Genomic DNA, 41,956 nt, shown 5'->3' with positions numbered 1-41,956 from the left:
ACCCGGAAGCTAAGCCTCTCAGCGCCGATGGTACTGCAGGGGGGACCCTGTGGGAGAGTAGGACACCGCCGGACTTCCTTTACCGAAATGGCCACCCAACGCTGGGTGGCCATTTCGCATTTATACCCACACCCCGCATCCTGTGGGGGTGATCAGCGCCGGCACGCCCCCATCCGTTCGATGGGGGCGCGTGCCGGCGCTTCGTCGTACCCCGACCGCTACTGTCGAGAGAGTGAGTGAATTCGCGGGGCACCTTCCGGGCAGCCGCGAGTACCGCCGCCTCCTGGTCGGCCTGTTCTTCGGCGGCGTTGCGACGTTCGCTCAGTTGTACTCGACCCAGGCGTTGCTGCCGTCTCTCGCGGTCGACGTCGGCACGGGGCCGGCGGGCGCAGCGTTGACCGTGTCCGCCTCGACACTGGGCCTCGCCGTAGCGGTGATCCCGTGGTCGATCGTCGCGGACCGGGTCGGCCGGGTCCCGGCGATGGCGATCGGACTCATCGCCGCGACGGTGCTCGGCGCGCTGACGCCCCTGGCGCATGACATCACGGTGCTGCTCGCGCTGCGCCTGTTCGAGGGCGCGGCCCTGGGCGCGGTGCCGGCAGTGGCCCTCGCGTACCTGAGTGAAGAGGTCGATGCCCGGCACGTCGCGGCCGCGGCCGGGTCGTACATTGCGGGGACCACCGTCGGCGGTCTCAGCGGACGAGTCGTTTCGGGATGGGTGGGGGAGGCGGCCGGCTGGCGGTGGGGGGTGGCATCCGTCGTCCTTCTCTGCGTCGTGGCGGCCGTGCTGTTCCTGACCCTCGTGCCCGCGGCGCGCGGGTTCGTCCCGGGTCGTCGCCGTACCGATCGCGGTCCGTCGATCCTCCGCCGGCTCGCGGTGAACCTGCGCTCTCCGGTGCAGCTCGCCCTGTACGCGCAGGGCTTCCTGCTCATGGGCGCGTTCGTCGCGGTGTACAACTACCTGGGTTTCCATCTGAGTGCGCCGCCTTTCTCGCTGGCCCCCGCCCTGATCACCCTGCTGTTCCTGGCGTATCTCGCCGGAACGGCGTCGTCGCCGCAGGCCGGGGCTCTGGCAGTGTGGTACGGGCGCCTTCCGGTGCTGGCGGTCGGGATCACGGTCATGGTGGTCGGGGTCGCCCTGATGCTCGTCCCCGCTGTCGTCGCCGTGCTCGTGGGCCTGGTCGCGTTCACGGCGGGGTTCTTCGCCGCGCACGCGGTGGCATCCGGGTGGACGCCGGTCGCCGCGGCGCCGGAGGCGCGGGCGCAGGCGTCGTCGCTTTACTACCTCGGGTACTACGCCGGGTCGAGCGTGTTCGGATGGGCGCTCGGCATCGTGTTCGGGGCGGCGGGGTGGGGGTGGTTCCTCGGTGTCGTGGCGCTCCAGTGCGCGGTCGCGCTCGTTCTCGCGGTGATCGCGCTCCCTCGGGGCCGGGCGACGGGCGCTCGCTCCTGAGTCCGGATCCGTCGACACGCGGCATCCTGAGGTCAATGCCCACGTCTCTCGGAGACGCGACCGACTAGCGTCGTTCATGACGTGAGGAGGTCGGGAGTGGACGACGCCGATGAGCGCACCATGACGGACGAACAGATGAGCGACGCCGACGAGTCGATCGAGACCGTCGCCGAGATCAGCTACGACGAACAGCGCTATCCGGCGCGACCGCGTCGACTGCGGCCGCGGGATCAGTTCCGCGGCGGGACGCTGCGGCGGTTCCTGACCGACCCGCGCAACGCGAACGGCGGGAACCCCTCGTACGTCGAGTGGCTCGTGCGCCAGTCGATGCTCAAGGACGCCGACGTGCTGAGCCGGCAGCTGTCGGGCCAGCCGTCGATGTGGCGCAACCCCTACGCGCGTCCCGACGCGCGGCGGGCGATCGAATCGACCGACGTCTGGTTCACCGCTTACCCGATCTCGCTGATCACGCGCCCGGGGGAGTCGTTCCTGGACGCCCTCGGCGACGAGGCGCTGTGGGAGGCCTTCGAGTGGGTCGGGATCAACGGCATCCACACCGGTCCGGTCAAGCGAGCGGGCGGGATCACGGGCTGGCAGGAGACGCCCAGTGTCGACGGGCACTTCGACCGCATCAGCACGCAGATCGATCCCGAGTTCGGTGACGAGAACGCCTTCCGTCGGGTCGCGGACGTGGCCGAGTCGCACGGCGGCAGCGTCATCGACGACATCGTGCCCGGCCACACCGGGAAGGGCGCCGACTTCCGCCTCGCGGAGATGGCCTACAAGGACTACCCGGGGATCTACCACATGGTCGAGATCCCGCGGGAGGACTGGGCTCTGCTCCCCGAGGTGCCGGCGGGGCGCGACTCCGTCAACCTCGACGCGGAGACCGAGCGCGAACTCAGCGCGCGCGGCTACATCATCGGCGAGCTGCAGCGCGTCATCTTCTACACGCCCGGGGTGAAGGAGACGAACTGGAGCGCGACGGCTCCCGTGGTGGGCACCGACGGCCTCGAGCGCCGCTGGGTCTACCTGCACTACTTCAAGGAGGGGCAGCCCTCGATCAACTGGCTCGACCCGACCTTTGCGGGGATGCGCCTCGTGATCGGCGACGCGCTGCACTCCCTCGGCGACCTGGGCACGAGCGCCCTGCGCCTGGACGCCAACGGCTTCCTCGGCGTCGAGAAGAGCGCGGAAGGCCTGCCGGCGTGGTCGGAGGGGCACCCGCTGTCGCACGCGGCGAACCACATCATCGCGGGCATGGTGCGCAAGGTCGGCGGATTCACCTTCCAGGAGCTCAACCTCACGATGGAGGACATCCGCGACACCGGCGCGGTCGGAGCCGACCTGTCGTACGACTTCGTCACGCGTCCCGGCTACCACCACGCGCTCGCGACGGCGAACACGGAGTTCCTCCGTCTCGCCCTGAACACGGCGCTCGAGACGGGCGTGGAGCCCGTGCAGCTCGTGCACGGGATGCAGAACCACGACGAGCTCACGTACGAGCTCGTGCACTGGGCCACGACCCACCGCGACACCGTGTACCCGTTCCGCCACGACGAGCACACCGGCGGCGAGATCGCCGAGATGGTGCGCGCCGACCTGACCGAGAAGCTCACGGTCGACGCCGACTACAACCTGGTGTTCACGCAGAACGGGATCGCCTGCACCACGGCGTCCCTCATCGCGGCCACGCAGGGCAAGGCGACGCTCGACGAGATCACCGAGGCGGACATCCCCGCGATCCGCGACGCCCACCTGCTGCTGGCCAAGTACAACTCCTGGCAGCCGGGCGTCTTCGCCCTCTCGGGCTGGGATCTCACGGGATCGCTCACGCTGCCCGCCGACGAGGTGCGCCACCTCATCTCGTCGGGCGACACGCGCTGGATCGAGCGCGGCGGTCACGATCTCCTCGACGTCGCCCCCGAGGCGGTGTCGTCGGTGTCGGGGATGCCGCGCGCGCGCTCCCTGTACGGATCGCTGGGCGCCCAGCAGGCGAACCCGGAGTCGTTCCTGTCGGGGCTGCGCGACGTGCTCCGCATCCGCGGAGACCACGGCATCGCCGTCGCGACGCAGGTCGACATCCCGCAGGTGGGACACCCCAGCATGCTGGTGATGGTGCACCGGCTGGACGGCGGGGACCGCCGCGCGGAAGACGTTCCCCTGCAGATCACCGTGCTCAACTTCTCGAGCGAGACCATCGAGGGGACCGTGCGCTCGGAGTTCCTGGTGCCTCAGAGCACCGCCGTCGACGCCTCCACGGGCGACGTCGTCGGTCGCGTCGACGAGCTGCAGAGCTTCTCACTCGAGCTCGGCCCCTACGCGGGACTCTTCCTCGTGCTGCAGGCCCCCGAGCTCGACGACTGAGGTCGGGACGGGGCGGGGTGTTCGCGTCGCGCCCCGTCCCGCCCCATCGTCCCGGCTCCGGCTCCGGCTCCGGCTCTGGCCGCGGCGTCCCGGCCCGGCGTCTCATCGGTCGTGAGGGCCGACGGAGAGGATGTCGGAGCCCCGGCGTAGCGTGCGGTGCGTGACCGATCCCCACAATTCCGTCGTCGAGTGCCTCGTCGAGGACTGCCGGCGCGCCGCCGACCCGGATGCGCCCCTTTGCCTGTGCGCCTTGCATCTCGCGGCGGCGGCGGAGTGGGCGGGCGCGACGGATGGGGTGACCGACGTGCTCCCCACGCCCTGCCGGGTGTGCGGCTCGCGGTTGGGCGTGCGGTGGCCGAGCGGGTGGCTGTGCGCCGTGTGCGAGTGGCGGCACGGCGACACCGTCGACGACGAGTTGCCGCCGCCCCGCGTCGACGTCGTGTACTACCTGCGGTTCGAGGACCGCATCAAAATCGGCACGAGCGCGCAGCCACGTCGTCGGCTCGCTGCGCTGTGGCACGACGAACTCCTGGCCTTCGAACCGGGGGACCGGCTCGTCGAGGGGCGACGACACGCCCAGTTCGCCGCGGAGAGGTTCGCCCGCACGGAGTGGTTTCGCCGCAGCGATGCCCTCGATGCGCACGTGGCGGCGTTGTCGGCCGGTGTCGACGACCCCTGGGCCCGCTACGCGCGATGGGTGAGCGAGGCGATCGCCCGACGCGGATGAGACGGGGGGAGGCGCGGAACGAAAGGGAGACCGGGCGAATGTGCGACACGGTTGGATGTGGGGAAGACCGCGGGAGATGCGGGACGGGAGTGAGACCGGGCGGACGTGCGACACGGTGAGGTCCGGGAGGACCGGGGGAGGTGTGGGACGGGACGTCGACCGGGCGGACGAGCGACACGGTCGCATCCGGGGACCGCGCGAGCGGCGAGGACCCGGCGACGCGAGTGGGGGTGCGCAACGCGGAGCGCGGGCCTCCGCCCGGGGCAAGCCCTCCCGTGCGGGACCCCCGCCCCGTAACGTGATCGCTCACGACGAGGAAGGCCATGACATGGGACTTTTCGACAGACTCTTCGGGTCCGCGGGCGACACCCCCGACCGCGCGGCGGCGCCGACGCCGACGCCGACGCCGCGCGGGAAGGTCGGCGGACAGCGTGGCGAGGACGGGCGGTACGCTCCGCCTCCGCCGGCGGGTGGGCCGGGGCGGGCGGCATCCGGATCCGCCGACGTCGACGACCGCCAGGCGATCGAGCGCTACCGCTATCTGCTGCGCACGGCTCCGCCCGAGACGGTGGAGCAGGTGCACGCGGAGGCGTTCGGCCGCCTCACCCCGTCTCAGCGTCGGCAGGTGCTCGAGGAGATGTCGGCGGGGCTGTCGCCGGCGGAGCGGCCGGCGGGCGACGACCCCGGAACGCTCGCGCGCGCCGCCACCCGGGCGGAGTACCGGCAGCCCGGGTTCATGGAGCGCACCTTCGGCGGTCGGTCGTTCGGCGCGGGAGGCGGCCCCGGATTCGGGTCGATGCTGGGGGCGTCGATGCTCGGGACCATCGGCGGGTACGTCGTGGGGTCGGCCCTCGTCGGGGCGATGTTCGACCCGGGATACGGCGCCGGGTACGCGGACGGGGTGGCCGCGGACGCGGCCGGCGACGGCACCGACGTCGGCGGGGGAGACGCCGCGGGAGCAGACGTCGGGGGTTTCGGCGGAGACGTCGGCGGAGACCTCGGGGGCGGCGATTTCGGCGGCGGCGACTTCGGAGGGGACTTCGGGTTCTGAAACCGCTCCGCGGCCGCCGCGCGGGGGCGTCGGCGTGCCGCCGCGGAACGACGCGGCCGTCGCCTGAGTAAACGCTATGGTCGAGGCCATGGCGTCCCCGACCCCGAGCGTGCGCGTCGGACTCCGGCGCAGCATCCTCGCGAACCAGATGCTGCTCGCCGTGGCCGCGTTCATCGGAGTCGTCGTCTCGATCCTCGTCGACCAGGTCACCGATGCGACGCCGTTCTTCGTGGGCGCCGCGCTCCTGTTCGCGGGAGCGGTCGCCGCCGTCCTGCTCCCGTGGGATCTCCTTCCCCGGTGGTGCGCGGCCCTGCTGCCGATCGTCGACGTCGTGGCGATCGCCCTGATGCGGGAGAGCGCGCCGCTCGCGGGCCTCGGTCTGCTCTGGACGTTCCCCGCGCTGTGGATCGGGACGGTCTTCGGCGTCCGGGGCATCGTCGCCGTCTCGGTGTCGGTGACGGTCGTGATGATCCACCAGTCGATCGCCGTCGAGCTGCAACGCTTCACCGCGTCGACGCTGCTCCTGCCGGTCGTCGTCGCAGCGTTGTCGACCATGGCCCACTTCACCGCGCGCCGCGCGCAGGCGCAGCGGGAGCTGCTCGAGAAGCAGTCGGCGGAACTTCGTCGGGCCGTCGATCGCGCGCGCCGTCAGGAGGATCTGGTCACCGAGGTGCTGGATGCCGTGGACTTCGGCGTCACCCGCGTGACGGCATCCGGGGAGTTCGCCGTCACCAACGCCGCGCACGCCCGACTGCTGAGCACGACCGACGTCTTCGGCCGGGAGATCGAGGTCTTCGCGGCCGACGGATCGACGGCGATCGCGGCGGATGCCACACCCCTGGCCCGCGCACGGGCGGGCGAGGTGTTCGAGGGCGAGATGGTCTGGTACGGGGGCCCCGGCGAAGACCGCCGCGCGCTCAGCGTCACGGCGCGCCGCCTTCCCGCGGCCGAGGGCGGAGAGATCGACGGCGTGCTCGTGAGCCGCGACGTCACCGTCGAGGAGCAGGCGCGACGCGCCCGCGAAGACCTCGTCGCGAGCGTCTCGCACGAGCTGCGCACCCCGCTGACCTCGATCATCGGCTACCTCGAACTCGCTCTCGACGACCCCTCGATCGCGCCGGCCACGCGGGACCGCCTGGCCGTGGCCGAGCGCAACGCGTCTCGTCTGCTCGAGTTGGTCGCCGACATCCTCGCCCTGTCCGCGACCTCGCACGAGGGGGTGGGAGTGGACCTCGAACTGCGTTCGGCCGACGTGGCGGCTGTCGTGCGCGCGGCCATCGAGTCGATCGCTCCTCGCGCTCTGGACCACGGCGTGCTCATCGACGCCTCGGGAGTCGAGGAGGCTCGCGCGGTCATCGACGCCCGCCGCATCCGGCAGATCGTCGACAACCTGTTGTCGAACGCCATCAAGTACGTCCCGCGCGGGGCGGCGGTGAGCGTCGCGGTGCAGCAGGACGTGCACTCGGTCTCGATCATCGTCGCCGACGACGGGCCGGGGATCTCCGCCTCCGAGCAGGCGCGACTGTTCGAGCGCTTCTTCCGCGGTGACGCCGTGCGCAACTCCTCCGCGCACGGGAGCGGATTGGGCCTCGCCATCAGCCGCGACCTCGCCCGCGCGCACGGCGGCGAGATCACCGTGCGCACGGCCCCCGGCGAGGGCGCCGCTTTCACGGTGCGCCTGCCCCGAAACCCCCGGGAGGGTGAGTGATCCTCGACGCTCTGACGCTGCAGACCGCGGCCACGCTGGTGATCGTCGTCTCCGCGATCATGTACCTGCTCGACACCCTCATGCTGAGGGACGGCCTGCCCGGGCGTCTCTGGGCGAGCGCCTACCTCTCGGGCACGTTTTCCGCCGTGTGCTACATCGCGTGGCTCCTGCTGCCCGACGTGTTCGTCGCGGTGGCGGTGGGCAACGCCGCCTTCGTTGCGGCGACGGGTTTCATCTGGCTGGGCTGCGTGGCCTTCAACGGGCGCGCGATGCGCGCGCCGGCGATCGTCACGGGGGCGGTGGTCCTCGTGGTGGCGGTTTCCGCCCTGGCCGCCGGACCCGGGGGAGGGGACTGGGCGGGGGCCATCCCGTTCTTCCTCGGCAATGCGCTGTTCGCCGTGGCGGGCGCGATCGAGACGCGCCGCGGCGCCATCGGCCGACGGTGGAGCGCCGCCGGCCTGACCGTCATCATGGCGGTCGAAGCCCTGTGGTTCGTCAGTCGGACGCTGGTGTTCGTGACGAGCGGCCCCGACAGCGAGCTCTTCCGGTCGGTCTTCGACACGCGCGTCTCGGCGCTGCTGACCATCACGCTCGTGATCGCGGCGGTCACGGTCACCTCCGTGCTCCGGGCGAACGAATCGACGCTGCGGGGCACCCCCGACATCCGTCGCCTGTCGGTGGATGCCAACGGGGTCCTGCTGCGGGAATCGTTCGAGGCCACGCTCGCCATCGTCTGCGCGCGGGCGCGGACGGCGGGGGAGGGCGTGTGCGTCATCGGCATCCGGGTGGACGACCTCAGGCGCGTCGCCGTCGCCTTCGGCCCGGAGGACGCCGAGGAGATCGCGCGGGAACTGCGGGGGGCCGTGCGGCAGCACGCCCCGACGATGGCGCTCGTGGGCGAGGCCGACACGACCGGTCTCGCGGTCGCTTTCACCACCGAGCCGACCACCGACATCGGCCGTGTCGCACGCGTGCTGCACGGAAGCCTGGTGAAGGACCTCGCGCGACTGGGGACGTCGGTGGTGCCCGTCGTCGGGATCGGCGTCGCCGTCAGCGCCGATCACGGCTGGGATTCGCGATCGCTCGCGACGCGTGCCGACGAAGCGGCGGCGCACGCCGCGGCGACGGGGGAGCAGGCGTTCCGGATCGCGTGAGGCGCGTCGCCGTCAGGACGCGTGCGCGGCGAGTTCTTCGACGCGCTGGCGGAGTTCGCGGGGGCGGAACGGCTTGGTCAGGTAGTCGTCGGCTCCGGCCTCGCGGCCCATGCGCTGCTCCGCCTCGTCGGCCCGTGCGCTCACCATCAGGATGCGCGTGTCGCTGAAGGCCTTGATGCGTCTCGCGGTCTCGAAACCGTCGATGCCCGGCATGCTGACGTCGAGCGTCGTGACGACGGGTTCGTGCCGACGGACGAGTTCGATGCCGTCGAGCCCGGTGCTCGCGGTGTGCACGGTGAAGCCCGCGCCCTCGAGCACCGCGGACACGAGCGTCCGGATGTCGAGGTCGTCCTCGATCACCACCGTGGTGCGGGCATCGGGCATGTCGCAGCTTTCGTCGGGCGGGCAGGGAGCGTTCCCACCTGCGGAAAATCGTAGACGAGTCGAGGCCGCGGCGCTCGGGGGGTGCCGCCGTCGCCGCGATATGGCATCCTCGTCGGGTGCCTCTTCTCGCGCTGACGGGTGGGATCGCCTCCGGGAAGTCCACCATCGCCGCCCTTCTCGCCCAGCGCGGCGCCGTGATCGTGGACGCGGATGCCATCGTGCGCGAGGTTCAGGCACCCGGCTCGCCCGTGCTCGCCGAGATCGTACGGGAGTTCGGACCCGACGTGCTCACCGACGAGGGGGCCTTGGATCGCCCCGGCCTCGGCGCCCGCGTGTTCGGCCACCCGGACCGGCTGGCGGCGCTCAACGCGATCGTGCATCCCGCCGTGCGGGCGGAGTCGCAGCGCCGTTTCGACGAGGCGTTCGCAGCGGATCCGCGGGGCGTCGTGGTCTACGACGTGCCGCTGCTCGCGGAGGCGCGCGCCGGTGAGGCGTGGGACCTCGTCGTCGTGGCGCACGCCCCCGTCGAGATCCGCGTGCGCCGCCTCGTGGAGGGGCGCGGGCTGAGCGAGTCCGACGCGCGCGCGCGGATCGGCTCGCAGGCGTCCGACGAGGACAGGCTCGCCCTGGCGGACGTGGTCATCGACACGGGGACCACGATGGATGCCACCCGGGCTCAGATCGACGAGCTGTGGACGCGGGTGGTGCTGGCGGCCTGAGGCCGTGGGCACCGAACTCGAGCGGACCTCGCGCTCGCGCTCGCCGACGGCGAACGCAACCCGACCCCGATGTCGGAGGCCCCGCCTACGCTGGAATCATGCAGCCGACTCGCTCCGTCCGTCCTTTCGAGGTCATCAGCGAATACTCCCCGTCCGGCGATCAGCCGCAGGCCATCGCGGAGCTCGCGGGGCGCATCAACGCGGGAGAGACCGACGTGGTGCTGCTCGGCGCCACCGGAACCGGTAAGTCGGCGACGACGGCCTGGCTCGTCGAGCAGGTGCAGCGGCCGACGCTGGTGCTCGCCCACAACAAGACGCTGGCGGCCCAGCTCGCGAACGAATTCCGCGAGCTCATGCCGAACAACGCGGTCGAGTACTTCGTGTCGTACTACGACTACTACCAGCCCGAAGCGTATGTCCCGCAGACCGACACCTTCATCGAGAAGGACAGCTCGATCAACGCCGAGGTCGAGCGGCTGCGCCACTCCACGACCAACTCGCTGCTGTCGCGCAGAGACGTCGTCGTGGTCTCGACGGTGTCGTGCATCTACGGCCTGGGAGCGCCCGAGGAGTACCTGCGCGCCATGGTGGCCCTACAGGTGGGGGAGCGCTACGACCGCGACGCGCTCATCCGCAAGTTCATCTCGATGCAGTACAACCGCAACGACGTCGACTTCTCCCGCGGCAACTTCCGGGTGCGCGGCGACACGATCGAGATCATCCCGGTCTACGAGGAGTACGCGATCCGCATCGAGATGTTCGGTGACGAGATCGAGGCGCTGTACACGCTGCACCCGCTCACGGGCGACGTCATCGAGAAGATGGAGTCGGTCCCGATCTTCCCTGCTTCGCATTACGTCGCGGGGACCGAGACGGTGCAGCGCGCGATCGGCACGATCGAGCACGAGCTCGCCGAGCGCCTGAAGGAGCTCGAGTCGCAGAACAAGCTGCTCGAGGCGCAGCGCCTGCGCATGCGGACGACCTTCGACCTCGAGATGCTGCAGCAGCTCGGTTTCTGCTCGGGGATCGAGAACTACTCGCGTCACATGGACGGCCGGATGGCGGGCGACCCCCCGCACACGCTGCTCGACTTCTTCCCCGACGACTTCCTGCTCGTGATCGACGAGTCGCACGTGACCGTGCCGCAGATCGGCGCGATGTACGAGGGCGACGCCTCGCGTAAGCGCACCCTCGTGGAGCACGGCTTCCGTCTGCCCAGCGCCATGGACAACCGGCCGCTGCGATGGGACGAGTTCAAGGAGCGGGTCGGGCAGACGGTGTACCTGTCGGCGACCCCCGGTCGTTACGAGATGGGGATCGCCGACGGCGTGGTGGAGCAGATCATCCGCCCGACCGGTCTGGTCGACCCCGAGATCATCGTGAAGCCCTCGAAGGGGCAAATCGACGACCTGCTCGAAGAGATCCGCGTGCGCGTGGAGCGCGACGAGCGCGTGCTCGTCACCACCCTCACCAAAAAGATGGCAGAGGAGCTCACCGACTTCCTGGGTGAGCACGGGGTGCGCGTGCGGTACCTGCACTCCGACGTCGACACGCTCCGTCGCGTCGAACTCCTCACGGAGTTGCGCGCCGGCGTCTACGACGTTCTCGTCGGCATCAACCTGCTGCGCGAGGGTCTCGACCTTCCGGAGGTCTCCCTCGTCGCGATCCTCGACGCCGACAAGGAGGGCTTCCTGCGCAGCGGGACCTCGCTCATCCAGACCATCGGACGCGCCGCGCGCAACGTCTCGGGCGAGGTGCACATGTACGCCGACAAAATCACCGACTCGATGCGCAACGCGATCGACGAGACGGAGCGGCGTCGCGAGAAGCAGATCGCCTACAACACGGAGCACGGGATCGACCCGCAGCCGCTGCGCAAGAAGATCGCCGACATCACCGAGGTGCTCAATCGCGAGGCGACCGACACGAAGAACCTGCTGTCGCGCAACGACAAGGCGAGCAAGGGCAAGTCTCCGACGCCGTCGCTGCGTCGCACCGGCATCGCGGCGGAGGGAGCCGATCAGCTCGAGTCGACGATCGCCGATCTGACTCAGCAGATGCTGGCGGCTGCCGCCGAGCTCAAGTTCGAGCTCGCCGGCCGGCTGCGCGACGAGGTGCAGGACATGAAGAAGGAACTGCGCGCGATGGAGCGGGCCGGGCACGCCTGAGTCGGGAAAGCCGGGGCACGACTCCCGGGTTCGGCGCGAGGTGGGGAGGGCGACGGCGCGTCGCTCCCTGCGCGTCGGTCCTGCCTCGCGTCGACGCCCCGGGTGTCGTGCACGGGCCGCGCTTGCCGGTTCTCCGCCCTGACGACGTCCCGTCTCCGCCCGTTAGGGGAGTGCAGAAGCGGTTTCGGACCTGTCCGGTCCACCGTGTGCTCGGCCATCGCGTGTCCGCACAGCGGGCACGCCCCGTCCTCGCCCCGTCAGGGGCAGTGCAGGAGCGGCTTCGGACCCGTCCGGTCCACCGAGTGCTCGACCATCGCGTGGCCGCACAGCGGGCACGGGCGCCCCGTCCGCACGGGCTCGGGCGTCGTCTCGTAGGGGCCGACGGACGCGGGGCCGGCGACGCGGATGAGCCGGGTGTTGAGGTATTGGTACCAGCCGCCGGCCTCGCGAACGCGTTCGCGCAACGGGGGGCGATCGGCATCCTTTCGTGTCATGATCATTAGTGTACTAACGAATCGAGGAGAGCGGCGTGGACGATCCGTTGAAGCTGGAGAACCAGGTGTGCTTCGCGCTCGTGACCGCGGCGCGGAACGTGGTGTCGCTCTACCGCCCCGTGCTCGAGCCGCTCGGTCTGACCCATCCCCAGTACCTGGTCATGCTCGCCCTCTGGGAGAGCGCCCCGCGCTCGCTCAGCGGTCTCGCCGCCGAGCTCGCGATGGAGCCGGCGACGCTCTCGCCGCTGGTGAAGCGCCTCGAGGCGCAGGGGCGCGTCGTCCGTGCACGCCGTGCCGACGACGAGCGGGTCCTCGACATCGACCTCACGGACGAGGGGCGCGCGCTGCGCGAGGCCGCCCTCGAGGTGCCGGGCGCGATCATGCGCCGGGTCGGCATCGACGAGCAGGCCCTCGTCGCCCTCCGCGACGGTCTGGCCCCCTTCGCGAGGTCGATCGGGGACTGAGGCGCGGGCGGTGCGCCCGGGGCTCGCGCGAGACACCGCCCCGACCCGCCCGCGCGCGGAAGCCTCGCACATCCGTGCGCTCGGGGCGAACCCGGGGCCGATGTCGGAGGGTCGACCTAGACTTAACAGGTGCCGATCGTTCCTGTCTCTTCGCCCTCGTCGTCCGCGAATTCCGCCACCAGCGGCAAGCTCAGCGTTCGGGGTGCGCGCGTCCACAACCTCAAGGACGTCGACCTCGACATCCCGCGCGATTCGCTCGTCGTGTTCACGGGGCTGTCGGGTTCCGGCAAGTCGAGCCTCGCGTTCGACACCATCTTCGCCGAGGGGCAGCGCCGCTACGTCGAATCGCTGAGCGCCTACGCGCGCCAGTTCCTCGGGCAGGTCGATCGGCCCGACGTCGACTTCATCGAGGGGCTCAGCCCCGCGGTATCGATCGACCAGAAGTCGACCAACCGCAACCCGCGCTCGACGGTCGGCACGATCACCGAGATCCACGACTACATGCGTCTGCTGTGGGCGCGCATCGGTGTGCCGCACTGCCCCGACTGCGGAGCGCGGATCCAGCGCCAGACGGTGCAGCAGATCGCCGATCAGCTGATGGAGCTGCCCGAGCGCACCCGGTACCAGATCGTCGCGCCGGTGGTCTCGCAGAAGAAGGGCGAGTTCGTCGACCTCTTCAAAGAACTGAGCGCCAAGGGGTACGCGCGTGCCGTCGTCGACGGCGAGCTCGTGCAGCTGTCCGAGCCGCCGACGCTGAAGAAGAGCTACAAGCACGACATCGCGGTCGTGGTCGACCGTCTCGTGGCATCCGGAGACATCCTGAGCCGGGTCACCGACTCGGTGGAGACCGCCATGGGTCTGGCCGGCGGCATCATGCAGGTCAACTACGTCGACGAAGAGGGCGACGACGCCTGGCAGTCGTTCTCCGAGAAGCTCGCGTGCCCCAACGGGCACCCCCTGCAGCTCACCGAGATCGAGCCGCGCACCTTCTCCTTCAACGCGCCGTTCGGGGCGTGCCCGGTCTGCTCGGGTCTCGGCACCCGCATGTCCGTCGACGTCGACCTCATGCTCGGCGACGAGGAGCTGTCGATCCGCGACGGGGCGATCCTCCCGTGGACGACCCAGGGCAAGGGCCTGTTCCAGTACTACGAGCGCCTGCTCGAAGGTCTCGCGCGCGACCTGAAGTTCTCGCTCGACACGCCCTGGAAAGACCTGTCGAAAGACGTGCAGCAGGCCGTTCTGCGCGGAGAGAACTACAAGGTCACGGTCAAGTGGAAGAACCGCTACGGCCGTGAGATGCGCTACTCCTCGGGCTTCGAGGGAGTAGTGCCCTACATCGAGCGCCAGTACCTGCAGGCCGAGTCCGACACCCAGCGTCAGCGCTGGGCGGAGTACCTGCGCGAGGTCCCGTGCGCGGTCTGCGACGGCGACCGTCTGAAGCCCGAGGTTCTCGCGGTGCTGGTCGACGACACCTCGATCGCGGCCGCGTCGCGCATGAGCCTCGCCGACGCGCGGGAGTTCTTCTCGAAGCTCACGCTCACCGACCGCGAGGCGACGATCGCCGCCGCCGTGCTGCGCGAGATCCGGGCGCGCCTCGACTTCCTCCTGCAGGTGGGGCTGAACTACCTGAGCCTCGGTCGCGCGGCCGGCACCCTCTCCGGCGGCGAAGCGCAGCGCATTCGCCTGGCCACCCAGATCGGCTCGGGCCTGACGGGGGTGCTCTACGTGCTCGACGAGCCGTCGATCGGCCTGCACCAGCGCGACAACCGCCGCCTCATCCAGACGCTCGAGACCCTGCGCGACCTCGGCAACACCCTCATCGTCGTCGAGCACGACGAAGAGACGATCCACGCGGCCGACTGGGTCGTCGACATCGGACCGCGCGCCGGCGTCGACGGCGGCAACGTCGTGCACTCCGGACCGCTCGCCCAGCTGCTCGACGACGAGACCTCCCTCACCGGCGCCTACCTCTCGGGCCGTCGCGCGATCGAGGCGCCGAAGAAGCGCCGCAAGATCGACAAGAAGCGTCAGGTGACGGTCGTCGGCGCGCGCGAGAACAACCTCAAGAACGTGTCGGTCGACTTCCCCCTGGGCGTACTCACCTCGGTGACGGGCGTGAGCGGTTCGGGCAAGTCCACGCTGGTCAATGGCATCCTGTACGAAGTCCTCGCGTCCAAGCTCAACGGCGCGCGCCGCGTTCCGGGCAAGCACACGCGCGTCACGGGCCTCGACAACCTCGACAAGGTCGTGCACGTCGATCAGGCGCCCATCGGCCGCACCCCGCGCTCCAACCCCGCGACCTACACCGGGGTGTTCGACCGTATCCGCACGCTCTTCAGCGAGACGCCCGAGGCGAAGGTGCGCGGCTACCAGGCCGGACGCTTCAGCTTCAACGTCAAGGGCGGGCGCTGCGAGGCGTGCTCGGGCGACGGCACGCTGAAGATCGAGATGAACTTCCTCCCCGACGTGTACGTCGACTGCGAGGTGTGCCACGGCAAGCGCTACAACCGCGACACCCTCTCGGTGCACTACAAGGGCAAGAACATCGCCGAGGTGCTCGAGATGCCGATCTCGGAGGCCGCGGAGTTCTTCGAGCCCATCCAGGCGATCCACCGCTACCTCAAGACGCTGGTCGACGTGGGCCTCGGATACGTGCGGCTCGGGCAGTCGGCGACGACGCTCTCGGGCGGCGAGGCGCAGCGCGTCAAGCTCGCCACCGAGCTCCAGCGCCGCAGCAACGGCCGGTCGATCTACGTCCTCGACGAGCCCACGACGGGACTTCATTTCGAGGACGTCTCGCTCCTGCTCAAGGTGCTGAACGGTCTCGTCGACAAGGGCAACACCGTCATCGTCATCGAGCACAACCTCGACGTCATCAAGAGCAGCGACTGGGTCATCGACCTGGGCCCCGAGGGCGGGGCGGGCGGCGGCACCATCGTCGCCACCGGCACGCCGGAGCAGGTCGCCAAGGTGGCCGAGAGCCACACCGGCGCCTTCCTGGCCGAACTGCTCGAGACCGGACGCACGGGCACGCAGCGCAACACCGCGTCGGACGCGGACAGCGCCGAGCGGGAGCTCGTGAGCGCGGCGGGCTGAGCCATGCCCTCTGCCGCTGGCTCTGCCTCTGCCCCCGCATCGGCCTCCCGCGGGCGGATGTCGCAGCTGCCCTATCGTCCGAAGGCGGGGGAGATCCCCACCAACCCGGGGGTCTATCGGTTCCGGGATGCCGACGGGCGGGTGCTCTACGTCGGCAAGGCGAAGAACCTGCGCGCGCGACTGTCGAACTACTTCGCTCCGCTGCATTCGCTCCACGAACGCACCCGCCGCATGGTCACGACGGCCGCCAGCGTCGAATGGACCGTGGTGCCCAGCGACGTGGACTCGCTGCAGCTGGAGTACATGTGGATCAAGGAGTTCGATCCGCCCTTCAACGTCCGCTACCGCGACGACAAGTCCTACCCCTTCATGGCGATCACCCTCGCCGACGAGGCCCCGCGCGTCATCGTGACCCGCAACCCGAAGATCCGCGGCGCCAAGTACTTCGGCCCGTACCCGAAGGTGTGGGCGGTGCACGACACCATCGACCTGATGATCAAGGTCTTCCCGATCCGCACCTGCAGCGACTCGTCGTACAAGAAGGCCATGGCATCCGGTCGTCCGTGCTTCCCCGGTCAGATCGGGCGCTGCGGGGGCCCGTGCTCGATGAAGGTGACCGTCGAGGAGCACCGCGCGGTCGTCAACGACTTCATCGCCTTCATGTCGGGCGGCGACCAGCGCTTCACGCGCGAGCTGACAGCGCGCATGAAGGAGGCCTCCGCGGCGATGGACTACGAGTCGGCCGCGCACTACCGCGACCGTCTGCAGGCGATCGACGCCGTCCTCGGCAAGAGTGCCCTGGTGCTGGCCTCCGACACGGACGCCGATCTGTTCGGCATCGCGGAGGACGAGCTCGCCGCGACCGTCCAGCACTTCGTCGTCCGCGGCGGTCGCGTACGCGGTGTGCGCGCGACGACCATCGAGAAGGAGATCGACATCTCCGGCGCCGACCTCGTCGACCAGGTGCTCCAGCGCACCTACGGCGACGCCGACGCCTCGGACATCCCCCGCCAGGTGCTCGTTCCCGAGCTCCCCGACGACGCCGAGCAGCTCGAGGACTGGCTGCGCGAACGCCGCGGACGGCCCGTGACCCTGCAGATCGCCCAGCGCGGCCGCAAGGCCGACCTGCTGAAGACGGCGACCCTGAACGCGCAGCAGGCGCTCATGCTGCATAAGACCCGGCGCACGAGCGACTACGTCGCGCGCTCCCAGGCCCTCACCGACCTGCAGGAGGCGCTCGGGATGACCGAAGCGCCGCTGCGCATCGAGTGCTTCGACATCTCGCACCTCGCGGGCACCAACGTCGTGGCATCCATGGTCGTGTTCGAGGACGGGCTGCCGCGCAAAGACCAGTACCGCTCGTTCGGCGTCGCGGAGACCACCGACGACACCGACTCGATGTACCAGGTGCTCACGCGCCGCTTGGCGTACCTCGACCGGCCCGACGAGATCGAGCCCGAGACCGTGAACGGCGCGATCGTCGCCGACCCCGAGTCGGAGGAGGCCACGAGTGACGGCGACGTCGTCACGGCGCGGAAGCGTCCGCGTTTCGCCTACCGTCCGCAGCTGCTCGTGGTCGACGGCGGCCAGCCGCAGGTCGCGGCCGCCGCCCGGGCGCTCGCCGACGCGGGTCACGAGGAGATCGCGCTGTGCGGCATCGCCAAGCGGCTCGAAGAGGTGTGGCTGCCGGGCGAGGAGTACCCCGTCATCCTCCCGCGCACGTCGGAGGCGCTCTACCTGCTGCAGCGCCTGCGCGACGAGGCCCACCGGTTCGCGATCGTGCACCAGCGCAAGCGCCGCAAGCGCGACATCACCAGCGTCCTGTCCGAGGTGCCTGGTCTCGGCGATGCCCGCATCAAGGCCCTGCTGCGTCACTTCGGCTCGGTGTCGGCGCTGAAGAACGCCACGCCCGACGAGATGACGGTGCTGCCGGGCATCGGACCGACGCTGGCCGAGGCCATTCACACGCACCTGTCTCGATAGGCTGAGAAGGACGACGGGAGACGATCACCATGGAACCGGCACGCGACGAGCCAGGTGAGGTGCTGATCGTCACGGGAATGTCGGGCGCGGGACGCTCGACGGTGGCCAACGCCCTCGAAGACCTCGACTGGTACGTCGTCGACAACCTCCCGCCGCGCATGCTCCGGCCCCTCCTCGAGCTCACCGAGCTCGCCGGCGGCGCCGTTCCGAGGGTCGCCGTCGTCGTCGACGTGCGCGGACGATCGCTGTTCGGCGACCTGCCCGAGGCGATGCGCACCCTCCAGGCCGGGCGACAGGTGCGCGTGGTGTTCCTCGACGCCTCCGACGCGGTGCTCGTGCGGCGGTTCGAGGCGGTGCGACGTCCCCACCCCCTGCAGGGCGACGGCACGATCCTCGACGGCATCCGTCGCGAGCGCGAACGGCTCGCGCCCGTGCGCGAGGCCGCCGACGTCGTGATCGACACCTCGAGCCTCAACGTGCACCAGCTGTCGCTGCGCACCGTCGCGCTGTTCGGCGAAGAGGGGGCCGCACGGCACACAATCACCCTCATGAGCTTCGGGTTCAAGTACGGGCTGCCCCCCGACGTCGACCTCGTGGCCGACATGCGCTTCCTGCCCAACCCGTTCTGGAACGACGAGTTGCGCCCGCTGACCGGCGAGGATCCCCGAGTTCGGGAATACGTGCTGGGCCAAGAGGGGGCCTCGGCGTTCCTGGACGCCTATTCGGCCGCGTTGCGGCCCGTCCTGGAGGGGTATCAGCGCGAGAACAAGCGGCATTCCGTGGTCGCCGTGGGGTGCACGGGGGGTAAGCACAGATCGGTGGTGATGGCGCGCGAGCTCGCTGCACGTCTGGCCGATGTTCCGGGGGTGGCCGTCCGCGTGGCTCACCGCGACCTCGGTCGCGAGTAGGCTGTAACGTCGTCCCCGCCGCCCCCACCCGAGGAGAATCGTGCCCCTGACCGCCGACGTGAAGGCCGAGCTCATCACCGTCCGCGACCCGCGCCCGACCGCGCGCGTCGCCGAGCTCACGGCCCTCCTGCGCTTCTCCGGTGGTCTGCACTCCATCGCCAATCGCGTCGCCGTCGAGGCCGAGCTGGACTCCGACATCCTCGCGCGCCGCGTGGCCCGCGACCTCATGGAGCTGTACGGCGTGCGCCCCGAGCTGCACCACGTGCAGGGGTCCGGAGGTCGCACCGGCGGCCACTTCGCGGTGCGCGTGATCGAGGCGGGCGAGACGCTCGCGCGTCAGACCGGACTGCTCGACCAGCGTCGTCGTCCCGTGCGCGGACTCCCCAACAAGCTCACCACCGGCTCGCGTCCCGACCTCAGCGCCATCTGGCGCGGGGCCTTCCTCGCCAGCGGCACCCTGAGCGACCCGGGTCGCTCCGCGGCGCTCGAGATCTCGTGCCCGTCGTCCGAGGCCGCGATGGCGCTCGTCGGCGCGGGCCACCGCATCGGCATCCCCGCGAAGGCCCGCGAGGTGCGCGGCGTTCCGCGCGTCGTCGTGCGCGACGGCGAGGCGATCCGCGGGGCCCTGTACGAGATGGGCGCCCGCCGCACCGCGGGGGAGTGGGACCAGATGCGCCAGCGCCGCGAGGTGCGCGCGGGAGTGAACCGTCTCGTCAACTTCGACGACGCCAACCTCCGCCGCTCGGCCCAGGCCGCGGTGGCCGCGTGCGCCCGCGTCGAGCGCGCGCTCGAGATCCTCGGCGACGAGGTGCCCGAGCACCTTCAGCAGGCCGGCGAACTGCGCCTGGCCCACCGCGACGCGAGCCTCGACGAGCTCGGCCACCACGCCGACCCGCCGCTGACGAAGGACGCCGTCGCCGGTCGCATCCGGCGCCTGCTCGCCATGGCCGACAAGAAGGCCGAGGCCGAGGGCATCCCGGGTACCGAAGCCGCGGTCCCGGTGGGCGCCGACGACTGACGCGGTGATCTCCGGATGCCGCGACTCCCGGCATCCTGAATCGGCCCGCGAGAGCGGGGCCCGGCTGACGTGCGCGCAGTGAGCCGCGCCGTCCCGCGCCCGCGACGAGCCCGCCCGGCGTGCGTGCGTCACGCTACGACGTCGCGACCCGTCGCGCTCCCGCGACGCGCCCGCCCGGCGTGCGCGCATCCCGCCGCGCCGTCGCGACCCGTCGCGCGTTCGCGACGCGCCCGCCCGGCGTGCGCGCATCCCGCCGCGTCATAGCGACCCGTCGAGCATCTGCGACGCGCCCGGGCCGCTACCGTCCGTCATCCGGGGAAGCAACCCTGGGGCGGTGACGTTACCCCTCAATAGGATGAAGACGTCACCCTCGCTGCACGATCCCTCAGCTCGTCGTCCTGGCGGAGAGGTTTCGGCGGCGCCCGATTCGGAAGTAGAGAACATGGCGAAGTACACGCTGCCCGAACTGCCCTACGACTACTCGGCGCTGGAGCCGCACATCAGTGCGACGATCATGGAGCTGCACCACAGCAAGCACCACCAGACCTACGTCAATGGCGCCAACACCACCCTCGACCTCCTCGCCGAGGCGCGCGAGAAGGGCGATTTCGCCAACATCAACCGCCTGCAGAAGGACCTCGCGTTCAACCTCGGCGGCCACACCAACCACTCCATCTTCTGGACGAACCTCTCGCCCAACGGCGGTGACAAGCCCACCGGCGACCTCGAGTCGGCCATCGACGACCAGTTCGGGTCGTTCGACGCCTTCCGCGCGCAGTTCACCGCGGCCGCCCTCGGCGTGCAGGGCTCGGGCTGGGCCGGCCTCTTCTGGGACTCGATCGGCGAGAACCTCGTCATCCAGCAGTTCTTCGACCAGCAGGGCCAGATCGTCGCGGGCACCGTTCCGCTGCTGCTCCTCGACGTCTGGGAGCACGCCTACTACCTCGACTACAAGAACGTGCGCGCCGACTACGTGAAGGCCTTCTGGAACATCGCCAACTGGGCCGACGCCCAGGAGCGCTTCGCCGCCGCCCGTGAGAAGACCGCGGGTCTGCTGGTACTGTCGTAAACGGTGCGGCGTCCCGGTGGGACACCCCACCGGGACGCCGTTGTCCGCCAGCGAATACCGCAATCACGCGCTTCTCGCGCACAACTGATTCAGGAGATATTCCGTGACCGTCAAGATCGGAATCAACGGCTTCGGCCGTATCGGACGCAACTACCTCCGCGCGGCTCTCGCGCAGGGTGCCGACCTCGAAATCGTGGCGGTGAACGACCTCACCGACAACAAGACCCTCGCGCACCTGCTGAAGTACGACTCCGTGGGCGGCGTGCTGTCCGAGGACGTCTCGTACACCGAAGACTCCATCACCGTCGGCGACAAGACCATCAAGGTCTTCGAAGAGCGCGACCCGGCCAACCTCCCCTGGGGCGAGCTCGGCGTCGACATCGTCATCGAGTCGACCGGCCGCTTCACCAAGGCCGAGGACGCCAAGAAGCACGTCGCCGGCGGCGCCAAGAAGGTGCTCATCTCCGCTCCCGCGACCGGTGACGACGCCACCATCGTCATGGGCGTGAACGAAGAGACGTACAACCCCGAGACCGATGTCATCATCTCGAACGCCTCGTGCACCACGAACTGCCTCGCCCCGCTGGCGAAGGTCTTCGAAGACGCCTTCGGCATCGAGCGCGGCTTCATGATGACGGCGCACGCCTACACCGCCGACCAGAACCTGCAGGACGGCCCGCACAGCGACCTCCGTCGTGCGCGCGGCGCGGCGATCAACATCGTCCCCGCCTCGACCGGTGCCGCCAAGGCCATCGGCCTGGTGCTGCCCGAGCTCAACGGCAAGCTCAGCGGCTCGTCGTACCGCGTTCCGGTCCCCACCGGCTCGATCGTCGACCTCACGATCGTCACGCCCACCGAGGGCCTGACCGTCGACCAGGTCAACGAGGTCTACAAGAAGGCCGCCGCCGAGGGTCGCCTCAACGGCATCCTGCAGTACACCGAGGACCCGATCGTCTCGAGCGACATCCAGGGCAACCCGCACTCCTCGATCTTCGACGCGGAGCTGACCAACGTCAGCGGCAACCTCGTCAAGGTCTCGTCGTGGTACGACAACGAGTGGGGCTACTCCAACCGTCTCGTCGACCTGACCGAGTACGTCGCCGAGCGTCTCTGACACTCCATGGCTCTGCGCACCCTCGATTCGCTGGGGTCGCTCGCCGGCACGCGCGTCATCGTCCGTTGTGATCTGAACGTCCCCCTCAAGGACGGCGTCATCACGGACGATGGCCGCGTGCGCGCGTCGTTGCCGACCCTCAACGCACTGATCAACGCCGGCGCGCGTGTGGTCGTGTGCTCGCACCTGGGCCGCCCCGACGGGGCGCCCGACCCGAAGTACTCGCTCGAGCCGGTCGCGCAGCGCCTGTCCGAGCTGCTCGGCCAGCCGGTCGCGTTCGCGCGCGACACGGTCGGCGAGTCGGCTCAGGATGCCGTGGCGTCGCTGGAGGACGGCGAGGTCGCGGTCATCGAGAACCTCCGCTTCAACGCGGGGGAGACCTCGAAGGACGAGGCCGAGCGCCAGGCCTTCGCGCGCGAGCTCGCCGGCCTCGGCGACGCGCTCGTGTCCGACGGCTTCGGCGTCGTGCACCGCAAGCAGGCGAGCGTCTACGACCTCGCCCAGCTCGTGCCCTCGGCTGCGGGCCTGCTCATCCAGAAGGAGCTCGAGGTCCTCGATCGCCTCACCGAGAATCCCGAGCGTCCGTACACGGTCGTCCTCGGCGGCTCGAAGGTCAGCGACAAGCTGGGCGTCATCGAGCACCTTCTCCCGCGCGTGGACAAGCTCCTCGTCGGCGGCGGCATGATGTTCACCTTCCTCGTGGCCGAGGGTCACAAGGTCGGCTCGAGCCTGCTCGAGCAGGATCAGATCGACACCGTGAAGGGCTACCTCGCCACGGCGAAGGAGCGCGGCGTCGAGATCGTCCTCCCGGTCGACGCGGTCGTCGCGGCCTCGTTCTCGGCGGATGCCGAGCACGTGGTGGCGGATGCCGACGCCCTCGAGGACACCGCCTTCGGTGCCTCGGGCCTCGGTCTCGACATCGGACCGCGCACGGCGGAGCTGTTCGCCGACGCGATCCGCGGCTCGCGCACCGTGTTCTGGAACGGCCCGATGGGCGTGTTCGAGATGAAGGCGTTCGAAGCCGGCACGAAGACCGTCGCCCAGGCGCTCACCGAGGTCGACGGCCTCAGCGTCGTCGGCGGCGGCGACTCCGCGGCCGCCGTGCGTCAGCTCGGTTTCGCCGACGACCAGTTCGGTCACATCTCCACCGGCGGTGGCGCCAGCCTGGAGTTCCTCGAAGGCAAGAAGCTCCCCGGACTGGAGGTCCTCGGATGGCAACAGTGAACAGAACCCCCCTCATCGCGGGCAACTGGAAGATGAACCTCGACCACCTTCAGGCGGTCGCTTTCGTCCAGAAGCTGCACTGGACGCTGAAGGAGGCCAAGCACGAGAACGGCAGTGTCGAGGTCGCGGTCTTCCCCCCGTACACCGACCTGCGTACCGTGCAGACGCTCCTCGACGCCGACAAGATCGAGTTCGCGCTCGGTGGTCAGGACCTCTCGGCCCACGACTCCGGCGCGTACACCGGCGAGATCTCGGGTCAGTTCCTGGCGAAGCTCGACGCGACCTACGTGATCATCGGTCACTCCGAGCGTCGTCAGTTCCACCACGAGACCGACGAGGTCGTCGCGGCGAAGACCCAGGCCGCCCTGCGCCACGGTCTCGTCCCGGTGATCTGCGTCGGCGAGACCTCGGAGGACCTCGAGAAGTTCGGCGCGAGCGCCGTTCCGGTCGGGCAGCTCGAGGTGGCGCTCGACGGCGTGTCGGCGGACGCCGACATCGTCGTGGCGTACGAGCCGGTCTGGGCCATCGGCTCGGGTCAGGCGGCGACGCCCGATCAGGCCCAGGAGGTCTGCGCCAAGCTGCGCGCGGTCGTCGCCGACAAGCTCGGTGCCGACGCGGCGGCGCGCACGCGCGTGCTGTACGGCGGTTCGGTGAAGTCGGGCAACATCGCCGGCTTCATGCGCGAGCCCGACGTCGACGGTGCGCTGGTGGGCGGGGCGAGCCTCGTGGTCGACGAGTTCGCGGCGATCATCCGCTTCCAGAAGCACGTCGGCGTCTGACGCCCTTCCGGATGCCCGCGGCCGCGCGCCGCGGGCATCCGTGCGTCGGAGACGCGTCCCCGTATACTTGACGCTTGTGCGGTCGTCCCGTCCGCGCGCGAAAGGCTTTCGACAGTGCAGATTCTCGAGTTCGTCCTGCAGGTTCTCCTGGGCGTCACCAGCCTCCTGCTGACCCTGCTCATCCTGCTCCACAAGGGTCGCGGCGGCGGTCTGTCCGACATGTTCGGCGGCGGCATGAGTTCCGCCCTCGGATCGTCGGGACTGGCCGAACGCAACCTCAACCGTTTCACGATCGTGCTCGCGCTGGTGTGGTTCGTCACCATCGTCGGCCTCGGTCTTCTGACCAAATTCGCGGAGATCTGACATGGCCACTGGCGGCAATGCCATCCGTGGCTCGCGCGTCGGCGCGGGCCCCATGGGCGAACAGGACCACGGCTTCCACGCGGACCGCGTTGCGGTGTCGTACTGGGACGCCCTGGGCAACGAGACCGTGCGGTACTTCGCGGCGGGGATCCCCGACGACGAGATCCCCGAGACGATCGACTCGCCCCACTCGGGCCTTCCCGCGGGCCGCGACAAGGCGAACCCCCCGGCGCTGGCCAAGGCCGAGCCCTACAAGACCCACCTCGCGTACGTGAAGGAACGCCGCAGCGACGAAGAGGCCGCATCGCTCCTCGACGACGCGCTGCAGCAGCTCCGCGAGCGTCGGGGACAGTAACGTCCTCGATCGCCGACGTCAGAAGGGCCGGATGCCGTGGCATCCGGCCCTTCCGTCTTTCGCGGCGTCCGGCGACGGACGCCTTCCGGCACGGCGTCCGCGTCAGCGGACGGGGGAATCCGTGACGATCGTGGTCCACGGACCGGGTGGGACGTCGACGTCGTCGACGAAGGCCCAGTCGACGTGGTCGCCGTCTCCGTCGAGCTCGGCGAAGCCGAGGCATCCGTTCAGCGCGGGGGAGACGTCGAGGCCGGCGCCGTTGAAGCGCTCGTTCGCGGGACGGCGGTCGTCGGAGCCGAACACGTACGCGCTGTCGCGGTACTCACCGGGGCCGGCGTCCTCGATCTGGCCGTAGCAGACGCGGTCGCCCTTGCGCAGAACCACCCAGCGGTTCTTCATGAGGCTCGCGTCGGGATCGTCGACCGTCGCGGCGTACTGCGGCTGTCCGGCCCACGGCACGACCTCTCCCCTCGTGGCGAAGCCCTCCTCGTCGTTGACGTCGTCGAAGGGCAGGTCGAGGTAGAACGGATTCTCGAGCGGGGTCATGCGCGTGGGGAAGTACCCGTTGTCGGCGGTGCGCTTCTCGGTGCGGCATTCGTCGCCCTCGACGACGCCGTCGCATCCGCCGTACGAGCCCAGCCAGTCGGAGTCGTAGGTCGAGATCCGCTGGCTGCCGTCCGCCGCCTGCGGGTCGAACACCTCGCCGACCCAGAACGTCGTCGAGACGATCCCGGTGTGCCAGGGGTAACCGGTGTCGGGCAGGGGCGCGGGCGTGGGGGCGCACCCCGCCGCACCGACGGCGACAGCCACCGCGAGGGCGGTCGTCGCCGTGCGGCGCGAGCGGGGTGTCATCCGGTGACGTCGCTCTCGGTCGGCCGGAAGACCTCGAGCGGACCGGGCGGTGTCGCCGGCGCGGAGGTGTCGACGGGCGCGGTGGCGCTCATCACGGTGAGCGGGGGAGCGCTCGCGCTGTCGTACAGGCCGAGGTCGTCGGTGCGCAGGGTGCCGTTGCCGAAGATGTTCAGCGCGAAGCTGATGCCGTTGTATCCGGTGGGGATGGGCGCGGTCGTCCAATCGGCCTCCGTCCAGTCACCGGCCGCGGCGAACCACGGGCTCGAGGTCCAGTACGACCAGCTTCCGCTCGTCGAGCGCAGATAGACGGCGAACTGCGTGGGCCCGCTCGCCTGATACCACTCGCGCAGCGTGTACGACCGGCCGGGCGTCACCGTCGGTGAGCACTGGCCGAGGTCGAACTGGGGGAGGAGCTTGGCATCCCCGTCGACGTAGCCGGTCATGCTGATGCCGCTGGCGATGTTGCCGGTGTGCGCCGGGGAGCCGGTGCTGAACTCCGGCGTGTTGGTACCGTACCCCCCTCGCATCCAGCAGTCGGGTGCGCCCGTCTCCAAGCTGGGGTTGAGGATGCCGTTCGTCGAGCCGGTCGGGGCGGGCACGGCGGGTCCGTCCACGACGGGTTTGGCCGTGCCGCCGATCACACTGCCGATGGTCTTGACGACCGTCCCCGCCGACTGGCGGGTCTTCAGCCACGACACGAACTGGCTGAACGTCGAGGTGGTGACGGCCAGATCGCTGCACGCGTCGTCGCAGACGTCGTGGAAGGTGTACTGCACCCATCCGCCGCCGTTCTTCTCGGCGTTGGTCACGCCCTGCTTGAGATCGGCGAGCGTCCAGGTGGCATCCACCTGATCGAGGGCGGCGAGCGCGAACGGATCCGCGGGCGGTGTCTTCTCGGCGTACGCGCAGTCGGGGCAGCCGAAGCGGCTCTTGATGTCGCCGAGAAGCCGGCCGCTGTTGTAGCCGCACGCGGCCACGGCCTTCTCGACGTCGGGGGTGGACGAGGCGAACGGATACGCGAAGCTCTTGACCGTGAAACCCCACGAGGTGAGGTTCTTGCGGTCCTGGCAGATCTGTCGGGTGGCCTCGTCGACGCTCACCTGCGCGAGGTCGGGGTGGTTGACCGTGTGGCCGCCGATCTCGTGGCCGGCGTTCTTCAGGTTCGTCAGATCGGCGCGGGTCATGTGCCCGGTCGCCCCGATGTACCCGGAGGGGACGTAGAAGGTGGCCTTCATCCCGTTCGCCTTCAGTGCCGGGAGAGCGTTGAGCTGGTCGGCGTTGGCGTCGTCGAAGGTGAGGCTGACCACCGTGCGGGTCGCGGCCTCGGCGGGCGAGGGGGTCAGCGCGAGGCCCCCCGCGAGCACCACGGCCAGGGCGGAGAGCACGGCCAGCACACCGAGGCCCACGCGACGGCCCAGCCGACGGCGCGGGTGACGGCGACGTTCACGGCGCCGGTCGGAGAGCGAGAGGAGGCGCCGTTCGCGGCGCAGCCGGGGTGGGTTCATGGGATCGGTGTCCGTCTCTGTCGTCCGTTCGGGCCGGCGGGCGTCGATCGCGCTCATGACACCGTCACCGACTTCGCGAGGTTGCGCGGCTTGTCGACGTCGCGGTGCAGTCGCAGGGCGAGCTCGCGCGCGAACATCTGCAGGGGGATGACGCTCTCGAGCGGGCCCCACGAGGGTCCGGTGCGCGGCAGGTGGAGCGCCACCCCGCCGACGTTCAGCACGCGTTCGCCGATCCGGATGACACGTCCTCCGCGCGCGGTCACCTCGGCGATGTCGACATCGAGACGCGGATCGCCGTTGTCGACGACGAACACGGGGGTCCCCGTGGTCACCAGGGCCAGCGGACCGTGCTTCAACTCGCCCGCGGGCTGGGCTTCCGCCCAGCGGTACGACAGCTCCTTCAGCTTGAGAGCGCCCTCGGCGGCGTACACGAGACCGGCCCCCCGGCCGAGGAAGAGGAAGCCCGATGCCCGCGCGTGGTCGGCGGCGAGCTGCGCGCACGGACCCCGCCACGTGTCGAGGGCGGCGGCGAGGGCGTCGGGCGTCGCCGCGAGGGCGCGCAGATCCGCGTCCACGCACGCGGAGTCGCCGCGGTCGGCGGCCGCGAGACCCGACAGGGCCACGCACACCCCGGTGAGGACCTGTGCGACGAAGGTCTTGGTCGCCGCGACCCCCACCTCGGGACCGGCCAGGCAGTCGATGACCGCGTCGGAACGGCGAGCGAGCGTCGAGGAGGTGTTGTTGGTCAGGGCGAGCACGGTGCCGTGGCGCGGGGGCAGGGCATCGAGGGCGCGGAGCACGTCGGCGGTCTCGCCGGACTGGCTGATCGCGATCACGAGCGTCCGCGGCTCCCACACCTCGTGCGCGATCTCGCTCGCGACGAGGGTGCGCGTCGGCATCCCCCCGAGGCGGCTGAAAACCCCGGCGACGGCGCGACCCGCGTGCAGCGACGTTCCGCAGCCGAGCACGGCGACGCGATCGATGCCGTCGACAGAGGGGAGCCCGAGCCCCCTCCACAGTCGACCGTCGGCGATGCCCGGGGAGAGGGCCTCGAGCACGCGACGAGCGATGAGGGGCTGCTCGTCGATCTCGTTGCCCATGTGGTCGCGGTGGCGGCCGGTGCTGGCCAGCAATGCCGTCCGCGGCACCGGCCACAGGCCCCGGGGCCGGCAGCTGCCACCGGAGCGGTGCCAGCGCGGGCCGGCGGCGTCGACCTCGACCACGTCGTCGTCTTCGAGCACGCGGAATTCGTCGACCTCGGGGGCGATCGCGCCCACGTCGCTCGCGAAGTACGTGCCGCCACCCGCCTCGGCGCAGATCAGCGGGGAGCCGTGCGCGGTCGCCGCGAGCGCGCCGCTGCGTGCGTCGAGAACGACCACCGCCCACGAGCCCGAGAGGTGGGTCACCGCGTCGGCGAGGGCGTCGCCGAGGCCGACGCCGGGGCGCTGCGCCTGCTCGACGAGGTGGACGATGACCTCGCTGTCCACGCCGGTGGCGAAGCGGTGTCCGGCTCCGACGAGCCGCGCCCGCAGCGCGTCGGCGTTGTCGATGATCCCGTTGTGCACCACGTAGAGGCGGCCTCCGCAGTCCTCCAGCGGGTGCGCGTTCGCCTCGCTCACCTCGCCGTGCGTCGCCCACCGGGTGTGCCCGATCGCCGCGGTCGTGGCATCCGCCGACTCTTCTCCGACGACGACGGCGAGGGCGGCGACTCCGCTGAGCGTGCGCGCGTGCATCGTCGAGCCATCCGGACGCCGGGCGGCGATCCCCGCGGAGTCGTAGCCGCGGTACTCGAGGCGCTCGAGGGCGTCGCGCGCACGGGATGCCGCCGCGGTGGGGCCGCGGTAAGCGGTGATCCCGCACATCAGAGCACGCCCCGGAACGATCCTGCCGCGGCCAGGGGCATGGCATCCGAACCGAGCCGCTCGCGGGAGAGCAGATCGGCGGCCACGCGCATGATCGTCGTCGTGAGCGGGGTCGTGGGCTCGTAGCCGACGAGGTCGTGCGCCTTGGTGTTGTCGGGGACGCGCCGCCGCATGTCCTCGAAACCGGGGGCGTACGCCCGCTCGTACGGGACCAGCTCCACCTCGCTGCGACTGTCGAGCGTCGCGATGATCTCCCGGGCCAGGTCGAGGATGGAGATCTCGCGCGATCCGCCGAGGTTGTAGGCCTGGCCGCGGGCGCGGGGGTCGCGCTCGATGCGGACCATCGCGGGCACGACGTCTTCGACGGCCGAGAAGCAGCGGGTCTGCAGACCGTCGCCGAACACGGTGAGGGGGTGCCCGCGCAGGGCCTGACCGACGAGGTTGGGCAGCACCATCCCGTACCTGCCCGTCTGGCGGGGGCCCACCGTGTTGAACAGGCGGACGATCGCCACGTCGAGGCCCTCCTGGTCGCAGTACGCCTTCGCGAACGCCTCGTCGATGCCCTTCGCCCCCGCGTACGTCCAGCGCGACAGCAGCGGATCGCCGAGCACGCGGTCGGAGTCCTCGCGCAGACGGTCGGCCGTGTTCTTGCCGTAGACCTCGCTCGTGGACACGAGCAGGACGGACGCCTTGTGCTCGATGGCCGCGGTGAGCACGTTCTCGGTGCCGTGGATGTTGATACGCAGACCCCGCAGGGGCTGCTCGACGATGAGCTTCACCCCGACGGCCGCGGCGAGGTGGAACACGCGGTCGCACGTGCGCATCGCCTGGTCGACGGTCCGGCTGTTCAGGATCGAGCCGTGGATCATCTCCAGGCGCGGGTTGTCGGCGACGCCGGCGAGGTTGCGCGCCGATCCGGTCGACAGGTCGTCGAGCACGACGACCTCGTCGCCTGCGGCGAGCAGGTGCTCGACGAGGTGGCTGCCGACGAAGCCCGCCCCGCCCGTGACGAGGGTGCGCATCCCTCCGGCCGCGGAGCCGAAGACCGGGACGACGCTCACAGGAGCACCCGCCCCGCGATGTCGGTGCTGCGGTAGGTGCCGTCGACCACGAGGGCCTCGCCGTCGAGCCAGCCGAGGTCGCAGTCGTGGTGGCGCGTGTGCACGAGGACCACGTCGGGGTGGAACGCCCCCGGATCGTCGAGCGAGTCGCGCTCGCGGCCGGAGTCGAGATGGATGTGCGGGGCGTGGGTGTCGACGTACTGCACCTCGGCGCCGACGTCGATCAGGTGATCGATGATCTCGAGGGCGGGCGACTCGCGCAGGTCGGCGACGTCGGGCTTGTAGGTCACCCCGACCACGAGCACGCGGGCGCCGAGCGTGCCCTTGCCGGCGCGGCCGAGCACGTCGCGGATGCGTTCGACCACGCGACGCGGCCGGGCGGCGATGCGCGTCATGGCCTCGGTGATCACCCCCGCGTCGACGTGCAGCGCCTTCAGCTGCCACAGCAGGTAGTGCGGATCGCACGGGATGCAGTGACCGCCCACCCCCGGACCCGGGTAGAACGCCATGAATCCGTAGGGCTTCGTGCTGGCCGCCTCGATCACCTCGGTGACGGGGACGTCGAGAGCTCCGCAGATGTCGGCGAACTCGTTCGCGAGGGCGATGTTGACCGCGCGGAACGTGTTCTCGAGCAGCTTCGTCATCTCGGCGGTGGCGAGGCTCGAGACGCGGTGCACGCGGGCGGCGTAGCGCGAGAGCAGCTGAGCGCCCTGCTCCTCGCAGCGGGGGGTCGCGCCGCCGACCACGCGGGGGACGACCTCCTGGGCGAAGCCGATGTTGCCGGGGTCGATGCGCTCCGCGCTGAAGGTGACGAAGACGTCGCGTCCGATCTCGAATCCGCGCTCGCGCAGCGGCTGCTCGACGAGGTCGTGCGTGCAGCCGACGTAGGTCGTGGAGGTCAGCATGACGAGCTGCCCCGGGCGGGCCGCGGCGACGACGGTGGCGCACGCGGCCCGCAGGGGAGCGAGGTCGGGGACCTGCTGGTGGTCGACCGGGGTGGGCACGCACACGACGATCGCGCTCGCCCGGGAGAGCTCGCTCACGTCGCCGGTGAGGCGGAACTCGCTCGGGCGCCGGAGTGCGGCATCCAGTCGTTCCCGGTCGGAGTCGATCAGGTCGGCGCCGCGGGCAGCGATCGTGCGCAGGCGCCGCGACGACACGTCGAGGGCCAGCACGCGCGAACCGCTCGCGTGATACGCCAGGGCGGTCGGCAGCCCGACGTAGCCCAGACCGACGATCGCGACGTCGAAGTCGAACGCGGGCGTCGGCGCGGCGACGGCGATCGGCGTGTCCGGGGCAGGGGAGGCGCCGTCGCGGGGGAGCGGCGTCGTCGGAGCGATCACGTCAGGGCGGACATCGAGCGTGGACATCTTCATCCTCCAACAGCGGGTCCGAGGGGGCGGTGGGGGGCCACGCCCCCTCGGACGATTCGGGTGGGCGGTCAGGCGTCGGGTGAGGATCGGCGCTGATCCGCGGCCCACGTTCCTGCGTCCCCGACACGGTGGTCAAGCGACCCCGGTCGATCGTGCGGACTCCCGCCGCCCGCACGGCGATATGCGGGGAACCGCAACCGCGAGTGCGGTCCGCACCGGGTGCGCGGGGCCGGCTCCGGCGTACCGTCGGGACCGATCCGCGACCCGGAAGCGGACCGGCCGCCGTCCGGGCTGTCGCCTCGGAGAGGGGATGCCATGACCGTGGCGCTCGTCGTCTTCATCGCCGTCTGCACGGTCGGCGTCTCGACCCTGGTCTGGGGCACCGTCGCCGTGGTCCGTCTCGTGGCCGAGCGCCACCGTCGGCCGGGCCTCCTCATCCCTTCGATGTACTACCGGGGCGACGAGGTCGCCGTGCTCATCGCCGCGCACGACGAGGAGCTCGTGATCGCGGATGCCGTGCGGGCAGCGCGCAGGCTCGTCCCCGCGGGCAACGTCTTCGTCGTCTCCGACGGGTCGCGAGACGACACCGTCGCGCGCGCGCGGACCGCGGGGGCGACCGCGTGGGACCTCTCGCCCAACCGCGGCAAGGCGGGGGCGATCCGCGCGGGGCTGGAACGCTTCCGCATCGCGGAGCGCTTCCCCCTGCTGCTCCTCCTCGACGCCGACTCGCGGCCGCGGCCGGACTACCTGCGCACGGCGCTGCCGCTGTTCACCGACGACGGGGTGGTCGCCGTGGCCGGCCGGGCGACCACCTCGACCGAGACGCCCGCGACGCGCATGGGACGCTTCCTCACCGCCTATCGCGAGCGCACGTACGTCTGCACGCAGTACCTGCACAAGTTCGGGCAGGCGGCGGCCGGAGCGGATGCCGTGGCGATCGTGCCCGGGTTCGCGAGCCTGTACCGCACCGACGTCCTCGATCGCATCGACATCGACGCCCCGGGACTGTCGATCGAGGACTTCAACATGACCTTCGAGGTGCACGCGAAGAGGCTCGGGCGCATCGCCTTCCACCCCGCGTGCGCGATCGCCGAGACGCAGGATCCCGCGGTGCTGCGGGACTACTCCGCCCAGGTGCGACGGTGGAGCCTCGGCTTCTGGCAGACGCTGCGCCGCCACGGCCCGCACCGCGGGCTCTTCTGGCTGTCGGTGGGCGTGTTCGCGCTCGAGACCGTCGTGTCGAGCCTGGTGCTCGCCGCGATCCTGCCCCTGCTGCTGCTCGCGGCCGCCGCGGCCGCCGTGAGCGCGCTCGCCACCGGCGAGGAGGCGGCGGTCGCCGGGCAGGTGGCGGCGCAGCTGCCCCTGGTGCCGCTGCTGGTCGGCTTCGTCGTCGTCGACCTGGCGATGAGCGTCTTCACCTGCCTGGTGTCGCGCACGCGGCCGCGGCCGGCGATGCTGCTGTACCCGCTCATGCGCGTGTGGGACGCGCTGCTCTGCCTGCGCGCGTTGGGCGCCGCGTGGGGTCGGCCCTCCGACGGCCGCTGGCGCAGCCCCGACCGGCGCGCGGTGCAGCGCCCGGGGGCGGCGCACACGCGTCGCGATCGACGGGCGGCGGGTCTGACGGCGTAGGGGGGATGCCGCGGGCTCGAGGCCTGGCGGGACCTCGCGCCGGCAGCGGGGCTCGCGGCGTGCCGGAACCCCGATGCCGCGGGCTCGAGGCGCGGCTCCACGTCGCGCGCGTCGACGCGGCTCAGCCGACCGCGCCGCGCAGCCGGCTGACGAGCTGCACGCGCGAGGTCACGCCGAGCTTGCGGTAGATGCCGGTCAGTCGCAGCTCCACGGTGCGCAGGGAGACGAACAGCGCCGAGGCGATCTCGCGGTTGCGCAGCCCTCGTTCCACCAGTTCGACGATCTCCCTCTCGTGCGCGGTGAGCGCGCGCATTCCCTCTCCCGCGCCCGCCGTCGGCACGAGGGGGCGCAGGGGGGACGCGGCCTCGCCGGGGAGGCAGCGCTCGCGCGCGCGACGCAGGCGGGACTGCTCGAGAGGGGCGTCGTCGCTGCGGAAGACCGCCTCCGCGACGCGGAACGCCTCGAGGCCATCGCGGTCGGAGTCGCACACGGCCCGTGAGCGCGCGAGCGCGAGGGTCGTCCACCGACGGGGCGGGGCTCCCGCCGCATCGCGTTCGAAGCGCTCGAGTTCGCGGCGGGCCTCGGCGTGACGCCCGGCGAGCCACAGCGCCTCGATGAGATCGGCCAGGGTGCGCGTCACGGCGGGGTCGGTGTCGGAGGTCGCCGTCCGCGCCGCGCGAAGGAGGTCGACGGCCTCGGCGAAGCGGCCCTCGTCGAGGGCGATGGTCCCCTCGACGCCGTCGAACCACGGCAGCAGGGCGGTCGCCCCCTCGCGCCGCGCACGGTCCCGACCCTGCCGGACGAGATCTTCCGCGCCCACCGGGGGCGACTGCAGGGCGGCCGCGGCGGCGAGCACGAGGGTGCTGGAGGCGTCGGTGCTGCGCCCGGGGATCCATTCGCGTCGCCAGGCCGTCACCGTCTCCTCGGCGGACGCCGGGTCGCCGGCCCGCACGTCGATCGTGACCAGCTGCCGCAGCAGGTGCTCCCGCCACATCGGCGCGATCCGCGGTGAGCGGTCGAGCTGCGCCCGCGCGACGCGACGGGCGGCGGGGTAGTCCTCGCGCAGCAGGAGGAGTCCCGCCTGCAGCAGCGCCTGCTCGGCGGGCATCTGCTCGAGGGCCGTCTGCGGGACGGGGAGATCGATCGCCCCCGTCTCGATCGCATCGAGGGGGTGGGCCAGGGCGCCGGTCGAGCGGCATCCTCCCATCTCGTCCGCGATGCGCGCCAACAGGGCCGTCTGCGTCGACGCGACCCCCCGTTCGGCGGCCATCGCGATGCACGCCACGGCCGCGTCGACCTCCCCGCGGTGCAGGTGCAGCGCCGCGGACTCGCACAGGAGCATCTCGGATGCCGCGGGGTCGGCCCCGATCCGCGGATCGGCGTGCGTCAGCACGCTGTCGTCCACGACGTGATCGGCGACCGCACCGGCGCGCAGCCGGGCGATGGCCGCGCGCAGCCGGGTGTCGGGGTCGGCGCTCACCCCCGCCCTGCGGAGGTAGTGCTGCGCGAGGAGGTCGTGACCGTCGAGGACCAGGGCGTCGCCGAGCTCGACGAGGAGGTCGCAGCGCCGCGCTTCGTCGATCTCGCCGGCCAGCGCGCGTTCGGCGAACTCCACCGCGGCGATCACCTCGTCCTCGCGCGTGAGCAGCACGGCCCCCTGCAGGAGGCGCGCGCGGTCGGCGGCGGGGTCGAGGAAGCTCTCGTGCCACCGCCGTGTCGCGGGGTAGTCGACGGCGTGATCCTCTGCGGCCTGGGCGTGCAGGGTGCGACGCTGCTCCGGACGCAGCCCGGCGTGCCGACGCAGCCGATGGGCCGGGTCGGCGATGCGCGCGAGCTCCCCGCGCACGACCACGCTGCCGTCCTCCAGCAGATCGTCGATGTCGACGCCGTCGGCGCGGGCCCTCTCGCGCAGCCTGTCGACACCGTAGACGGGTCCGACCGCGAGCAGATCGAGAAGCGCCGACAGGCGCGGGTCGCGGGGACGGTCGTCCGACGGACGTCGGTGCGAGCTCGACCCGACGACGCGCAGCGGCAGGGACAGCGGCTCTTCGCCGGCGACCTCGGGGGGCGTCAGGCGCAGGGCCGTCAGGATGCCGGGGTCGCCCGCCGTCAGCTCGGCGACGACGTGCAGCACGGCGCGCGACGCGCCGGGTCCGAGCACGTGACCGGCCAGTTCGACGGACTCCGCGAACGACAGACGGTGGATGCGGGTCTGCAGCAGTCCGGCGAAGTCGTGTCGCCCCTCGAACGTGCCGCTGGTCGCGATGACGCTCACCCCGGTGCCGCGCAGTCGCGCGAACACGTACGACAGGACGGTGATGCTCGCGCTGTCCATCTCGTCGAGGTCGTCGATCACGACGACGTGCGGGTCGGCGCGCAGCAGGTGCAGGGTGCGGCTCACCTCCTCGGCGATGAGGTGCTCCGGCCAGTCCCGCCCGCGCGCGAGCACCGTGTCGACGGCGGCCCTGCGCTCATCGTCGAGCGCGGCGATGATCGCGGTGAGACCGGAGAGCGGCCACATCCGCTCGCTCGGACTCGCCGTGACCAGGACGGCGTCGTGTCGCGCGGCGATCTCGCGCGCGAGCGTCGTCTTCCCCGACGCGCCCTCTCCGACGAACAGGCCCGCCGCACCGCTCCCGGAACCGATCAGGTTCGCAGCGACATGCAGCTCTCGTTGACGACCGACAAATGGCATCCGGACGCTCCCTCGCGCGTCTGCCGACCGACGACCGTGACCGTCGCGTCGAACCGGGATGCCCCCCACCCGAAGGGTAGGTCGGGTTTCACGTTCTGACAAGCCCCCGCCGCCCCGGAGGACGCCGAGAGACCGGATCGGGTCCGGTCTCTCGAGGTTCTCCGGGCGCTCAGTACTCGCGGTCGATGAGCTGCGGGGGAACCTGGTCCGCGGCCACCTCGTCGACGAAGAACGCGGTGCGGCGGCGGCCCTTGGCCCCGGCCGCGGGGACGCTCTGATAGCTCGCTCCGGCGAGGGCCAGCCCGAGGGCGGCAGCCTTGTCGGCTCCCGCGATGACCATCCAGACCCGCTTCGAGGAGTTGATGACGGGACGGGTGAGCGACACGCGCTCGGCGGGAGGCTTGGGGGAGTCGCGCACCGGCACGGTGGCGCGATCGGTCACCGAGATCTCCGGCCGGTCCGGGAAGAGCGACGCGATGTGCGCGTCGGGCCCGACACCCAGGAAGCAGATGTCGAACGACGGCCAGGGGCCGGTCTCGCTGCGGTCCGAGGGGGCGAACTGCGCCAGTTCGTCGGCGTAGGCGATCGCCGCGGCATCCAGGTCGAGACCGTCGTCGGTGGAGGCCACGACGTGGATGTTCTCGGCGGGGATGTCGAGGTGATCGAGGAAGGCCTCGCGCGCCTGCTTCTCGTTGCGGTCGTCGCTGTCGCGCGGCACGAACCGCTCGTCGCCGAACCAGAAGTGCACCAGCGACCAGTCGACGTCGGAGACACGCTCATCGCGCGCCGCCGTCCGCAGCACCGCTCCGCCCATCGTGCCGCCGGTGAGGCAGATGTGCATGCGCTTGCCCTCGGCGACGCGCTTGACGATGCGGTTCATGAACCGGGTCGCGACGTACTCGGCGAGGGTGTCGGCGTCGCGCTTGATGATGACGCGCTTGGCCGCGCCGTTGTCGGTCACGAGGCGTCCTCGGAGCTTGCGGCGAGGAGCAGGCTGTGGCCCTCGGTGATCACGCGCCCGTAGAGCAGGTCGGGGTCGAGGCGGCGCAGCTCCTCGGCGAGGCACTCGCGCAGGGTTCGTCGCGGGAAGGCGAGGTCGTGGGTGGGCTGACCGGGCTGCGTCAGCACGGCGATACCGGCCTCGGGGCGCTCGAGCAGCGTGTCACCGCTCGGCCGTGTGAGGCGCACGGACTTGATGCCGCTCGCCCATTCGTCGGCCGGGAGGTAGGCGTAGTCGACGGGGGCGTCGAGCTTCATGCCGAGCCATGCCGCCAGCAAGGCGGTCGAGGGGGAGTCGGCGGCGCCGCGCACCTCGATCGCCGTCACCGGCTCGAACGGCGGCTGGTCGAGCACCGCGGCGAGCTGCTCGCGCCAGCGGGTGACGCGCGTCCACGCGAAGTCGGTGTCTCCGGGCGCGTAGTGCTCGCCGAGTCGCGCGACCCAGGCCGCGGGATCGGCCTGCGACGAGGCGTCGGTGATGCGGCGCTGGGCGATGCGGCCGATCGCGGAATGCGAGGGATCCTCGGGGGCCTCGGCGGGCCACCACGCGACCACCGGAGCGTCGGGCAGCAGCAGGCCGGTGACGAGGCTCTCGGCGTTCGAGCCCGCGGCGCCGTGGGCGCGCAGGACGACGACCTCGCTCGCTCCGGCATCGCCGCCGACGCGGATCTGCGCGTCGAGCCGCGGCTCTTCGCCCTCGTCGCCGAAGAGCACGGCGATGACGCGCATCGGGTGCTCGCGAGAGGCGTCGTTCGCGGCCTCGATGACTTCTTCTTCGGCACCGTGATGCGTGACGATGATGAGCGTGAGCACGCGGCCGAGGGCGACGGCGCCGCCCTCTTCGCGCACGCTCACGAGGCTCTTCGAGATCGCGCTGACGGTCGTGTCGGGCAGATCGATGATCACGGGCGCCTCCAGGTGCGGCCGTCGCGGGCGAGGAGTTCGTCGGCGGATGCCGGCCCCCACGACCCGGGCGAATACTGTTCGAGAGGACCGCCCTCGGCGGCCCAGTACTCCTCGATCGGGTCGAGGATCTTCCAGCTGAGCTCGACCTCCTCGTGGCGCGGGAACAACGGCGGGTCGCCCAGCAGCACGTCGAGGATGAGGCGCTCATAGGCCTCGGGGCTGGCCTCGGTGAAGGCGTGGCCGTAGCCGAAGTCCATGGTGACGTCGCGCACCTGCGTGCCGTCACCGGGGACCTTCGACCCGAAGCGGATCGTGACGCCCTCGTCGGGCTGCACGCGGATGACGAGCGCGTTCTGGCCGAGCTCCTGGGTCTGGCTGCGCGAGAAGAGCTGCTGCGGGGCGCGCTTGAACACCACCGCGACCTCGGTCACGCGACGGCCGAGACGCTTGCCGCTGCGGACGTAGAACGGCACCCCCGACCAGCGGCGCGTGTTGATCTCGAGCTTGATCGCCGCGTAGGTCTCGGTGACCGACTCGGGGTTCATCCCGTCTTCCTCGAGGAAGCCGAGGACCTTCTCGCCGCCCTGCCAGCCGCCGGCGTACTGACCGCGCGCGGTCGCCTCGGCGAGGTTCTCCGGGAGGCGGACGGCGGCGAGCACCTTCTCCTTCTCGGCGCGCAGGTCCGCGGCGTTGAAGCTGATGGGCTCCTCCATCGCCGTGAGGGCGAGCAGCTGCAGGAGGTGGTTCTGGATGACGTCGCGCGCCGCGCCGATGCCGTCGTAGTAGCCGGCCCGGCCGCCCACCCCGATGTCCTCGGCCATCGTGATCTGCACGTGGTCGACGTAGTTGCGGTTCCAGATCGGCTCGTACAGCTCGTTCGCGAAGCGCAGCGCGAGGATGTTCTGCACGGTCTCTTTGCCGAGGTAGTGGTCGATGCGGAAGATCGCGTCGGCCGGGAAGGCGCTCTCGACGACCTCGTTGAGCTCGCGGGCGGATGCCAGGTCGTGACCGAACGGCTTCTCGATGACGACGCGGCGCCAGCCCTTCGTGTCCTCGGCGCTGTCGCCCACGAGGCCGGAGGCCTTCAGCTGGGTCGTGACGAGGGGGAACGCCTTCGGCGGGATGGACAGGTAGTAGGCGTGGTTGCCCATCGTGCCGCGCTCGGTGTCGAGCTTGTCGACGGTGTCGCGCAGTCGTGCGAAGGCGTCGGGGTCGTCGAACTCGCCCTGCACGAAGCGGATGCCCTCGAGCAGCTCCTTCCACGTCTCCTCGCGGAACTCCGTGCGGGCGTACTTCTTGACCGACTCGTAGACGACCTTCGCGAAGTCCTGGTCCTCCCAGTCGCGGCGGGCGAAGCCCACCAGCGCGAACCCGGGGGGCAGGAGCCCGCGGTTGGCGAGGTCGTAGACCGCCGGCATGAGCTTCTTGCGCGAGAGGTCTCCCGTCACGCCGAAGATCACCAGGGCGCTGGGCCCGGCGATGCGATTGAGTCGGCGATCCTCGGGATCGCGGAGGGGATTGTGACCCGGTGTGATCTCTACGACCATGTCTTACTGTGCCGCCTCGAAGAGTGAGAGCACCTCGACCTGCGGGTCGGTCAGCGTCAGCGTGACGACGGGACGGCCGTGGGCCGCTCCCGCCAGCACGCTCGCGTCTCCCGCGGCCTGTGCCTGGATGAGTTGTCCGAACGTGAACGGTCGCCCCGGGATCTCGAGGTCGACGTCGGTGCGTTCGATGATCTGGAGGAACACGCCGGTGGCGGGTCCGCCCTTGTGGTACTGCCCGGTGGAGTGGAGGAACCGCGGTCCCCACCCGAACGTGGTCGGTCGACCGGTGTCGGCCGCGACGAGTTCGCGGAGCCCGGAGAGCTGGGCGAGCTCGAGGCGGTTGACGTACGCCTGCAGGCTCACGTAGCCGTCCGCGGGCACGCGGCTCCACAGCGCGGCGAGCACGCCCGCGACCGTGCCGCTCTCGGCGAGGGCCGGGTCGGACACGCGCACCTCGACGCCGTCGGCGACGAAGGCCGGCGCGGTGGGCTCGGGCTGCGCCTCGAGCAGGCCGCGCGTCGCCTCTTTCGCCGACTCGACGTCGGGCTGATCGAACGGGTCGATGCCGAGCATGCGCCCGGCGATCGCGGTCGCGTGCTCCCAGACGACGAACTGCGCGCCGAGGGAGCCGCTGACCAGCACCTCATCGGTGTGGCGCTCGAAGAGGTGGAACGCGTCGGCGTCGTCGACGAACCGCACGATCTGCAGGTCGTCGGGCTTCGCCTCGAGCTCGGGCGAGACGGGCAGCAGGACGACCGGCAGGATGCCGGTGCCGTCTTTGCCCGTGGACTCGGCGACGAGCTGCTCGATCCAGTCGGGCAGACCGATGAGGTGGCTCCCGTCGGTGACGAGCCCGAGCTTGTCGCGGCGACCGGCGCCGCCGCCCGCGATCGCCGCGGCGAGCACGAGGGCCGGGTTCTCGGGAGCGTCGATGGCGACCTCGAGCAGGGTCGCATCGGCCTCGTCGAGGAGGTCGTCGATGTCGACGCCGGCCAGTCCCGCGGGCACGAGGCCGAACGCGGTGAGGGCGGAGTAGCGCCCGCCCACGGTCGGGTCGGCGGTGAAGACGCGGTATCCGTCCGCGCGAGCGGACTGCTCGAGAGGGGAGCCGGGGTCGGTGACCACGACGATGCGCTGCGCGGGGTCGATGCCCACGTCGCGGAAGGCGGCCTCGAAGGCGCGCTTGGCGGAGTCGGTCTCGATGGTCGATCCCGACTTGCTCGACACCACCAGGACGGTCTGCTCGAGGCCGCCCGATTCGGAATCGCCGTCGATCGCGGCCAGGACCTGGCCGGGCGAGGTGGAGTCGAGGACGACCAGCGGCACACCGGCGGACTGCGCGATGACCTCGGGGGCGAGGGAGGAGCCGCCCATTCCGGCCAGCACCACCCGGGTCACGCCCTGCGCGGCGAGCTCGTCGCGCAGGGCGGTGATCTCGGGTACGAGCGGGCGGGAGACCGAAACGGCTCCCACCCACCCGAGCCGACGAGAGGCCTCGTCCTCGGCTGCCGCGCCCCACAGGCTCGCATCCCCCGCGGTGATGCCCGACGCGATGAGCGACCCGGTCAGTGCCGGGAGCTCCGCGTGGACGACCGCGGCGACGTGGCCGGTGACCTTGACGGCGAAGCTCACTGGGCTGCCTGGGCGCTTCCGGCGTCGAGAGCGGTCTTCACGGTGTCTTGCAGCTCGTGCCACGAGGCGATGAACTTCTCCACGCCCTCGTCCTCGAGCGTCTGCGTGGCGTCGGCCACGTCGACGCCCGCCGCGGCGAGCCGGTCGAACACGTCGTGCGCCTCGGCGTACGCGCCGGTCACGGTGTCGCCGGTGATGACACCGTGGTCGAAGGTGGCCTCGAGGGTCTTCTCGGGCATCGTGTTGACGGTGCCCGGGGCGACGAGCTCGGTCACGTAGAGCGTGTCAGGCAGCGCGGGGTCCTTGACGCCCGTCGAGGCCCACAGGGGACGCTGCACCGTGGCACCGGCATCCAGGAGCTTCTTCGCGCGGTCCTCGGAGAACTTCTTCTCGTACAGCTCGTAGGCCAGACGGGCGTTGGCGATGCCCGCCTTGCCCTTCAGCCCCGCCGCCTCGTCGGTGCCGATCGCGGCGAGACGCTTGTCGATCTCGGTGTCGACGCGGGAGACGAAGAACGAGGCGACCGACTGCAGGGTCGAGATGTCGTGGCCGGCGGCGTGCGCCTTCTCGACACCCGCGAGGTACGCGTCGATGACCTCTTCGTAGCGCTCGAGGCTGAAGATCAGCGTGACGTTCACCGAGATGCCCGCGCCGATGACCTCGGTGATGGCGGGCAGGCCCGCCTTGGTCGCGGGGATCTTGATGAGGACGTTCTTGCGGTCAACGCGGGCCGACAGGTCTTTCGCCTGCGCGACGGTGCCCTCGGTGTCGTGCGCGAGGTCGGGCGAGACCTCGATCGACACGCGGCCGTCGACGCCGTTCGTGGCCTCGAACACCGGCAGGAAGATGTCGCACGCGTCGCGCACGTCGTCGGTGGTGATGGAGAAGATCGCCTCGTCGACGTCGGCGCCCGCCGCGGCGAGCTCCTTCACCTGGCCCTCGTACGCCTCGCCCTTCGACAGGGCCCCGGCGAAGATGGTCGGGTTGGTCGTGACGCCCGAGACGTTGCGCGAGTCGATGAGCTCGGCGAGGTTGCCGGACTGGATGCGCTGACGCGACAGGTCGTCGAGCCAGATGCTGACGCCCTGAGCGGCGAGGTCTGCGGTGGGAGTGCTCATGTCGTTGTTCTCCTCGGATTACTTCTTCGCCGCGGCGAGCGAGTCGCGGGCGGCTTCGACGACGGCCTCGGCCGTGATGCCGAACTTCTGGAACAGGGTCTTGTAGTCGGCCGACGCACCGAAGTGCTCGATCGCGACCGAGCGACCGGCGTCGCCGACGATGCCGTGCCAGCTGAGCG

The 41,956-nt window shown here is 70.9% G+C and carries 34 protein-coding genes (1 of these 34 cut by a window edge); 20 read left to right on the top strand and 14 right to left on the bottom strand.

What is annotated here, in order from left to right; genetic code table 11:
* Positions 1–232: 232 nt before the first annotated feature.
* From AB1K56_RS09450 to AB1K56_RS09425, 6 genes are all read left to right on the top strand, one after another.
* Complete coding sequence (locus tag AB1K56_RS09450; protein WP_371205431.1) at positions 233–1,453, top strand: MFS transporter; 1,221 nt, start codon at positions 233–235, stop codon at positions 1,451–1,453.
* Positions 1,454–1,573: 120 nt separating this feature from the next.
* Positions 1,574–3,820, top strand: a complete 2,247-nt coding sequence (gene treS, locus AB1K56_RS09445) for a maltose alpha-D-glucosyltransferase (RefSeq protein ID WP_371205442.1) — start codon at positions 1,574–1,576, stop codon at positions 3,818–3,820.
* 160 nt (positions 3,821–3,980) lie between these two features.
* Positions 3,981–4,547 carry a GIY-YIG nuclease family protein gene (locus tag AB1K56_RS09440; RefSeq protein WP_371205430.1) on the top strand — a complete coding sequence of 189 codons (567 nt, stop codon included), beginning with the start codon at positions 3,981–3,983 and terminating at the stop codon, positions 4,545–4,547.
* A 328-nt stretch (positions 4,548–4,875) separates the two neighbouring features.
* Complete coding sequence (locus AB1K56_RS09435) at positions 4,876–5,598, top strand: hypothetical protein (RefSeq protein ID WP_371205429.1); 723 nt, start codon at positions 4,876–4,878, stop codon at positions 5,596–5,598.
* Between the two features lie 88 nt (positions 5,599–5,686).
* Positions 5,687–7,306, top strand: a complete 1,620-nt coding sequence (locus tag AB1K56_RS09430; RefSeq protein ID WP_371205428.1) for a sensor histidine kinase — start codon at positions 5,687–5,689, stop codon at positions 7,304–7,306.
* Positions 7,303–8,460 carry a hypothetical protein gene (locus AB1K56_RS09425; protein ID WP_371205427.1) on the top strand — a complete coding sequence of 386 codons (1,158 nt, stop codon included), beginning with the start codon at positions 7,303–7,305 and terminating at the stop codon, positions 8,458–8,460. Before AB1K56_RS09430 ends, AB1K56_RS09425 begins: the two co-directional genes overlap by 4 nt.
* Before the next feature lie 12 nt (positions 8,461–8,472).
* Here the strand turns inward: AB1K56_RS09425 and AB1K56_RS09420 are convergent, their stop codons facing one another.
* Entirely contained in the window at positions 8,473–8,844 is a 372-nt protein-coding gene (locus tag AB1K56_RS09420; protein ID WP_136585815.1) for a response regulator transcription factor, read from the bottom strand.
* Between the two features lie 116 nt (positions 8,845–8,960).
* On the opposite strand from AB1K56_RS09420, the gene coaE reads away from it, so the two are divergent.
* Together coaE and uvrB are read left to right on the top strand one after the other, a co-directional pair.
* On the top strand, positions 8,961–9,563 hold the full coding sequence (coaE, locus tag AB1K56_RS09415; RefSeq protein WP_371205426.1) for a dephospho-CoA kinase: 603 nt from the start codon (positions 8,961–8,963) through the stop codon (positions 9,561–9,563).
* 98 nt (positions 9,564–9,661) lie between these two features.
* The gene (gene uvrB / locus AB1K56_RS09410) at positions 9,662–11,731 is read left to right on the top strand and encodes an excinuclease ABC subunit UvrB (protein WP_371205425.1); all 2,070 of its coding nucleotides are present in this window, start codon (positions 9,662–9,664) and stop codon (positions 11,729–11,731) included.
* 257 nt (positions 11,732–11,988) lie between these two features.
* On the opposite strand, the gene AB1K56_RS09405 is transcribed toward uvrB, so the two are convergent.
* A complete protein-coding gene (locus AB1K56_RS09405; protein WP_371205424.1) occupies positions 11,989–12,231 on the bottom strand; it encodes a hypothetical protein in 243 nt (80 codons plus the stop codon).
* Between the two features lie 29 nt (positions 12,232–12,260).
* Between AB1K56_RS09405 and AB1K56_RS09400 the strand changes: the two genes are divergently transcribed.
* From AB1K56_RS09400 to AB1K56_RS09350, 11 genes are all read left to right on the top strand, one after another.
* Positions 12,261–12,689, top strand: a complete 429-nt coding sequence (locus AB1K56_RS09400) for a MarR family winged helix-turn-helix transcriptional regulator (protein ID WP_371205423.1) — start codon at positions 12,261–12,263, stop codon at positions 12,687–12,689.
* A gap of 129 nt (positions 12,690–12,818) precedes the next feature.
* Positions 12,819–15,785, top strand: coding sequence for an excinuclease ABC subunit UvrA (uvrA, locus tag AB1K56_RS09395; RefSeq protein WP_205822632.1), 2,967 nt, complete (start codon positions 12,819–12,821; stop codon positions 15,783–15,785).
* A 57-nt stretch (positions 15,786–15,842) separates the two neighbouring features.
* Complete coding sequence (uvrC, locus tag AB1K56_RS09390; RefSeq protein WP_371205422.1) at positions 15,843–17,768, top strand: excinuclease ABC subunit UvrC; 1,926 nt, start codon at positions 15,843–15,845, stop codon at positions 17,766–17,768.
* A 29-nt stretch (positions 17,769–17,797) separates the two neighbouring features.
* Positions 17,798–18,676 carry an RNase adapter RapZ gene (rapZ, locus tag AB1K56_RS09385; RefSeq protein ID WP_136585809.1) on the top strand — a complete coding sequence of 293 codons (879 nt, stop codon included), beginning with the start codon at positions 17,798–17,800 and terminating at the stop codon, positions 18,674–18,676.
* Between the two features lie 40 nt (positions 18,677–18,716).
* Complete coding sequence (gene whiA, locus AB1K56_RS09380; RefSeq protein WP_371205421.1) at positions 18,717–19,694, top strand: DNA-binding protein WhiA; 978 nt, start codon at positions 18,717–18,719, stop codon at positions 19,692–19,694.
* A gap of 442 nt (positions 19,695–20,136) precedes the next feature.
* Positions 20,137–20,763 carry a superoxide dismutase gene (locus AB1K56_RS09375; protein ID WP_076675340.1) on the top strand — a complete coding sequence of 209 codons (627 nt, stop codon included), beginning with the start codon at positions 20,137–20,139 and terminating at the stop codon, positions 20,761–20,763.
* Positions 20,764–20,866: 103 nt separating this feature from the next.
* Complete coding sequence (gene gap, locus AB1K56_RS09370) at positions 20,867–21,877, top strand: type I glyceraldehyde-3-phosphate dehydrogenase (protein ID WP_136585807.1); 1,011 nt, start codon at positions 20,867–20,869, stop codon at positions 21,875–21,877.
* 6 nt (positions 21,878–21,883) lie between these two features.
* A complete protein-coding gene (pgk, locus tag AB1K56_RS09365) occupies positions 21,884–23,101 on the top strand; it encodes a phosphoglycerate kinase (RefSeq protein WP_136585806.1) in 1,218 nt (405 codons plus the stop codon).
* Positions 23,089–23,880, top strand: coding sequence for a triose-phosphate isomerase (tpiA, locus tag AB1K56_RS09360; protein WP_136585805.1), 792 nt, complete (start codon positions 23,089–23,091; stop codon positions 23,878–23,880). Before pgk ends, tpiA begins: the two co-directional genes overlap by 13 nt.
* Positions 23,881–23,994: 114 nt before the next feature.
* The gene (gene secG / locus AB1K56_RS09355; RefSeq protein ID WP_013586744.1) at positions 23,995–24,243 is read left to right on the top strand and encodes a preprotein translocase subunit SecG; all 249 of its coding nucleotides are present in this window, start codon (positions 23,995–23,997) and stop codon (positions 24,241–24,243) included.
* A gap of 1 nt (position 24,244) precedes the next feature.
* On the top strand, positions 24,245–24,598 hold the full coding sequence (locus AB1K56_RS09350; protein WP_055955187.1) for an RNA polymerase-binding protein RbpA: 354 nt from the start codon (positions 24,245–24,247) through the stop codon (positions 24,596–24,598).
* 102 nt (positions 24,599–24,700) lie between these two features.
* Here the strand turns inward: AB1K56_RS09350 and AB1K56_RS09345 are convergent, their stop codons facing one another.
* From AB1K56_RS09345 to AB1K56_RS09325, 5 genes are read right to left on the bottom strand one after another with little or no spacing between them, the layout of a single operon-like run.
* Entirely contained in the window at positions 24,701–25,450 is a 750-nt protein-coding gene (locus tag AB1K56_RS09345; protein WP_371205420.1) for a hypothetical protein, read from the bottom strand.
* Positions 25,447–26,955, bottom strand: a complete 1,509-nt coding sequence (locus AB1K56_RS09340; protein ID WP_371205419.1) for a polysaccharide deacetylase family protein — start codon at positions 26,953–26,955, stop codon at positions 25,447–25,449. Before AB1K56_RS09340 ends, AB1K56_RS09345 begins: the two co-directional genes overlap by 4 nt.
* 53 nt (positions 26,956–27,008) lie before the next feature.
* Positions 27,009–28,817: a glutamine--fructose-6-phosphate transaminase (isomerizing) gene (gene glmS, locus AB1K56_RS09335; RefSeq protein ID WP_371205418.1), complete on the bottom strand. Its 1,809-nt coding sequence runs from the start codon at positions 28,815–28,817 to the stop codon at positions 27,009–27,011.
* The gene (locus tag AB1K56_RS09330) at positions 28,817–29,878 is read right to left on the bottom strand and encodes an NAD-dependent epimerase/dehydratase family protein (protein WP_371205417.1); all 1,062 of its coding nucleotides are present in this window, start codon (positions 29,876–29,878) and stop codon (positions 28,817–28,819) included. Before AB1K56_RS09330 ends, glmS begins: the two co-directional genes overlap by 1 nt.
* Entirely contained in the window at positions 29,875–31,248 is a 1,374-nt protein-coding gene (locus AB1K56_RS09325) for a nucleotide sugar dehydrogenase (RefSeq protein ID WP_371205416.1), read from the bottom strand. Before AB1K56_RS09325 ends, AB1K56_RS09330 begins: the two co-directional genes overlap by 4 nt.
* A 318-nt stretch (positions 31,249–31,566) precedes the next feature.
* Between AB1K56_RS09325 and AB1K56_RS09320 the strand changes: the two genes are divergently transcribed.
* The gene (locus tag AB1K56_RS09320) at positions 31,567–32,880 is read left to right on the top strand and encodes a glycosyltransferase family 2 protein (protein ID WP_371205415.1); all 1,314 of its coding nucleotides are present in this window, start codon (positions 31,567–31,569) and stop codon (positions 32,878–32,880) included.
* Between the two features lie 121 nt (positions 32,881–33,001).
* Here AB1K56_RS09320 and AB1K56_RS09315 read toward each other — a convergent pair whose 3' ends face one another.
* From AB1K56_RS09315 to tkt, 7 genes are all read right to left on the bottom strand, one after another.
* Positions 33,002–35,575: a LuxR C-terminal-related transcriptional regulator gene (locus AB1K56_RS09315; RefSeq protein ID WP_371205414.1), complete on the bottom strand. Its 2,574-nt coding sequence runs from the start codon at positions 35,573–35,575 to the stop codon at positions 33,002–33,004.
* 169 nt (positions 35,576–35,744) lie between these two features.
* Positions 35,745–36,536, bottom strand: coding sequence for a 6-phosphogluconolactonase (pgl, locus tag AB1K56_RS09310; RefSeq protein WP_136585799.1), 792 nt, complete (start codon positions 36,534–36,536; stop codon positions 35,745–35,747).
* Entirely contained in the window at positions 36,533–37,480 is a 948-nt protein-coding gene (locus AB1K56_RS09305) for a glucose-6-phosphate dehydrogenase assembly protein OpcA (RefSeq protein WP_371205413.1), read from the bottom strand. The genes pgl and AB1K56_RS09305 overlap by 4 nt, the downstream gene beginning before the upstream one ends.
* A complete protein-coding gene (gene zwf, locus AB1K56_RS09300; protein WP_371205412.1) occupies positions 37,477–39,027 on the bottom strand; it encodes a glucose-6-phosphate dehydrogenase in 1,551 nt (516 codons plus the stop codon). The genes AB1K56_RS09305 and zwf overlap by 4 nt, the downstream gene beginning before the upstream one ends.
* Positions 39,028–39,030: 3 nt before the next feature.
* Entirely contained in the window at positions 39,031–40,659 is a 1,629-nt protein-coding gene (locus tag AB1K56_RS09295; protein ID WP_371205411.1) for a glucose-6-phosphate isomerase, read from the bottom strand.
* On the bottom strand, positions 40,656–41,777 hold the full coding sequence (gene tal, locus AB1K56_RS09290) for a transaldolase (RefSeq protein ID WP_371205410.1): 1,122 nt from the start codon (positions 41,775–41,777) through the stop codon (positions 40,656–40,658). Before tal ends, AB1K56_RS09295 begins: the two co-directional genes overlap by 4 nt.
* Positions 41,778–41,795: 18 nt before the next feature.
* A protein-coding gene (tkt, locus tag AB1K56_RS09285) for a transketolase (protein ID WP_371205441.1) crosses the window boundary here: on the bottom strand, positions 41,796–41,956 show its end. Its footprint extends 1,939 nt past the window's final position; the window shows 161 of its 2,100 coding nt (coding positions 1,940–2,100); the start codon falls outside the window, past its right edge; it ends in the stop codon at positions 41,796–41,798.

Source organism: Microbacterium sp. BWR-S6Y (assembly GCF_041379845.1).
Classification (GTDB): domain Bacteria; phylum Actinomycetota; class Actinomycetes; order Actinomycetales; family Microbacteriaceae; genus Microbacterium; species Microbacterium hydrothermale.
Note: the sequence above shows the minus strand (reverse complement) of the source record. Positions and strands in the feature narration are given on the sequence as shown.

Excerpts from the sequence above, each read along its gene's own strand:
- treS (WP_371205442.1), top strand. The coding sequence starts at position 1,574 with ATGACGGACGAACAGATGAGCGACGCCGACGAGTCGATCGAGACCGTC.
- uvrB (WP_371205425.1), top strand. The coding sequence starts at position 9,662 with ATGCAGCCGACTCGCTCCGTCCGTCCTTTCGAGGTCATCAGCGAATAC.
- AB1K56_RS09315 (WP_371205414.1), bottom strand. The coding sequence starts at position 35,575 with ATGCCATTTGTCGGTCGTCAACGAGAGCTGCATGTCGCTGCGAACCTG.
- AB1K56_RS09420 (WP_136585815.1), bottom strand. The coding sequence starts at position 8,844 with ATGCCCGATGCCCGCACCACGGTGGTGATCGAGGACGACCTCGACATC.
- zwf (WP_371205412.1), bottom strand. The coding sequence starts at position 39,027 with ATGGTCGTAGAGATCACACCGGGTCACAATCCCCTCCGCGATCCCGAG.
- AB1K56_RS09435 (WP_371205429.1), top strand. The coding sequence starts at position 4,876 with ATGGGACTTTTCGACAGACTCTTCGGGTCCGCGGGCGACACCCCCGAC.
- AB1K56_RS09325 (WP_371205416.1), bottom strand. The coding sequence starts at position 31,248 with ATGTCCACGCTCGATGTCCGCCCTGACGTGATCGCTCCGACGACGCCG.
- pgk (WP_136585806.1), top strand. The coding sequence starts at position 21,884 with ATGGCTCTGCGCACCCTCGATTCGCTGGGGTCGCTCGCCGGCACGCGC.
- uvrC (WP_371205422.1), top strand. The coding sequence starts at position 15,843 with ATGTCGCAGCTGCCCTATCGTCCGAAGGCGGGGGAGATCCCCACCAAC.
- tpiA (WP_136585805.1), top strand. The coding sequence starts at position 23,089 with ATGGCAACAGTGAACAGAACCCCCCTCATCGCGGGCAACTGGAAGATG.
- tal (WP_371205410.1), bottom strand. The coding sequence starts at position 41,777 with ATGAGCACTCCCACCGCAGACCTCGCCGCTCAGGGCGTCAGCATCTGG.
- AB1K56_RS09345 (WP_371205420.1), bottom strand. The coding sequence starts at position 25,450 with ATGACACCCCGCTCGCGCCGCACGGCGACGACCGCCCTCGCGGTGGCT.
- rapZ (WP_136585809.1), top strand. The coding sequence starts at position 17,798 with ATGGAACCGGCACGCGACGAGCCAGGTGAGGTGCTGATCGTCACGGGA.
- AB1K56_RS09430 (WP_371205428.1), top strand. The coding sequence starts at position 5,687 with ATGGCGTCCCCGACCCCGAGCGTGCGCGTCGGACTCCGGCGCAGCATC.
- AB1K56_RS09405 (WP_371205424.1), bottom strand. The coding sequence starts at position 12,231 with ATGATCATGACACGAAAGGATGCCGATCGCCCCCCGTTGCGCGAACGC.
- glmS (WP_371205418.1), bottom strand. The coding sequence starts at position 28,817 with ATGTGCGGGATCACCGCTTACCGCGGCCCCACCGCGGCGGCATCCCGT.
- AB1K56_RS09375 (WP_076675340.1), top strand. The coding sequence starts at position 20,137 with ATGGCGAAGTACACGCTGCCCGAACTGCCCTACGACTACTCGGCGCTG.
- AB1K56_RS09320 (WP_371205415.1), top strand. The coding sequence starts at position 31,567 with ATGACCGTGGCGCTCGTCGTCTTCATCGCCGTCTGCACGGTCGGCGTC.
- AB1K56_RS09340 (WP_371205419.1), bottom strand. The coding sequence starts at position 26,955 with ATGAACCCACCCCGGCTGCGCCGCGAACGGCGCCTCCTCTCGCTCTCC.
- AB1K56_RS09350 (WP_055955187.1), top strand. The coding sequence starts at position 24,245 with ATGGCCACTGGCGGCAATGCCATCCGTGGCTCGCGCGTCGGCGCGGGC.